The 40,644-nt window shown below is 67.7% G+C and carries 38 protein-coding genes and 2 pseudogenes; 22 read left to right on the top strand and 18 right to left on the bottom strand.

Going from position 1 to position 40,644, the window contains the following annotated elements; all coding sequences use genetic code 11:
* The 10 genes and pseudogenes from PO768_RS13910 to PO768_RS13865 form a co-directional block, all read left to right on the top strand.
* On the top strand, positions 1–270 hold a 270-nt coding region (locus tag PO768_RS13910; protein ID WP_272646528.1), incomplete at its 5' end, for a response regulator transcription factor.
* Positions 271–459: 189 nt separating this feature from the next.
* Positions 460–633, top strand: a pseudogene (locus PO768_RS13905) (MurR/RpiR family transcriptional regulator); the annotation flags it as partial.
* A 361-nt stretch (positions 634–994) separates the two neighbouring features.
* Positions 995–1,525, top strand: a complete 531-nt coding sequence (locus tag PO768_RS13900) for a MurR/RpiR family transcriptional regulator (protein WP_272646531.1) — start codon at positions 995–997, stop codon at positions 1,523–1,525.
* 11 nt (positions 1,526–1,536) lie between these two features.
* Positions 1,537–2,496, top strand: coding sequence for an isoaspartyl peptidase/L-asparaginase family protein (locus PO768_RS13895; RefSeq protein ID WP_272646530.1), 960 nt, complete (start codon positions 1,537–1,539; stop codon positions 2,494–2,496).
* Between the two features lie 24 nt (positions 2,497–2,520).
* Positions 2,521–4,413 (top strand): dipeptide ABC transporter ATP-binding protein, encoded by a 1,893-nt coding sequence (locus tag PO768_RS13890; RefSeq protein ID WP_272646527.1) that lies wholly within the window; start codon positions 2,521–2,523, stop codon positions 4,411–4,413.
* A 65-nt stretch (positions 4,414–4,478) separates the two neighbouring features.
* Positions 4,479–6,014: a glutathione ABC transporter substrate-binding protein GsiB gene (gene gsiB / locus PO768_RS13885; RefSeq protein WP_272646529.1), complete on the top strand. Its 1,536-nt coding sequence runs from the start codon at positions 4,479–4,481 to the stop codon at positions 6,012–6,014.
* An 80-nt stretch (positions 6,015–6,094) separates the two neighbouring features.
* The gene (gene gsiC / locus PO768_RS13880; protein ID WP_137941145.1) at positions 6,095–7,015 is read left to right on the top strand and encodes a glutathione ABC transporter permease GsiC; all 921 of its coding nucleotides are present in this window, start codon (positions 6,095–6,097) and stop codon (positions 7,013–7,015) included.
* Between the two features lies 1 nt (position 7,016).
* Complete coding sequence (gene gsiD, locus PO768_RS13875) at positions 7,017–7,907, top strand: glutathione ABC transporter permease GsiD (protein WP_272646526.1); 891 nt, start codon at positions 7,017–7,019, stop codon at positions 7,905–7,907.
* A 1-nt stretch (position 7,908) separates the two neighbouring features.
* Positions 7,909–8,928: a DmpA family aminopeptidase gene (locus PO768_RS13870; protein ID WP_272646525.1), complete on the top strand. Its 1,020-nt coding sequence runs from the start codon at positions 7,909–7,911 to the stop codon at positions 8,926–8,928.
* Complete coding sequence (locus PO768_RS13865; protein ID WP_272646524.1) at positions 8,925–9,746, top strand: M55 family metallopeptidase; 822 nt, start codon at positions 8,925–8,927, stop codon at positions 9,744–9,746. Before PO768_RS13870 ends, PO768_RS13865 begins: the two co-directional genes overlap by 4 nt.
* A 7-nt stretch (positions 9,747–9,753) precedes the next feature.
* On the opposite strand, the gene PO768_RS13860 is transcribed toward PO768_RS13865, so the two are convergent.
* Positions 9,754–10,056 (bottom strand): helix-turn-helix domain-containing protein, encoded by a 303-nt coding sequence (locus PO768_RS13860; protein ID WP_272646523.1) that lies wholly within the window; start codon positions 10,054–10,056, stop codon positions 9,754–9,756.
* 10 nt (positions 10,057–10,066) lie between these two features.
* On the bottom strand, positions 10,067–10,459 hold the full coding sequence (locus PO768_RS13855; RefSeq protein ID WP_272646522.1) for a type II toxin-antitoxin system RelE/ParE family toxin: 393 nt from the start codon (positions 10,457–10,459) through the stop codon (positions 10,067–10,069).
* Between the two features lie 204 nt (positions 10,460–10,663).
* Here PO768_RS13855 and PO768_RS13850 point away from each other — a divergent pair, with 204 nt between their 5' ends.
* Positions 10,664–12,538, top strand: a complete 1,875-nt coding sequence (locus tag PO768_RS13850) for a hypothetical protein (RefSeq protein ID WP_272646521.1) — start codon at positions 10,664–10,666, stop codon at positions 12,536–12,538.
* 21 nt (positions 12,539–12,559) lie between these two features.
* Here the strand turns inward: PO768_RS13850 and PO768_RS13845 are convergent, their stop codons facing one another.
* Positions 12,560–16,129, bottom strand: a complete 3,570-nt coding sequence (locus PO768_RS13845; RefSeq protein ID WP_272646520.1) for an indolepyruvate ferredoxin oxidoreductase family protein — start codon at positions 16,127–16,129, stop codon at positions 12,560–12,562.
* A gap of 133 nt (positions 16,130–16,262) precedes the next feature.
* On the opposite strand from PO768_RS13845, the gene PO768_RS13840 reads away from it, so the two are divergent.
* A complete protein-coding gene (locus PO768_RS13840) occupies positions 16,263–16,733 on the top strand; it encodes an Lrp/AsnC family transcriptional regulator (protein WP_137941140.1) in 471 nt (156 codons plus the stop codon).
* A gap of 41 nt (positions 16,734–16,774) precedes the next feature.
* Here PO768_RS13840 and purH read toward each other — a convergent pair whose 3' ends face one another.
* The 4 genes from purH to PO768_RS13820 all read right to left on the bottom strand — a co-directional run bounded on the left by purH (position 16,775) and on the right by PO768_RS13820 (position 20,571).
* A complete protein-coding gene (gene purH / locus PO768_RS13835) occupies positions 16,775–18,355 on the bottom strand; it encodes a bifunctional phosphoribosylaminoimidazolecarboxamide formyltransferase/IMP cyclohydrolase (RefSeq protein WP_272646519.1) in 1,581 nt (526 codons plus the stop codon).
* 21 nt (positions 18,356–18,376) lie between these two features.
* Positions 18,377–18,610, bottom strand: coding sequence for a Fis family transcriptional regulator (locus PO768_RS13830; protein ID WP_137941139.1), 234 nt, complete (start codon positions 18,608–18,610; stop codon positions 18,377–18,379).
* On the bottom strand, positions 18,607–19,647 hold the full coding sequence (gene dusB, locus PO768_RS13825; RefSeq protein ID WP_272646518.1) for a tRNA dihydrouridine synthase DusB: 1,041 nt from the start codon (positions 19,645–19,647) through the stop codon (positions 18,607–18,609). Before dusB ends, PO768_RS13830 begins: the two co-directional genes overlap by 4 nt.
* A gap of 84 nt (positions 19,648–19,731) precedes the next feature.
* A complete protein-coding gene (locus PO768_RS13820) occupies positions 19,732–20,571 on the bottom strand; it encodes a substrate-binding periplasmic protein (RefSeq protein ID WP_272646517.1) in 840 nt (279 codons plus the stop codon).
* A gap of 189 nt (positions 20,572–20,760) precedes the next feature.
* Here PO768_RS13820 and PO768_RS13815 point away from each other — a divergent pair, with 189 nt between their 5' ends.
* Entirely contained in the window at positions 20,761–21,243 is a 483-nt protein-coding gene (locus PO768_RS13815; RefSeq protein WP_137941137.1) for a YqaA family protein, read from the top strand.
* Between the two features lie 55 nt (positions 21,244–21,298).
* Positions 21,299–22,789 (top strand): carboxypeptidase M32, encoded by a 1,491-nt coding sequence (locus tag PO768_RS13810; protein WP_272646516.1) that lies wholly within the window; start codon positions 21,299–21,301, stop codon positions 22,787–22,789.
* Positions 22,790–22,882: 93 nt separating this feature from the next.
* Here the strand turns inward: PO768_RS13810 and PO768_RS13805 are convergent, their stop codons facing one another.
* The 3 genes from PO768_RS13805 to PO768_RS13795 form a co-directional block, all read right to left on the bottom strand.
* Complete coding sequence (locus PO768_RS13805) at positions 22,883–23,494, bottom strand: PEP-CTERM sorting domain-containing protein (protein WP_272646515.1); 612 nt, start codon at positions 23,492–23,494, stop codon at positions 22,883–22,885.
* A 123-nt stretch (positions 23,495–23,617) separates the two neighbouring features.
* The gene (locus PO768_RS13800; protein WP_272646514.1) at positions 23,618–24,820 is read right to left on the bottom strand and encodes a patatin-like phospholipase family protein; all 1,203 of its coding nucleotides are present in this window, start codon (positions 24,818–24,820) and stop codon (positions 23,618–23,620) included.
* A 26-nt stretch (positions 24,821–24,846) separates the two neighbouring features.
* The gene (locus PO768_RS13795; RefSeq protein ID WP_272646513.1) at positions 24,847–25,476 is read right to left on the bottom strand and encodes a phasin family protein; all 630 of its coding nucleotides are present in this window, start codon (positions 25,474–25,476) and stop codon (positions 24,847–24,849) included.
* 188 nt (positions 25,477–25,664) lie between these two features.
* Between PO768_RS13795 and PO768_RS13790 the strand changes: the two genes are divergently transcribed.
* A complete protein-coding gene (locus tag PO768_RS13790) occupies positions 25,665–27,662 on the top strand; it encodes an SDR family oxidoreductase (RefSeq protein WP_272646512.1) in 1,998 nt (665 codons plus the stop codon).
* 6 nt (positions 27,663–27,668) lie between these two features.
* Here the strand turns inward: PO768_RS13790 and PO768_RS13785 are convergent, their stop codons facing one another.
* On the bottom strand, positions 27,669–28,631 hold the full coding sequence (locus PO768_RS13785; protein WP_272646511.1) for a TFIIB-type zinc ribbon-containing protein: 963 nt from the start codon (positions 28,629–28,631) through the stop codon (positions 27,669–27,671).
* A gap of 101 nt (positions 28,632–28,732) precedes the next feature.
* On the opposite strand from PO768_RS13785, the gene nudC reads away from it, so the two are divergent.
* Entirely contained in the window at positions 28,733–29,548 is an 816-nt protein-coding gene (gene nudC, locus PO768_RS13780; protein WP_272646510.1) for an NAD(+) diphosphatase, read from the top strand.
* 6 nt (positions 29,549–29,554) lie between these two features.
* Here nudC and PO768_RS13775 read toward each other — a convergent pair whose 3' ends face one another.
* The gene (locus tag PO768_RS13775) at positions 29,555–30,574 is read right to left on the bottom strand and encodes a zinc-binding alcohol dehydrogenase family protein (protein WP_272646509.1); all 1,020 of its coding nucleotides are present in this window, start codon (positions 30,572–30,574) and stop codon (positions 29,555–29,557) included.
* A gap of 90 nt (positions 30,575–30,664) precedes the next feature.
* Here PO768_RS13775 and PO768_RS13770 point away from each other — a divergent pair, with 90 nt between their 5' ends.
* From PO768_RS13770 to PO768_RS13750, 5 genes are all read left to right on the top strand, one after another.
* Positions 30,665–31,585: a LysR family transcriptional regulator gene (locus PO768_RS13770; protein ID WP_269838653.1), complete on the top strand. Its 921-nt coding sequence runs from the start codon at positions 30,665–30,667 to the stop codon at positions 31,583–31,585.
* Positions 31,586–31,685: 100 nt separating this feature from the next.
* A complete protein-coding gene (locus PO768_RS13765) occupies positions 31,686–32,447 on the top strand; it encodes a PRC-barrel domain-containing protein (RefSeq protein WP_272646508.1) in 762 nt (253 codons plus the stop codon).
* 28 nt (positions 32,448–32,475) lie between these two features.
* Positions 32,476–32,979, top strand: a complete 504-nt coding sequence (locus PO768_RS13760) for a pyridoxamine 5'-phosphate oxidase family protein (RefSeq protein WP_272646507.1) — start codon at positions 32,476–32,478, stop codon at positions 32,977–32,979.
* A gap of 44 nt (positions 32,980–33,023) precedes the next feature.
* Positions 33,024–33,446, top strand: coding sequence for a CopG family transcriptional regulator (locus tag PO768_RS13755; RefSeq protein WP_137941122.1), 423 nt, complete (start codon positions 33,024–33,026; stop codon positions 33,444–33,446).
* A 19-nt stretch (positions 33,447–33,465) separates the two neighbouring features.
* Positions 33,466–34,500: an extracellular catalytic domain type 1 short-chain-length polyhydroxyalkanoate depolymerase gene (locus PO768_RS13750; protein WP_272646506.1), complete on the top strand. Its 1,035-nt coding sequence runs from the start codon at positions 33,466–33,468 to the stop codon at positions 34,498–34,500.
* Positions 34,501–34,515: 15 nt separating this feature from the next.
* Here PO768_RS13750 and PO768_RS13745 read toward each other — a convergent pair whose 3' ends face one another.
* From PO768_RS13745 to PO768_RS13730, 4 genes are read right to left on the bottom strand one after another with little or no spacing between them, the layout of a single operon-like run.
* On the bottom strand, positions 34,516–34,737 hold the full coding sequence (locus PO768_RS13745; protein WP_137941120.1) for a hypothetical protein: 222 nt from the start codon (positions 34,735–34,737) through the stop codon (positions 34,516–34,518).
* A gap of 54 nt (positions 34,738–34,791) precedes the next feature.
* Entirely contained in the window at positions 34,792–35,391 is a 600-nt protein-coding gene (locus PO768_RS13740) for a GNAT family N-acetyltransferase (protein ID WP_272646505.1), read from the bottom strand.
* On the bottom strand, positions 35,388–36,068 hold the full coding sequence (locus PO768_RS13735) for an aspartate/glutamate racemase family protein (RefSeq protein ID WP_272646504.1): 681 nt from the start codon (positions 36,066–36,068) through the stop codon (positions 35,388–35,390). The genes PO768_RS13740 and PO768_RS13735 overlap by 4 nt, the downstream gene beginning before the upstream one ends.
* On the bottom strand, positions 36,065–36,526 hold the full coding sequence (locus tag PO768_RS13730) for an META domain-containing protein (protein ID WP_272646503.1): 462 nt from the start codon (positions 36,524–36,526) through the stop codon (positions 36,065–36,067). Before PO768_RS13730 ends, PO768_RS13735 begins: the two co-directional genes overlap by 4 nt.
* A gap of 76 nt (positions 36,527–36,602) precedes the next feature.
* On the opposite strand from PO768_RS13730, the gene PO768_RS13725 reads away from it, so the two are divergent.
* Positions 36,603–37,112, top strand: a complete 510-nt coding sequence (locus tag PO768_RS13725; RefSeq protein WP_272646502.1) for a YgjV family protein — start codon at positions 36,603–36,605, stop codon at positions 37,110–37,112.
* 9 nt (positions 37,113–37,121) lie between these two features.
* On the opposite strand, the gene PO768_RS13720 is transcribed toward PO768_RS13725, so the two are convergent.
* Both PO768_RS13720 and PO768_RS13715 read right to left on the bottom strand, forming a co-directional pair.
* A complete protein-coding gene (locus PO768_RS13720; protein WP_272646501.1) occupies positions 37,122–40,295 on the bottom strand; it encodes an error-prone DNA polymerase in 3,174 nt (1,057 codons plus the stop codon).
* Between the two features lie 79 nt (positions 40,296–40,374).
* Positions 40,375–40,644 (bottom strand): annotated as a pseudogene (locus PO768_RS13715) (DNA polymerase Y family protein); the annotation flags it as partial.

Genomic DNA, 40,644 nt, shown 5'->3' with positions numbered 1-40,644 from the left:
GTGGCCGGCGCGATGGTGCGGGCGCTGACCCAGCCGCGCGGCGCGGCCGGGTCGGTGGCGGCCGGCGGGCTCAGCGAGCGCGAGGCCGAGGTGCTGAGCCTGGTGGCAGACGGACTCAGCAATGCCCAGATCGCCGCGCGGCTGGCGCTGGCCGAGAAGACGGTGAAGAACCATGTCTCCAATCTGCTGGCCAAGCTGCAGCTGGAGGACCGCACCCAGGCCGCTGTCTATGCCTGGCGTGAAGGCCTGAAGGGCCCGCCACGCGGCTGAGAGGGCATCGCCGGCCCCCGTGGTTATCAGTGGAAACCCCAACCCACATGGCTGTCATCGCTTTGTGATTGATCAAATAATGTCGCTATGATCTGAAAATTGAAAATCCTTGATCAAATTCAGATCAGGGTCAGATTGATCAATCCCGGCCGTTCCGATGGCCAACCCACCCGGACGTTCGGCAGGCAGATGGCGACAACCGTCCCCGGCAATCCCTCGATGGCCCAGCGCAGTGCGCGGGCGATGCCGTCGCTGACGCGTTCGCATCAGCAGGTGGCCGAGTACGTGCTGGCCCATCCGCTGAAGGTCGCGACGATGCCCATCGACGAGCTGGCCGAGACCGTCGGCGTGTCGGTGGCCACCGCGAACCGTTTCGCGCGGGCACTGGCCTTCGAGGGCTATCCGCAGTTCCGGGCCGCGCTGGTGCTGGGCTTCGAGACCGCGCTGGCGCCGGTCGAGAAGCTGCGCAGCAGGCTGGAGAGCCCGGCCACCGTGGCCGATGTGTTCGACAGCGCGCTGGTCGATATGGCCGGCAATATCGAGGCCACACGGGCGGCCCTCGATGTGCAGAGCTGCACCCAGGCGGTCGATGCGATCCTGAAGGCGCGCCGCATCGCCATCGTCGGCTACGGCGCCAGCAGTTGGCTGGGCGGCCTGCTGCAGCGCAGCCTGGAGCTGTACTGCGACAACGTGCAGCTGCTGGCCAGCATCGAGAGCTCGTCCTATGNTGAAGGCGCGCCGCATCGCCATCGTCGGCTACGGCGCCAGCAGTTGGCTGGGCGGCCTGCTGCAGCGCAGCCTGGAGCTGTACTGCGACAACGTGCAGCTGCTGGCCAGCATCGAGAGCTCGTCCTATGCGGCGCGCCGGCTGGGCCGGCTGACGAGCGAGGACCTGGTGATCGCGATCAGCTTCCCGCGCTATTTTTCCGACACCGTGATGCTGGCCGGCCGGGTCCGCGCCGCTGGTGTGCCGCTGCTGGCGCTGACCGACAGCCCGGCCTCGCCGCTGGCGCCGCTGGCCTCGGTGGCCCTGTATGCCCAGACCCACAGCCAGTATTTCGCCAACTCCGAGGCCGGCGTGCTGGTGCTGATCGAGGCCTTGTGCAGCGCCGTCGCGCACAGCGCCAAGGGCTCGCTGCAGGCCGCCACCCAGCTGACCGAATCGGTGCTGCCCTGGCTGGAAGGCAGCCATGCAAGCAAGCTGCGCGCGACCGCCACCGCCCCCATCACGACAAAGAAGAAAGCCGCCAAGTGAGCACCGCATCCATGAGCCCGAAAGCCACCATCGCCATCCACGGCGGTGCCGGCACCCTGAGCCGCAGCAATATCAGTCCCGCACAAGAGGCGGCCTATCACGAGGCCCTGGCCACCATCCTGCGCGCCGGCCAGCAAGTGCTGGCCGAGGGCGGCACGGCGCTGGACGCGGTCAGTCTGGCGGTCGACCTGCTGGAAGATTGCCCGCTGTTCAACGCCGGCCACGGCGCGGTGTTCACCAGTGCCGAGACCCATGAGCTGGATGCCGCCGTGATGGATGGCGCCACGCTGAAAGCCGGCGCCATCGCCTGCGTCAGCCACATCAAGCGCCCGCTGCGCGCCGCCCGCGCGGTGATGGAGCACAGCGAGCATGTGCTGCTGGTCGGTGCCGGCGCCGAGGCCTTTGCCCAGGGCCTGGGCCTGGAGATGGTCAGCCCCGACTATTTCTCGACCGCCGCGCGCCGCGAGCAGTTGCACCGCGCGCAGGCCAGTTCGGTGACCGTGCTGGATCATGACGGTGCTGCGGACAGCGCGGCGCCGCTGGACGAGAGCCGCAAGTTCGGCACTGTCGGCGCCGTCGCCCTCGATGTGCACGGCAATCTGGCCGCCGCCACCTCGACCGGCGGCATGACCAACAAGCGGCCCGGCCGCGTCGGCGATTCGCCACTGATCGGCGCCGGCACCTATGCCGACAACCGCATGGCCGCCGTGTCTTGCACTGGCACCGGCGAGATGTTCATCCGCGCCGCTACCGCCTACGAGCTCTGCGCCCGCATGGCCTATGGCGGCCAGTCGCTGGAAGCAGCCGCGCAAGCCGCAGTGATGCAGTCGCTGTCGGCCATCGAAGGCCGTGGCGGCCTGATCGCCGTCGACGCCCAGGGCCATGTCAGCCTGCCTTTCAACACCGAGGGCATGTACCGCGGTCAGATGCGGGTCGGCGATGCCGAGCCGCAAACAGCGATCTTCCGCTGAACCTTCTCGAGTCAGTCTTCTGCTATGTCCACCTCCGTGCTCGAAGCCCCCGCCAAGTCCAGCGCCCTGATCCTGCCCGAGCAGCGCGTCGTCTCCGTCAACGACCTGTCGGTGCGCTTCTCGACCTCCGAGCGCACGGTGGATGCGGTCAAGAACCTCAGCTTCCATGTGGACCGCGGCGAGACCCTGGCCATCGTCGGCGAGTCGGGCTCGGGCAAGTCGGTCACCTCGCTGGCGCTGATGCGCCTGGTCGAGCATGGCGGTGGCCGCATCATCAACGGCAGCATGGCCTTCCGCCGCCGCAACGGTGAGATCCTGGATCTGGCGAGCGCGCGCGACGCGACGATGCGCAGCATCCGCGGCGCCGATATCGCGATGATCTTCCAGGAGCCGATGACCTCGCTGAACCCGGTGTTCACCGCCGGCGACCAGATCGCCGAGGCCATCCAGGAGCACCAGGGCAAGAGCGCCGCCGCCTCGCGCGCGGAGGCGCTGCGCATGCTGGAGCTGGTGCGCATTCCCGAGGCCCGCAATGTGCTGGACCGCTACCCGCACCAACTCTCTGGCGGCATGCGCCAGCGGGTGATGATCGCGATGGCGCTCTCCTGCAAGCCAGCGCTGCTGATCGCTGACGAGCCGACCACCGCGCTGGACGTGACCATCCAGGCGCAGATCCTGCAGCTGATCCGCGAGCTGCAGCAGGAAATGCAGATGGGCGTGGTCTTCATCACGCACGATATGGGTGTGGTGGCCGAGGTGGCCGATCGGGTGCTGGTGATGTACCGGGGCGACAAGGTCGAGGAGGGCGCCTCCGAGGCGCTGTTCGCCGCGCCGCAGCACCGCTACACCAAAGCCCTGCTGTCGGCCGTGCCGCGGCTGGGCGCGATGCAAGGGCTGGACCTGCCGCTGAAGTTCGAGCTCTTGCGCACCGATGACAGCGCGCCGGCCGAGCCGGCGCGGCCGCAGGACACGGTCAAGGCCGAGGCCGAGCCCATCCTGCGCGTCAAGAACCTCGTGACCCGCTTCGATATGCGCAGCGGCCTGATGAGCCGCGTGACCCGCCGTGTCCATGCGGTCGAGCAGGTCAGCTTCGAGCTGCGCCCCGGCGAGACCCTGGCCCTGGTCGGCGAGTCGGGCTGCGGCAAGTCGACCACCGGCCGCTCGCTGCTGCGCCTGGTCGAGAGCCAGAGCGGCGCGATCGAGTTCGGCGGCCAGAACATCCGCGAGCTGCCGACCGCCGCGTTGCAAACCCTGCGCCGCAATATCCAGTTCATCTTCCAGGATCCGTTCGCCTCGCTGGACCCGCGCGTCACGGTCGGCTTTTCGATCATGGAACCGCTGCTGGTGCACAAGATCGCCTCGGGCGCCGAGGCCCAGGCCCGGGTCGACTGGCTGATGCAGAAGGTCGGGCTGACGCCCGAGCAGGCGCAGCGCTACCCGCACGAGTTCTCCGGCGGCCAGCGCCAGCGCATCGCGATCGCGCGCGCGCTGGCGCTGAACCCCAAGGTCGTGATTGCCGACGAGGCGGTGTCGGCGCTGGACGTGTCCATCCAGGCGCAGATCGTCAATCTGATGCTGGATCTGCAGCGCGAGCTGGGCATCGCCTTCCTCTTCATCTCGCATGACATGGCCGTGGTCGAGCGGGTCAGTCACCGGGTCGCGGTGATGTATCTGGGCCAGATCGTCGAGATCGGGCCGCGCCGCGCGATCTTCGAGAACCCGCAGCATCCCTATACCCGCAAGCTGATGGCCGCCGTGCCGGTGGCCGACCCGACGCGGCGCAGCCGCAGCCGCGAGCTGCTCAGCGGCGAGATCCCCAGCCCGGTGCGCCAGGTCGGCGACGAGCCGGTGGTGGCGCCGCTGGTCGAGGTCTCGCCCGGCCATTTCGTCGCACGCCACAGCGTCGGCGTGTACTGAATCGAATCGACTTTCCTTCCCCTCTACCCCACAGGAGTCTTGCCTTGATGACGAATATCTCCCGTATGAGCGCGCTCGGCCGCTGCTTCCTCGCCGCCGGCCTGTTGAGCGCCGGCGCCTCGGCCCTGGCCGCCAAGGATGTGGTGCTGGCCATCGGCGGCCAGCCCGAGACCCTGGACCCCTACCAGACCAACACCACGCTGACCACGGCGGTCACCAAGTCCTTCTACCAAGGCCTGTTCGAATTCGACAAGGACCTGAAGGTGCGCAATGTGCTGGCGCTGAGCCACACCGTCTCCAAGGACGGTCTGGTCTATGAGTTCAAGCTGCGCCCCGGTGTCAAGTTCCACGACGACAGCGACTTCAATGCCGAGGCGGTCAAGATCACCTTGGACCGGGTGATGAACCCGGAAAACAAGCTGGCCCGCTTCAACCAGTTCAACCGCATCGATAAGGTCGAGGCCACCGGCCCGCTCACCGTGCGCATCACCCTGAAGGAGCCCTTCGGCCCCTTCATCAACTCGCTGGCCCATGCTTCGGCCGCGATGATCTCGCCCACCGCGCTGAAGAAGTACGGCAACAAGGACATTGCCTTCAACCCGGTCGGCACCGGCCCCTTTGTCTTTGTCGAGTGGAAGCAGACCGACTTCGTCAAGGGCAAGAAGTTCGACGCCTACTGGAACAAGGGCTATCCGAAGGTGGACAGCATCACCTGGAAGCCGGTGCTGGAGAACAATACCCGCGCCGCGATGCTGCAGACCGGCGAAGCCGACTTCGCCTCGCCGCTGCCCTACGAGCAGGCCGCCGCGCTGGAAAAGAACGCCAAGCTGAAGGTGACGACGGCGCCGTCCATCATCACCCGCTACCTCAGCTTCAATATGCTGCAAAAGCCCTTCGACAATTTGAAGGTGCGCCAGGCCATCAACTACGCGATCAACAAGGAAGCGCTGGCCAAGGTCGCGTTCAACGGCTATGCGGTGCCGGCCGAGGGCTATGTGCCCAATGGCGTGCTGTACGCCCACAAGATGGCCCCCTGGCCCTATGACCCGAAGAAGGCCCGCGAACTGCTGAAGGAAGCCGGCTATCCGAACGGTTTCGAGTCGGTGATCTGGAGCGCCTACACGACCACCACCGCGCAGAAGACCATCCAGTTCCTGCAGCAGCAGCTGGCCCAGGTCGGCATCAAGGTGCAGGTCCAGGCGCTGGAGCCCGGCCAGCGCGTCGAATGGGTGCAGAACGCGCCGGACCCGAAGACCGCCAAGGTGCGCATGTATTACGCCGGCTGGTCCTCGTCGACCGGCGAGGCCGACTGGGCCCTGCGTCCGCTGCTGTCCACCGAAGCCTGGCCGCCGAAGCTGAACAACGCCTCCTACTACAGCAGCCCAGTGGTGGACGATGCGATCGCCAAGGCGCTGAAGTCGGTGGACGATGGCGAGAAGGCCCAGTTCTATCGCACCGCCCAGGAACAGCTGATGAAGGACGCGCCGTGGGCGCCCCTGGTCACCGAGAAGAACCTGTACGCGACGGCCAAGCGCCTGTCCGGCATCTTCGTGATGCCTGACGGCAATATCAACTCGACCGAGATCGCGGTCTCCGAGTAAATCTCCGAGTAATGGTCGTGCCCGCCCGCGCCCCTCGTCCGAGGCGGCGCGGGCCTTCTCTCTGACTGGCCTTTGCCATCATGCTGAACTATTTCTTGAAACGGCTGCTGGGGCTGATCCCCACCTTGCTGATCGTCGCGGTGCTGGTCTTCCTGTTCGTGCACATGCTGCCCGGCGACCCGGCGCGGCTGGCGGCCGGCCAGGATGCCGACGAGCAGACCGTGGCCCTGGTGCGCCAGGAGCTGGGCCTGGACAAGCCGCTGCACGAGCAGTTCGTCAGCTACTTCGGCCATATGCTGACCGGCGAGTTCGGCACCTCGATGCGCACGCGCCGCCCGGTCGCCACCGAGATCGCCGAGCGCTTCATGCCGACGCTGCTGCTGACCGTCAGCAGCATGGCCTGGGCCGTCATCTTCGGCATGACCATAGGCATCGTCTCGGCCGTCTATCGCAACCAGTGGCCCGACCGGCTGGGCATGACCATCGCGGTCTCGGGCATCTCCTTCCCGGCCTTCGCCCTGGGCATGCTCTTGATGCAGATCTTCTCGGTCCAGCTGGGCTGGCTGCCGACGGTGGGCGCCGACAGCTGGAAGCACTACATCCTGCCCTCGCTGACCCTGGGCGCGGCGGTGGCGGCGGTGATGGCGCGCTTCACCCGCGCCTCCTTTGTCGAGGTGATCCAGGAAGACTTTGTACGCACCGCGCGGGCCAAGGGCCTGAACGAGCGCAAGGTCATCGCCAAGCATTGCCTGCGCAACGCGCTGATCCCGGTGGTCACGATGATGGGCCTGCAGTTCGGTTTTCTGCTGGGCGGCTCCATCGTCGTCGAGGCCGTCTTCAACTGGCCGGGCCTGGGCCGTCTGCTGGTCGACTCGGTGACGCAGCGCGACTACCCGGTGATCCAAACCCTGGTGCTGCTGTTCTCGCTGGAATTCATCCTGATCAATCTGATCGTGGATCTGCTCTATGGCTATATCAATCCGACCATCCGCTACAAGTGATATGAGCACCACGACCTCACCCCCCACTGTCAAGGCCGAGGGCGTGCGCACGCCCTGGACCGAGTTCTGGCGCAAGGTCCGCAAGCAGCATGTGGCGATGGCCGCGCTGTTCTTCGTCGCGCTCCTGATCCTGGTGGCGCTGTTCGCGCCCTGGATCGCGCCTTACGACGCCGAGAACTTCTTCGACTACGAGCGCCTCAACGAAGGCCCGTCGGCCGTGCACTGGCTGGGCGTCGACCCGCTGGGCCGCGACATCTTCAGCCGCATCCTGCTGGGCGCGCGCATCTCGCTGGCCACCGGCTTTCTGTCGGTCGCGATCGGCGGCCTGATCGGCACGGCCCTGGGCCTGCTCGCCGGCTATTACGAGGGCTGGTGGGACCGCATCGTGATGCGCATCTCGGACGTGCTGTTCGCCTTCCCCGGCATCCTGCTGGCGCTGGGCGTGGTCGCGATCCTGGGCAGCAGCATGATCAACGTCGTCGTCGCGGTCTCGGTGTTCAGCGTGCCGGCCTTTGCCCGCCTGGTGCGCGGTAACACCCTGGTGCTCAAGCAGATGACTTATGTCGAGGCTGTTCGCAGCATTGGCGCCAACGACTGGACCATCATCGTGCGCCACATCCTGCCGGGCACGATTTCGTCCATCGTCGTCTATTTCACGATGCGCCTGGGCACCTCCATCATCACCGCCGCCAGCCTTTCTTTCCTCGGCATGGGCGCGCAGCCGCCGACGCCGGAATGGGGCGCGATGCTCAACGAGGCGCGCGCCGACATGGTCAACGCACCGCATGTCGCGCTGTTCCCCAGCCTGGCGATCTTCCTGACCGTGCTGGCCTTCAATCTGCTGGGCGACGGCCTGCGCGACGCACTCGACCCGAAGATCGACCGCAAGTGATATGAAGCAAGCGCCCCGCATCGGCACGCTGCCGTCCGGCCCGCTGGACGCGATCAGCGATGTGGCCGGCGTCACGGTCGGCCATTGCACGCTGGACGACGGCGATCTGCAGACCGGGGTCACGGTCGTGCGCCCGCATCAGGGCGACCCCTTCCGAGAGCGGGTGCCGGCCGCAGCGGCAGTGATCAACGGCTTCGGCAAGAGCATCGGTCTGGTGCAAGTCGAGGAACTGGGCGTTCTGGAGACGCCGATTGCCTTGACCAATACCTTCTCGGTCGCCGCGCTGGCGCAGGCGCAGATCCGCGCCTGCATCGCTGCCAATCCCGAGACCGGCCGCCGCCTGCCCACCGTCAACCCGCTGGTGTTCGAGTGCAATGACGGCTACCTGAACGACATCCAGCGCCTGGCCATCACCGAGCCCCACTATCTGCAGGCGCTGGCCGCGGCCGACGCGAGCTTTGAACAGGGTTCGGTCGGTGCCGGCCGTGGCATGTCGTGCTTCGGCTTGAAGGGCGGCATCGGCAGTGCGTCGCGGCGCGCCGGTCCCTACACCGTCGGCGCCCTGGTGCTTGCCAACTACGGCCGGCCCGAGCAGCTGACCGTGGCCGGCCAGTTGCTCGGCGACCTGCAGGCCGGCGCCGAGAGCCAGACGGATAGCGGCCCCGAGAAGGGCTCCATCATCATGCTGCTGGCCACCGATGCGCCGCTCGATGCGCGCCAGCTGCGCCGGCTGGCCTTGCGCGCCGGCGCCGGCCTGGCGCGCACGGGTTCGGTGTTCGGCCATGGCAGCGGCGACATCGCGCTGGCCTTCTCGACCGCCTATACCCTGCCGCAGGATCCGCTGCGGCCCATGCCCGCCGTGGCCCTGCTGCATGACGCGCGCCTGGACGAGTTGTTCCAGGCGGCCGCCGACAGTACCGAGCAAGCCATCCTGCATGCGCTGTTCCGCGCCCAGGCCGTCACCGGCCGCGCCGGCCACCACCGTGCGGCCCTGTCCGATCTGCTGAAGACCCGTTCATGAAAAAGATCCTGATCTCCACCGACATCGAGGGCGTCGCCGGCGTCTTCCATCCCGAGCAGACCCGCGCCGGCAACCCCGAGTACGAGCGCGCCCGCCGCCTGATGACGGACGAGGCCAATGCCGCCATCGCCGGCGCCTTCGAGGCCGGCGCCACCGAGGTGCTGGTCAACGATTCGCACGGCGGCTTTCGCAATCTGCTGCCCGATCTGCTGGATGCGCGTGCGCAGGCGGTGCTGGGCAAGCCCCGCTATCTGAGCATGGTGGCCGGCGTCGAGGAGGCGGGGGTCACGGCCGTCTGCATGATCGGCTATCACGGCCGCGCGCAGGGACCGGGCGTGCTGGCCCACACGATCAACAGCTTCGCCTTCGCCCGTGTGTTCTTCAACGAGCAAGAGCTCGGCGAGATGGGCATCTATGGCGCGCTGGCCGGCGAGTACGGCGTGCCGGTCGCGATGGCCAGCGGCGATGATGTCTTCATCGCCGAGCACCGCGCGCTATTCCCCGACACGGTCTTCGTGCAGACCAAGCGTGCCCACGGCTTCAGCACGGGCGTCAGCCTGTCGCCCAGCGCGGCCTGCGCGGCGATACGCGAGGGCGTCAAGAGCGCGCTGGCGCAGCCCAAGGCCAAGCCCTTCGTGATCAGCGGCCCCGTCACGGTGCGCCTGCAGACCCAGAGCACGGCGCTGGCCGATCTGTTCTGCCAATGGCCGACGCTGCGCCGCCTGGGCGGCGACGAGCTGGCCTTCGAGGCCCCGACCGTCGAGGCTGCGGTACGCATGCTCAACAGCCTGTCGGCGATGTCGAGCATGTTGCGCTGAGCGCGTCTCAGGCAATCAGCGCTTCAACCCCCTTGGTTTCGACCAGCTGAAGCAGCTTGGCCGCCGCACCGCTGGGATGCTTGTTCGCGGCCGGTGACTCCCACTTCTGGACGGTGGAGACGCTGACGTTCAGAAAGGATGCGAATACGGCCTGGCTCATCTTGGCGATGCCGGTCCTGATCGAGACGACGCGCTCGGGCGTGTACTCGGGCGGCTCTTCGCAGAGCCCCCGGATCTTCGCCATATTCGGCTTGGACATGAGGCCGTAGCCGTTCAGGTCCTCCGCCGTTTCCAGCAGCTCCTGCAGCATGCGGGCTTCTTCACTGTTCTTCCTGGGCATTGCAAATCTCCTTCAGCTTGCCATCGGCGGCCAGCATGTCCAGTTGTTCAGCTTGCAAACGATGCAGATCCTCGGCGATGGCCTGAGCGGCCGCGACCACTACATCCGGGAAGTCCGGTCCGGGCGCGCTTTTCTCCCTGCCGACAAGAAACACGATGGCCTGCGGGTGCTGCTTCGCGACCAGCGTGCGCGTCGAACCACTCTTGCCCTGGCCGGGGATGGCGATGCGCTTCTTGCAGACGCCATGACCCAGATCCGCCTCATAGCGACCTTGCTCTATGTCCCGGGCCGCCGAGCAGAGCAGCGAGTCTGAAATCACCTTCTTGGCCCAGTGGTCAAAAGACTTTGTCTTGAACACTCTCTTGCGGGACATGATGGCGATAAGTATAGCAATTGGTGCTATGGTTTTGGGGCGCGCTTCACAGCGCCGCCGGGCTCTTCTCCCGCTCTGGCGGCCTTTTGGCCGCAACGATCCGCACCCGAGGTCATTCGCAGATCGGGCGTCCTGTTGCGCGATCAGCCTTCGACCCCTTCGATAGAATCGGCGGCCATAACGAGGTGTCAGGGAGAGAAGAAGATGAACAACCGTATCGGGACGGTATCGGCCGGGCTTGCCTGCGCGGCCGTGGTGATGGCTTGCGGCGGTGGTGGCGGTGGCGGTGGCGAAGCCGGGCCAAAGCCGGCCGCACGCTTGGAGATCGGGTCGGCGACCTCTGAAGCGGTGACCTTGGTCCCCAGTGGCGCCGTGCAGACGCAGTGGCTGACGCTGCGCAACAGCGGGACCGCCGCCGCGCGTCAGGTCTTGCTGGCCGTCGAGGCCGGCAGCCATGTATTGCATTTGCCGCTGAGTTGCGAGGGGGCGCCCTCGCCCTGTGCCGTGCGTCCGGATGGCAGCCTGGAGATCGCTGAGCTGGCACCGGGGGCCAGTCTGCGTGTGCAGCAGCGCTTGCGGATCGCGCCGGGCTTCAGCGGGCGGGTCAGCAACAACTGGTCGATGCGCGCCACGGCGGATACGGGCGGCGGCAGCTGGCGTCAGGAGCTGCAGGCCTATGCGGCGGACCTGAGTGTGGCCGTCAAGGCGCCGGTAGTTTCCGTCGAAGCTGGGGCCGAGGTATTGAGCTATGAGCTGACACTCAGCAATGACGGGCCGGAAGAGGCGCGCAATATCGAGTGGCAGCAGATGGCCGCTTCGGGCATGAGCTGGCTGGGTGCCAGCTGCAGCGCCAGTGCAGGTGCCCAGTGTCCGACCCAGGTGGGCGAGCGCATCAAGCTGGAGCGGCTGCCCAAGGGGGCCAGGCTCACGCTGGTGGCGCGCTACCGGCCGCGCCAAATCGACCGAGAAGAGACCAATTTCCTCAGCAGTGAGGTGTTTGCGCCGGGGGAAATGTCCCCGGCCAACAACCGTGCCGAGCATCGACAGGCCAACGTCAACAGCGAAGAAGGGCGCTACGTGGTCTTCGGGTTGGACGGTGAGCAGTATCGACTCGCGTATTCGTTTTGGGGCGCGCGAAGCCTGCGATTCACCAATGATCGGATCGACCGGCGCGTCAACATCATGGTGGATGTGACGGGTCACTTGTGGTTGCGCGAGCGCGATGAAGTCGGTGTAAATCCAACGCAAGCAGGCAGCCTGTTTCCGGGTAGTGGCCTTCTCGCAGGCGCGCTTGATCTGGGAACGGGCCGCCGGCCTTTTCTGGGGGGCCGCCACTTTGTGAGCCAGATGGCGGAACTGGAGGGGCGGGTCTACAACCTGCTGGGCTCGAAAGCGGACAAGCAGGGGCAGCCGCTGGACGCCTTTGCCTGGACCGCCCAGTTCAGGAACGGCGCCATGGAGGTTTGCGCCAGCGCCGTGCCGACTGCGGTCGCGCAATGCCCTGAGGCCCTGCTGCGGCGTTGGGATGTCGCCATCGTCGGTGAGGAGTTGGAACTGGTGGATCGAGGCGGTGAGGTCCGCCGCCTGCATTCTGCCCTTACACCGTCCGGCCCGGTGCTGATACTGTCTCAGCGCAACGCCGCCGATGGGAGCAGCGAGTTCTGGCTGGGCATGCCCGCAGTGGAAGAGTCCGACGACACTGACTACGGATCAGGCCTTGCCTTCGCAGCAGAAACAACATTTGGCAATGCGTCGGGCTTGGCTGTGCCAGATTTCCCCGAGTTCCGCTCGGTCGGTGCTCCGGAGGCGAATGTCATTGAGGCGGGCTCGGCAGTGGATTTACCGAACTCCTACTTTCTGTTCATCCACAAATACGGCGATTGGTGCCGCTTGCACGATGGCCAGTTCAAGCGCACAAGCGTCCCGGCCCTGCGGGCGGGGACGGTGGCGGCGGCCAATCAGGGCGCATCCTGCTGGGGCGGGCCGAGCTATCACATCCGGACCAAAGAGCTGCGGGTCCTCCTCGGGAGCAAGGACGGCGCCTTGATGGGGCGCTGGTTCTTTGCCCCGGAGGGCTGACACGTCTCTTGACGGAGTGCGTCAAAGTTCTGCGACGCTCTTGACCCGCTCGGCCGCCTTGACGATCTGCACCGGTGCCTCGGCCACCCGGCCGTGAAAGCGGTCCAGCAGCTCCGTCTGCTGGGCCCGCACCGTCACGACATTGGCCAGCGTGACAAGGCCGTAGCCGCGGATGGATTCCGGCAGCCGGGCCAGCTTGACGGCCAGCTCCAGGTTCTCGGCACTGAGCGTGGCCAGCAGCTCATCGATCAAGGCCTCGTAGTCGCTGATCAGCTGACGCTCCAGGCGGCGCTCTTCGGTCTTGCCGAAGAGGTCCAGCGGCGTGCCGCGCAGGCTCTTGAGCTTGGCCATCACCTTCAAGGCCTTGAAGGTCCATGAGCCCAGCTCGACCTTCTTGGCCCTTCCGTCGGGGCCAGGTCTTGACAGCAGCGGCGGCGCCATATGGAAAGACAGGCGTTCCCAGTTGTCGAACTGGGCGCGCATGCTGGCTTCGAACTTGCCGTCGGTGTAGAGGCGGGCCACCTCCCACTCGTCCTTGATCGCCAGCAGCTTGGCGTAGTAGCGGGCGACGGCCTTGGTCAAACGCTCGGCCTTGCCGGCGTCACCCAGCAGGGCTTCGGCCGCGCGGACCTTGTTGACCAGGGCCAGATAGCGCTGCGCATAGGCGGCATCCTGATAGGCCGTCAGATGGGCGACGCGGCGCGCGATCAGACCCTCGGGGCCATCGAGCTTGTCCTGGCCCAAGAGCAGCTGCACCGGCTGCGCCTTGTCGCCGCCCAGGCGCTTGATCGCGTCCGGCGCGGCGATGGCAAGCCGGCCGAGCGCGAAGGCGGTCTTGTTGCCTTCGACCGCGACACCGTTCAGCTCGATCGCGCGCATCAGCGCCGCTTCGCTGAGTGGGATCAGGCCGCGCTGATAACAGGCGCCCAGCATGATGATGTTGCTGGGCATGGTGTCGCCCATCAACTGCTGTGCAATAGCCTGCGCGTCGATGGTCGATAGGAGCGCGTCATCAGCAACGGCATACCGCATCTTGGCGAGTAAGGACTCGCCCTGCAGATTCGCGTCGGGGTTGCGCACAAAGGCTGCGGTCGGCAACTCATGCGTGTTGGCCAGGATCACCGTGCGGCCGGGCTTGACGGTGCCCAGCGCATCGGGGCTGGCGCCGACCACCATATCGCAGGCCAAGAGCACATCGGCCTGCTGGGTGTCGATGCGGACCTGGTTCAGCAGGTCCTGGGTCGGCGCCAGGCGCACGAAGCTCAGCACCGAGCCGCCCTTTTGCGCGAAACCCATGAAGTCCAGCACCGAGGCCTGCTTACCTTCCAGATGCGCCGCCATGCTGACCAGCGCCCCGACCGTGACGACGCCGGTGCCGCCGACGCCGGTGACCAGCAGGTCGAAGGGCCCGGTCCAGTCCCAGGCGGCCGGCGCGCCGATGGCCGCGATCTCGCGGGCCAGGTCTTGCGCCGTGTATCCAGCGCCGACCTTCTTCTTCAGCTGCGCGCCATGCACCGAGACAAAGCTGGGGCAAAAGCCGTTGACGCAGGAGAAATCCTTGTTGCAGCTGCTTTGCTCGATCGCGCGCTTGCGGCCGAAGTCGGTCTCGACCGGCACGACCGACAGGCAGTTCGAGGCCTGGCCGCAGTCGCCGCAGCCCTCGCAAACCTGCTCGTTGATGAAGATGCGCTTCGGCGGATCGGGGAATTCCTTCTTCTTGCGGCGGCGGCGCTTCTCGGCGGCACAGGTCTGGTCGTAGATCAGCACGGTGACGCCCTCTATGTCTCGAAGCTCGCGCTGGACCTTGTCCATCTCGCTGCGATCAAAGAAGCTGGTGCCTGCCGGGAACAGCCCGTGATGACCCTCGTATTTGCCGATCTCGTCGGAGACGACGACCAGGCGCTTGACGCCCTCGGCCTCGACCTGGCGCGCGATCTGCGGCACGCTGGTCTGGCCGTCGACCGGCTGGCCGCCGGTCATCGCGACCGCATCGTTGTAGAGGATCTTGTAGGTGATATTGGTTTTCGCGGCGATGGCCTGGCGGATCGCCAGATAGCCGGAGTGATAGTAGGTGCCATCGCCGAGGTTCTGGAACACATGCTTCTCGGTCGTGAAGCGCGAGGCCGCCGCCCAGTCCACGCCCTCGGCGCCCATCTGTATCAGGCCCGAGGTGCCGCGCTCCATCCAGCTGGCCATGAAGTGGCAGCCGATGCCGGCGAGAGCCCTGGAGCCTTCTGGCAGTTTGGTGCTGGTGTTGTGCGGGCAGCCGGAGCAGAAGTAGGGCTGGCGCCGCACGCCGTCGGCCGCATTGCTGAGCAGGCAGGGGGTCAGGAAATCGACCACCAGATGGCGGCGGTCCAGCGCCGGGTTCAAGCGCGCCAGCCACTCGGCGACGGTGCTCATGATGCGCGAGGGCCGCAGCTCGCCGAGGCTGGAGAGCACGGCCGCGCCATGCTCGTCGGTCTTGCCGATCACATGGGGGCGTTGCGCGTCGGGCAGGTGGTAGAGCAGTTCCTTGATCTGGCGCTCGACCACCGGGGCCTTTTCCTCGATCACCAGCATATCGGTCAGCCCTTGGGCGAACTCGGCCATGCGCGTGGTCTCCAGCGGGTAGACCAGGCCCACCTTGTAGACCCGCACGCCGGCCGCGGCCAGCGCATTCGGGTCCAGGTCCAGGCGGCGCAGAACCTCCATGAAGTCGTAGTGGGCCTTGCCCACCGTGACGATGCCCAGTGTCGCGCTGGGGCTGGCGACGATGTGCTTGTCGATGGAGTTCAGCTTGCTGAAGGCGCGCACTGCGGCCAGCTTGTGCTCCAGGCGCGACTCCAGCTCCAGCGAGGGCAGGTCGACGCTGCGGATGTGCAGGTTCGTCGCCGGCTGGTGATCGACGGGCAGCTCGAAGTCCAGCGGCACGCTGTCCAGATCGACGGTCATGCCGGACTCGACCACCTCGGAGATGGCCTTGAAGCCGACCCAGGCGCCGGAGAAGCGGGAGAGCGCCCAGCCGTAGAGGCCGAACTCCAGGTACTCGGCCACATTGGCCGGATGCACCAGGGGCATACTCCAGGCCTGCAAGGCCAGATCGCTCTGATGTGGCGTCGACGAAGACACGCAGCCATGGTCGTCGCCGCAGACCACCAGCACGCCGCCCTGGCTGGAGCTGCCGTAGACATTGCCATGCTTGAGCGCGTCGCCGGAGCGGTCAACACCTGGCCCCTTGCCGTACCACATCGCGAACACGCCATCGACCGTGCGCTTGGGGTCCAGCGCGACGCGTTGCACGCCCAGGCAGGCGGTGGCGGCCAGGTCTTCGTTGATCGCGGGCAGGAAGTTGACCTGCGCGGCATCAAGGAATTTCTTGGCCTTCCAGAGCTGCTGGTCCACCATGCCCAGCGGGCTGCCGCGGTAGCCGGAGACGAAGCCGGCCGTCTTCAGCCCGGCACGCTCGTCCAGCGCCTTTTGCGCCAGCAGCAGCCGTACCAGGGCCTGGGTGCCGGTCATGAAGACCTGGCCGCTTCTGGCGCCGAGGTTGTCGGAGAGCTTGTAGTCGCGCAGCGCCGGTGATGGCGCAATGAGGTCGGTGCTGGGCATGGTCTCTGTCTCCTGGCGGCTCTGGTACTTTGAGGCTTGGGGGGAGATTCTTGGTCAGCGGCCCAAGTGTTTGTTCCTCTCTTTGCTACTGTCAAGCCGGCCAATGAGAGAATTCAACTCAAAGGTGGCTGAAATGGAAATTGAACGTTTCGATCGGGCGACAAAGCAGATTCTCGAGGCGCTGCAGGCCGATGGCCGGCAGAGCACCCAGCAGCTGGCGGAGAAAGTCGGGCTGTCGGCCACGCCCGTGTGGCGGCGGGTCAAGGAGCTGGAAGACAGCGGCGTGATACGCCGCCATGTGGCCCTGGTGGACCGCGAGAAGCTCGGGCTCAATATCTGCGTGCTGGCCAATGTCAGCCTGGTGCGGCACAGCGAGGGCGCGGTCGAGAACTTCGAGCGCCTGGTGCGCGCCAGCCGCGAGATCATCGAATGCCACGGCATCACCGGCGAGGCCGACTATGTGATCAAGGTCGTGGTGCCGGACATGAAGGCCTACGACCAGTTCCTGCAGTCGCAGATCTTCAAGGTGCCCGGGGTGGCCAGCGTGCGCAGCAATGTGGTGCTGCGCGAGGTCAAGTACGAGACGGCCTTGCCGGTGGATTGACCCACCCCCGAAGCGCACAGCGCCTGGGGGGGGGTTGTCCGTCAGTGCCGGAAGTGACGCACGCCGGTGAACACCATCGCAACGCCGCGCTCATTGGCGGCGGCGATCACTTCCTCGTCGCGCATGCTGCCGCCCGGCTGGATCACGCAGGAGGCGCCGGCATCGGCCAGCACATCGAGGCCGTCGCGGAAGGGGAAGAAGGCGTCGCTGGCGACCACCGAGCCCTTCAGCGACAGGCCGGCGTTCTCGGCCTTGATCGCGGCGATGCGGGCGCTGTCGATGCGGCTCATCTGGCCGGCGCCGACGCCCAGCGTCATGCCGCCGGCACAGAACACGATGGCATTGCTCTTGACGTACTGGCCCACGGTCCAGGCGAACATCAGGTCATCGAGCTGCTGGGCCGTCGGCTGCAGGGTCGTGACGACCTTCAGATCGGTCTTCTGCAGGAAATGGTTGTCGGCGCTCTGGATCAGGATGCCGGAGCCGACCCGCTTGCTGTCCATCGCATTGCGGCCTTGCTGCCAGGGCGTCGCGCCGCCAGCGGGCAGCGCGATCTGCAGCAGGCGCACATTGGCCTTGGGCGCGAAGATCGCCAGCGCTTCCTCGGTGAAGCCGGGCGCCATCAGCACCTCGACGAACTGCTTGACGACCAGTTCGGCCGCCGCCTTGTCGACCACCTGGTTGAAGGCAATGATGCCGCCGAAGGCGCTGGTCGGGTCGGTCTTGAAAGCCTTGGCATAGGCCTCGGCGGCCGTGGCCGCGACGGCCACGCCGCAGGGGTTGGCATGCTTGACGATCACGCAGGCGGGCAGCTCAAAGCTCTTCACGCATTCCCAGGCCGCATCGGCGTCGGCGATATTGTTGTAGCTGAGTTCCTTGCCCTGCAGCTGCTTGCCCGTCACCAGCGAGCCGGGGGCGGGATGCAGATCGCGGTACAGCGCGGCGCTCTGGTGCGAGTTCTCGCCATAGCGCAGGTCCTGCACCTTGACGAAGCTGCTGTTCATCTGGGCCGGGAAGGCCGAGAGCCTGCCGTCCTCGGCCAGCGCGCTCAGATGGTTGCTGATCGCGGCGTCGTACTGGGCAATGCGGTTGAAGGCGGCCACCGAGCAGGCAAAGCGGGTCTTGTCGCTGGTCTTGCCCTCGGCCTTGAGCTCGGCCAGCACGCCCGCATACTGCGAGGCGTCGGTCAGCACCGTGACGTCCTTCCAGTTCTTGGCCGCGCTGCGCACCATGGCCGGGCCGCCGATGTCGATGTTCTCGATCGCGTCTTCCAGCGTGCAGCCGGGCTTGGCGACCGTGGCCTCGAACGGGTAGAGGTTGACGGCCAGGATGTCGATGGTGTCAATGCCGTGGGCCTGAATCGCGGCGACATGTTCGGGCAGGTCGCGGCGCGCCAGCAGGCCGCCGTGGATCTTCGGGTGCAGGGTCTTGACGCGGCCGTCCAGCATCTCGGGGAAGCCGGTGTGCTCGGCCACCTCGGTGACGGGCAGGCCGGCCTCGGCCAGCAGTTTGGCGGTGCCGCCGGTGGACAGCAGCTTGACGTTCAAGGCGTGCAGCGCTTGGGCGAATTCCAGGATGCCGGTCTTGTCGGACACCGAGATCAGGGCGGTCAGATGGGTCATGGTGAGGCTCGGGAGGGGAAATTAGAGGAGCTTGTGCTCGGTCAGCTTGCGGCGCAGCGTGTTGCGGTTGATGCCCAGCCATTCGGCGGCCTTGCTCTGGTTGCCGTCGGCCTGTTTCATCACGACGTCCAGCAGCGGCTTCTCGACCAGGCCGATCAGCATCTCGTACATCGAGTGCGGGGTCTCGCCGTCCAGATCGCGGAAATAGACTTCCAGGTTCTCGCGCACGCAGGCGTCAATCGGTTTCGGGGTCATGCCTGCAGCCTCAGTTCTTGTTCGTCGTTGGCGGCCGCGAGCACGGGCAGCCTGTCATGGCGGGTGGCGAGCTCGCCCAGCCAGTCGCCGAGGGCGCTGACCTGGGCTTCGCAGCTCTCCAGGAGATTCATTTCTTGGCGGAACGCTTCGCCGCCGGGCAGGCCGCGCAGGGCCCAACCGATGTGCTTGCGCGCGGTGCGCATGCCGGTCAGCTCGCCGTAAAGACTGTAGTGGTCCTGCAGATGCTCCAGCAGCCAGTCGCGGGCCTGCAGTACCTCGGGCGCCGGCAGCTCCTCGCCAGTGGCCAGGTAGTGGGCGATCTCGCGGAAGATCCAGGGCCGGCCCTGGGCCGCGCGGCCGATCATCAGCGCGTCGGCACCGGTGTAGGCCAGCACCTGCTTGGCCTTTTGCGGCGAGTCGATATCGCCGTTGGCGACCACCGGGATGCGCAGGGCGGCCTTGACGGCGGCAATCGTGTCGTACTCGGCCAGGCCCTTGTAGCCCTGCTCGCGGGTGCGGCCGTGCACGGTCACCATCGCGACGCCGGCGCTCTCGGCGGCGCGGGCGATGCTCAAGGCATTGCGCTCGCTGGCGCACCAGCCGGTGCGCATCTTCAAGGTCACCGGCACGCCCTGCGGCGCCGCAGCGGCCACCACCGCGCTGATGATCTGGAGCGCCAGCGCCTCGTCCTGCATCAGCGCCGAGCCGGCCCATTTGTTGCAGACCTTCTTGGCCGGGCAGCCCATATTGATGTCGATGATCTGGGCGCCGCGATCGATGTTGTAGGCCGTGGCCTCGGCCATCATCGCCGCATCGGTGCCGGCGATCTGCACCGCGATCGGCGCGGCCTCGCCCTCATGATTGGCGCGGCGCGAGGTCTTCAGGCTGTTCCACAAATCCTTGCGCGAGGTCACCATCTCGCTGACCGCATAGCCCGCGCCGAGGCGGCGGCAGAGCTGGCGAAAAGGCCGGTCGGTGACGCCTGCCATCGGCGCGACGAACAGCTTGTTCGGCAAGGCGTAAGGGCCGATGTGCATAAAGGATGAGGGAGGGTTCTGCTCAAAAATGAGGCAGAAGTATACCTCCGCCGCCCTTGCCATGACCGCCCAGCGCGACCGGAGCTACTGATTCTGGCGCCGCCAGAGCTGGATATTCTTCTCGACCAGGGCATTCATCACACCCTGGCGGGCTAGCTTGTACATCGCGCGCGCAATCCGCCCGCGCATCTCGCCGCTATTGCAGGCAGAGCGATGCGACAGGGTCAGGTAGAGGTTCTCGTTGGCCACCGCCGGCGTCAGCGCCTTCATGTCGGCGATATTCATCTTGGCCAGATAGGCGGCGGCCGGGGCGTCCTCGTATACCAAGTAGTCGGCCCGCGAGCGCTGCAGCATCTGGATGGCCTGCTCAAGGCTGGCCACCTGGCTGATCTTCAGGCTCTCCTTGGCGTAGCGGTCGAACTCCTCGCCGAAGCTGTTGTTAATCACGGTCACGCCCTGCAGCGCGGCCAGATCGCTCCAGCGCCGGTAGTTCAGCCGGCTGGCCTCGCGGGTCCAGACCACCGAGCGGGTCTCGCGGAAGGCCGGGTAGAAATAGTCCATGTACTCGGTGCGCGGCAGCGTGAAGAAAGCGCCGGCGATCAGATCTATGCGCCCGGCCCGCGACTCTTCCTGCACCCGGCCCCAGGGGCCGATATAGCGCACCTCGATGGGCAGGCCCAACTCCTTGCCCAGCATCTGCATCAGCTCGGTGTTGGCGCCGATCAGGCGCGACTCATCCTCCGGGTCGCGCCAGAGATAGGGCGGGTATTGCGGATTCCCGGAGGCCAGCAGCTGCTTGCAGCTCTCGTTAGCATTGACCTCGCGCGGGCTGAACAAGGCCGTCACAAGGGCAAGCAGCAGCATCGACATCCGCCGGTGGCGGGTATCGAATGCACGCGGCAGGGTGGAGAACTTGGCCTTCATCGATCCTCGACAACATGATCCGCTGCGCTGCCCGCATCGGCGGGCGGGTCGGGTCTTGTCGACCTTTCTATCACAGACGCGCGGACGGCATCCCTGCCGCGAGTCTGCAATGGCCGCCACTATCCCGCAAGCCGACGATTACCCCCGTTTGTATGCATCGGTGCGCTGGGCGCCCTGGATAATCGCTGCATGGAAATCTGGATGCAAGAGCTGATGGCCGCCTTGCTGGCGGCGCTGGCCCTGCCCAAGGTCGGCCTGTCGGCGATCTTCATCATCGCGCTGGTGTCGGCCACCCTGCTGCCTATGGGCTCGGAGCCGGCGGTGTTCGGCCTGGTCAAGCTTAACCCCGAGATGTTCTGGCCGGCCGTGCTGGTGGCCACCGCCGGCAACACCGTCGGCGGCGCGATCAGCTGGTGGATGGGCTTTGGGGCCGAGCGGCTTTACGAACGGGCCGCGCACCACCCGCCGGCGCGAGCCCGCGCGCTGCAATGGCTGGAACGCTTTGGCGCCAAGGCCTGCCTGCTGAGCTGGCTGCCCCTGGTCGGCGACCCGCTGTGCGCGGTGGCCGGCTGGCTGCGGTTGCCGTTCTGGCCCTGCCTGTTCTATATGGCGATCGGCAAGTTCGGCCGCTACTTCGTCATGACGGCGGCCCTGCTCTGGGTGTTTCCCTGACAATGCCTGCGGCGCCCACCGGCACCGCCTTGACCCACCAGCCCCATCCGACATCATGAGCACCACCACCGCCTACGACGATCTGCGCCAGCGCCACCAGCGCCTGCACCACCTGGCCCATCTGCAAGCCATCGCCTCCTGGGACCAGTCGGCCAATATGCCGGCCAAGGGCAATGAGGCGCGCTCGCTGGCGCTGGCCGAGATGGGCGGGCTGATGCACCAGCTGGCCACCGAACCGGCGCTCAAGAGCCTGCTGGACGCGGCGGCCAGCGAGCCGCTGGACGAGCTGCAGCGCGCCAATCTGCGCGAGATGTGGCGTGCCTGGATGAGCTCGAACGCCTTGCCCCAGTCCCTGGTCGAGGCCAAGAGCCTGGCGATCTCGCGCTGCGAGCATGCCTGGCGCAGCCAGCGTCCGGCCAATGACTGGGCCGGCTATCTGGAGAATCTGCGTGAGGTCGTGCGCCTGGCCCGCCAGGAAGCGCAGTTGCTGGCCGACAGCAGCGGCCTGGGTCGCTATGACGCCTTGATGGACCAGTACGAGCCGGGCATGCGTGCGGCCGAGGTGGACCGCGTGTTCGGCGAGCTGCGCCAGTGGCTGCCGGGCCTGATACGCGCGGTGCAGGCCAAGCAGGCCGGCGAGACGGTGCTGCAGCCCGAGGGGCCATTCCCGACCGCGGCCCAGCGCGCGCTGGGCCAGGATGCGATGCGGCTGATGGGCTTTGACTTCGAGGCCGGCCGGCTCGACGAGAGCGCCCATCCCTTCTGCGGCGGTGTGCCCGAGGATGTGCGCATGACCACGCGCTACCGCGAGGACAGCTTTCTGCCCAGCCTGACCGGCACCATCCACGAGACCGGCCATGGCCGCTACGAGCAGAACCTGCCGCGTGAGTGGCTGGGCCAGCCGGTGGCGCGGGCGCGCTCGATGGGCTTGCATGAAAGCCAGAGCCTGTCCTTCGAGATGCAGCTGGGCAGCCATCCGGCTTTCGCCGGCCTCCTGAGCCCGCTGGTCAGCCGCCATCTGGGCGAGCAGCCGGCCTTCGCGCCGCAGAACCTGAACCGTCTGCTGACGCGGGTCGCGCCGGGCTATATCCGCGTCGATGCCGACGAGGTCACCTATCCGGCCCACATCATCCTGCGCTACGAGATCGAGCGCGCGCTGATCGAGGGGCAGATCGAGTGCGAGGACATCCCGGCGCTGTGGGACGCCAAGATGATGGAACTGCTGGGCCTGGACACGCGCGGCAACTACCGCAACGGGCCGATGCAGGATGTGCACTGGGGCGCCGGCCTGTTCGGCTACTTCCCCTGCTACACGCTGGGCGCGATGTATGCGGCGCAATGGTTCGCGACCATGCGCCGCGCCATGCCCGAGCTCGACACCCGCATCGCTGCCGGCGACCTGGTCCCGGTGTTCGACTGGCTCAACACCCATATCTGGAGCCAGGGCAGCCGCTGGGAGACGCCCGAGCTGGTGCGGCGCGCCAGCGGCGAGACCCTGAACCCGGCCCATTTCAAGGCCCATCTGGAGTCGCGCTATCTGGGCTGAGGTCCGGGCTGAAACGAACAAGGGCGCCGAGGCGCCCTTGTTTTTGAGAAGGCGCCGTGGTCTCTACCCCGCAGCGCGTCCCACCAAAAAATCTTACTGTTGTGCGCGGCGGCGGCGTGCCACCAGGGCCATCGCGCCCAGGCCGGCTAGCATCAGCGCATAGCTCTCGGGCTCGGGCACGGCGCTGGTGACCGAGACGCGGTCCAGCGAGCTGCCCAGCGAGTCGCTGGTGCCCAGGGCTTCGAAGCGCAGCACCATGCTGGAGCCGCTGGCCTGCACCAGGGCACTGCCGGTCTGCCATTGATGGTTGCCGCTGATCAGGGCCTGCGCATCGGCGGTGCCCGAGGCGTCGCCGAAGCTCCAGGCCAGGCCATTGCTGGCGGCGGCCACGCCGGCGCGGTTCGAGTAGGCAAACTCCAGCGAATACCACTGGCCGGCCACCGTGGCGAGGGTCTGGCTGATCCAGCTGTTGCCGGTGGTGTCGAGCTCGACAAAGTTGCTGCCGTCCAGCGCGCTGCCGGCGATGTTGTTGCGCAGCTCGACGCCGCGGGCGCCGGCGCTCCAGCCGGTCAGGCTGCTGTAGTTCGACCATTGGCCGTTGGCCTTGATCTCGGCTTCGAAGCTGCCGTTGTTGACCAGATTGACCGGCGATGCCAGGGCCAGCAGGGGGCTGGCGAGCAGGGCGGCGATGAGGGCTTTGCGCATGAGTTCTCCGAAGGGTGGAAGGCTTGCTGCTGGTTGGCAGCGCATGGCATGCAGTGTTGCAGCCGCCTCAGGCCCTGCCATCCCCCTGCGCGCAGGGGGTTCAGGCCCGGGTCGTGATGCAGATCACGCCGAGGCGCGTTCTTCGAGCCGGCCCAGCGTGTCGCGCAGGCGCTGCAGCGCCGCCTCGGTGGGCGTCAGGCGGCTTGGCGCCAGCAGGCGGCGCTGGCGGTCCTGCAGCACCGAGCGGCTGAGGGTCAGGCCTTGCCGGGCCAGCTTGGGGGCCAGTTCGGCGTAGCGCTGCAGCAGCGCGCCGCGGGTGGCCTGGTAGGCATGCTCGGCCAGATGACGGCGCTGGGCATAGCTGAAGGTGTTGGCCAGGAACATCTCGGCGTCGCGCGGATCGGGCTCGAACAGCAGGATGTCGGTGTCCGGGTGGCTCAGCTCGTAGCGCTTGAGCCCCAGCTCCAGGCGCGAATGGATCAGCGCGCGCAGGGTCTGGCTCAGCACCAGCGGCAGGCCGCCATCGGCAATGCGCGGGATGCGCGCATGCTCGTCGAAGCCGGCCTGGTAGGGCACCAGCGGGTTCAGGCAGATCAGCAGGTCCAGCCCCCGGTCCAGCAGCACCGAGGCATGGATGGTCTTCTTCAGCGCGCCATCGACGAAATGGCGGCCCTCGATCTCGACCGGCGGGAACAGCCCCGGCAGCGCCGCGCTGGCCTGCACCGCGCGCGAGATCGGCACATGGTCATGGCCCGGCGTGCCGAAGGGCACGGCCTCGCCGCTGTCCAGATCGGTGGCCACCAGCACCAGCGGGCGCCGCAGCTGCCGGAAGTCGTCGCTGCGGCCTGGCCGGCTGAACTGCTGGCGCAGTTGCTCGGCCATCACGTCGCCGCTGAGCAGCCCGGTCGGCAGCGCGCGACCCAGGCGCTCGAAGGCGGCCAGCAGCGAGCGGCCCTGCACGGCGGTCTGCCACAGCGCCTGGCCCAGCAGGCCCGGCAGGCTGCCCAGCCGCGCCAGATACTCTTCCCAGGCGGGGCGCAGCAGCAGGCTGGGCTCGAAGCTGACCGGGGCCTCGGCATCGTTTTCGATAAATGCGGCGCAGAGCTCGCGCGGCGTCAGCCCGTTGACCAGGCCGGCCGCGATGAAGCCCCCGGCGCTGACGCCGATATAGCCATCGCAGGCGCTGAAGTCCAGCCCGTCAATCGCCTCTTCGAGTGCACACAGCGCGCCGATTTCGTAGATGGCGCCCAGCGGCCCGCCGCCGGCCAGGGCCAGGCCTATGCGTGCGGGGCCGCGCCGGGGGGCGCGGCGCTTCGATGCGGGCATGGATCAGTGAGTGGCGACTAGCGCGCTCAGGCCTGCGCGGCGGCGGCCGGCTTGGCGGCGCGCTTGCGCGGGGCGGCCTTGGGGGCAGGTGTTGCCTTGGGTGCGGCGGCCTTCTTGGCAGCCGGCTTCTTGGTGGCTGTCTTCGCGGCGGTCTTGGGTGCGGGCTTGGCGACGGCCTTGGCCGCCGGCTTGGCTGCGGCCTTGCGGGCTGCGGGCTTGGCACCGGTTGCGGCGCTCAGCGCGTCGATGCGGGCGATCAGCGCGTCGATGTCCTTGGCGGTGGGCACGCCCAGGCGCTTCAGCGCACTGGCCACACGTTCCTCGAAGATCGATTCCAGCTTGTCCCATTGCTGGCCGGCCTTGGCACCGACCTCGCCGGCCATGCCGCTCATCTTGCTGGTGACGGCGCCGAGCTTCTCTTCGGCCGCGCTCTGGGTTTTCTTCTGCAGGGTCAGGCCTTCCTTGACCAGGGCCTCGAAGACCTTGCCACCTTCGCCCTGGGCCTTGGCGAACGCGCCCAGGCCGGCGGCCCAGATCTGCTGGGCCGAGTCCTTGACGGACTGGGCCAGCTGGCTGTCCAGCAGGCCGGCCGGGATGCCAGGGATAGCGCCGCCGGCCTTGTTCTTGGCGGCCATCTTCTGAAGCTTCTTGACCATGGTCTGAGGTCCTATGTCTGTGGAGGGTGGCTTCACTATAGGGCCGCAACGGGCGGCCGCAGGGGCCAATCCTAGTGAGTGCGCTCTATCGCCCACCTCCGGGAAAGCGACAGCTTCGGGAAAGCGCGCAGCGGCGGCCCGGCGCAGTTGGTCAAGAATGGTCGCAAACATCCCAATGGAGACACAGCATGCAGTATTTCGTCACCGGCGCCACCGGCTTCATCGGCAAACGCCTGGTCAAGAAACTGCTGGCGCGGCGCGGCAGCACGGTCCACTTCCTGCTGCGCGAAGAGAGCCGCGACAAGGTGCCGGCCCTGCTGGAGTTCTGGGGCGTCGGCAAGACGCGCGCGCTGCCGGTGTTCGGTGATCTGAACGCGAAGAAGCTGGGCGTGGCGGCCGATCAGATCAAGGCGCTGAAGGGCAAGGTCGACCATGTCTACCACCTGGCCGCGATCTACGACCTCGCCGCGCCCGAGGACGAGCAGGTGCGGGCCAATATCGACGGCACCCGCGCCCTGGTCGAGTTCGCCCAGGCCATCGAGGCCGGCCATGTCCACCATGTCTCGTCGATCGCGGCGGCCGGTCTGTATGAGGGCGTGTTCCGCGAGGACATGTTCGAGGAGGCCGAGGGCCTGGATCACCCTTACTTCATGACCAAGCACGAGAGCGAGAAGATCGTGCGCAAGGAGTGCAAGAGGCCCTGGACCGTCTACCGGCCGGCCATGGTGGTGGGCGACTCGGCCACCGGTGAGGCCGACAAGATCGACGGCCCCTACTACTTCTTCAAGCTGATCCAGCGCCTGCGCCAGATCCTGCCGCCCTGGATGCCCTCGGTGGGCCTGGAGGGCGGGCGCGTCAACATCGTGCCGGTGGACTTCGTCGTCAACGCGCTGGACCACATCAGCCATCAGCAGGCCAGGAAGAGCGGCGCCTGCTTCCATCTGGTCGACCCGGTGGGCTACCGCGTCGGCGATGTGCTGGACATCTTCTCCAAGGCCGCCCACGCGCCGAAGATGAATCTGTTCGTCAACGCCGCGCTGCTGGGCTTCATCCCCAAGAGCGTCAAGAAGGGCTTGATGGCGCTGGCGCCGGTGCGGCGCATCCGCCATGCGGTGATGAAGGACCTGGGCCTGCCCGAGGACATGCTGACCTTCATCAACTACCCGACCCGCTTCGACTGCCGCGAGACCGCGGCCGCGCTGAAAGGGTCAGGTATTGCCTGCCCGAACCTGAAGGACTATGCCTGGCGGCTGTGGGACTACTGGGAGCGTCATCTCGACCCCGACCTCTTCATCGACCGCAGCCTGAAGGGGGCGACCGCCGGCAAGGTGGTGCTGGTGACCGGCGGCTCCTCGGGCATCGGCCTGGCGGCAGCGATGAAGTTTGCCGAGGCCGGCGCGATCACGCTGATCTGCGCGCGCGACGCTGCCAAGCTGGCCGAGGCCGAGCAGGAGATCCGCAGCTTCGCCGGCCCCAAGGCCCAGGTGCACAGCTTCTCGGCCGATATTGCCAACGAGCAGAGCTGCGCCGAGCTGATGGCCTGGATTGCCACGAACTTCGGCGGTGTCGACTTCCTGATCAACAACGCCGGCCGCTCGATCCGCCGCGCCATCGAGGGCAGCTACGAGCGCTTCCACGACTACGAGCGCACGATGCAGCTGAACTACTTCGGCTGCCTGCGCGTGACCATGGGCCTGCTGCCCGGCATGGTGGCCAAGAAGAAGGGCCATGTGGTCAATATCTCCAGCATCGGCGTGCTGACCAATGCACCGCGCTTCTCGGCCTATGTGGCCAGCAAGGCCGCGCTGGACGCCTGGACCCGCTGCGCCTCCAGCGAGTTCGCCGACCAAGGCATCACCTTCACCACCATCAATATGCCGCTGGTGCGCACGCCGATGATTGCGCCGACCAAGATCTACAACAATGTGCCGACCCTGGCGCCCGAGGAGGCCGCCGACATGATTGCCCAGGCCTGCATCGCCAAGCCGGTGCGCATCGCGACCCGGCTGGGCATCACCGGCCAGCTGATGCATGCGCTGGCGCCGCGGGTGGCGCAGATCGCGATGAACACCAGCTTCCGCATGTTCCCGGACAGCGATGCGGCCAAGGGCGAGAAGGGCGGCAAGCCCCAGCTCTCGGCCGAAGCGATTGCGCTGCAGCAGATGATGAAGGGCATTCACTTCTGAGTCTGGTCAGCCGCCCAGCCACCATCGAAGCAGCAGAAACAGCAAGATTCCACACAGCACGGTGAGCAGCGCGGCCCCGGTCGGGGCATCGTCGTCGGCGTCTCCCCTGAGCTGGTCCAACATACGGGCCATCGTGGTGTCCCGCCAGTCGCGGGTCCGCTTGTTGGGGCGCAGCGCCGACGCGGTCTGAGACTGCCTTCGTGCGGCTCTGGCCGCGATATCGGCGCGCCACTCGGCCTCCACCTTGTCCAGCAGCGGTGTCAGGTCCAGCAGCGAGGGCGCCAGCACCGCATGGCCGCATTGGGTGCAGGCGGTGTGGCGGCTCGGGTCCAGCGCCGCGCCGCAGCCGTGGCAGGCCCAGGCCCATAGCGCGGCGGGGCGTTGGCGCTCGCCGGTCTGTGGGTCACGGCCTGGCCCCAGCCGCAGCGCCTGGGTCAGGCGCGGCAGGTCCAACATCAGCAGCGGGCTCTCGCAATATCGGCAGGCCTCCTCGCGCCCCTCGGCGGGCGCGCCGCAGTTCAGGCAGCACAGCGCGCGGCGCTCGTCCTGCAGCACCCGGCGGTCGGCCGGCAGCAGCGGTCGCACCAGGCCGCGCTCGGCCAGCACACCGGCGTGGCTGTGCAGATGGCCGCCGCAGCTCGGGCACTCCAGCGCCGGGAAGCGGCCGAAGCGGGTGCTGTTCTGCACCGGCTTGAGCGTGACGCGGCAAACCGGGCAGGCCAGCTTGGCCGCACGCGGCGCCGGCAGCGGCACGCTCGGCCCCTGCGGCTCCTGCAACTCGCGCAGCAGCGCGATCCAGCCCAGGCCTGCCAGTTGCACCGACTCCAGCCGATCGAACCAGACCAGCCGGCACGGTGCGCAATGGTCCACCGGCACGCTCGCGCTGCCATGGCTGGCCAGGTTCAGATGCGCCATCGGCGCGGCGCATTGGGGGCAGGGGAGTTGGTGGGGCTGGCCGGTCAGCTGCATGGAAGGGGGAAAAGGTCGCGTCAAGATGACTGTGAGAGGCTGCGAAGCTGGCTACGACGACAGCCAACGACTTTAACGGCTTCGGCATAAAGTCCATCCCCATGCAATTCCACGCCGCCACTACGCCCCCCAGCTCTGCAGCCAGCGCCCCTGAGGCCTGGCACTTCGTCTTTGTCGGAGGCCGCCTGCTGCTGCGCGAGCAGGTCTTGAGCCCGCAGCCGCCGGCGGTGTTCGAGCCGGTGCAGGGGCGTCGCCACTATCTCGGCCGGCTGGACGAGCGCGATTGCTGGGCGCTGCAACTGGCCGAGGCGCCGCCGGGCTTCGAGGCGCTGCCGCTGCGCGCCGCGATGATGACACTGCCGGAGCCGCTGATGCAGCTGGCCGGGCGTGCGGCCCAGGTGCTGGAGTGGGAGCGGACCCATCGCTTCTGCGGTGTCTGCGGCACGGCGACCGAAGCGCTGGCGCATGAGCGGGCGCGGCGCTGCCCGGCTTGCGGCCAGGTCTGCTACCCACGGCTGAGCCCGGCGATGATGGCCCTGGTGTGGCGCCGCACGACCGCCGGCCCCGAGCTGCTGCTGGCGCGCTCACCGGGTTATGCGCCGGGCTTCTACAGCGCGCTGGCCGGCTTTGTCGAGGCCGGCGAATCGCTGGAGGACTGTGTGCACCGCGAGGTGGCCGAGGAAGTCGGCGTGCGGGTCACGAATCTGCGCTACTACGGCAGCCAGAGCTGGCCCTTTCCGCACAGCCTGATGGTGGCCTACACGGCCGAGTGGGTGGACGGCGAGATCGTGCCGCAGGCCGGCGAGATCGAGGATGCCCGCTGGTTCCCGATCGATGCCTTGCCCGGCATCCCGCCGCGCTTCTCGATCGCCGGCCATCTGATCCGCGATCAGGTGGCGGCGCTGAGCGAGGTTTAGCGGCGTTTAGAAACCGGCCAGCACCAGCTTGCCGATGCTGCGCTGGCTCTCGATCAGCGCATGGGCCTTTTTCAGGTTCGCAGCATTGATCGTGCCGAGCACCTGGCCCAGGGTGCTGCGCAACTCGCCGGCGTCGATGCGGCGGGCCAGCTCGGCCAGCAGCCGGCCCTGCTCGGCGATGTCGTGGGTGGTGTGCATCGAGCGGGTGAACATCATCTCCCAGTGCAGCGACAGGCTCTTGCCCTTCAGCGCCATCACATTGAGCTGCTCCGGCGCGAAGTCGTCGATCAAGGCCAGCCGGCCCTGCGGCTCCAGCGCCTCGACCAGCTGGCCGAAGTGCTGCGGCGTGTGGGTCAGGCTGGCCACATAGCGCAGCGGCGCGGCGCCCAGCGCGGCGATCTGCGCGGCCAGCGGCTGGCTGTGGTCGATCACGTGATGGGCGCCCAGCTCGCGCAGCCAGGCGGCGGACTCGGGCCGCGAGGCCGTCGCGATCACGGTCAGGTGCGGCAGCGCGCGCGCCAGCTGCACGAGGATGGAGCCCACGCCGCCGGCCGCGCCGGTCACCAGCAGGCTGACCGGCCGCTCGGGTCGGGCCTGCACTTCCAGCCGATCAAACAGCAGCTCCCAGGCGGTGATGCCGGTCAGCGGCAGCGCGGCGGCCTCGGCGTCGCTGGCGCTGCGCGGGGCCAGCGCGGCGATGCGATGGTCCACCGTCTGGAACTGCGCATAGCTGCCGGCGCGCGTGATGTCGCCGGCATACCAGACGCGGTCGCCGAGGGCGAAGCCCTGTACCCCTGCACCCAGGCCGCGCACGATGCCCACCGCGTCCCAGCCCAGCAGCACCGGCGTGTGGCCATCGGCGCTGTTGCGGCTGGCGCGCACCTTGGCGTCGACCGGGTTGACCGCGATGGCGCTGATCTCGACCAGCAGATCGAGCGGGCCGGGCGTCGGTGCGGGCAGTTCGAGATCGAGCAGGGACTCGTCGGCGGTGATGGGCTGGGCCTTGAAATAGCCGATGGCTTGCATGGGGAACTCCTTCGGGAAACGTTGCGATGGCTGTTATGGTGAGGCTTGCCGTCTTTCTTAAAAAGCCGCTTTAATACGATTCAGTTTCAAATGAAAATTGAAAATACAGACGAGCTGCGCCTGCTCATCGAATGCGCACGCGGCGGCAGCCTGACGGCGGCCTCGCGCGCGCTGCAGATCACGCCGGCGGCCGCCAGCGCGATGCTGAAAAAGCTCGAAACCCGGCTCGGCGTGCGCTTGGTCGAGCGCAGCACGCGGGCGCTGCGCCTGAGCGCCGCCGGCGAGCGGCTGCGCGATTACGGCCAGCGGGCCTTGGAACTGCTCGACGAAGGCGTGGCCCTGCTCGATGAGGGCGGCCCCGGCGCGGCTTCGCGCACGCTGCTGCGCGGCCGGCTGCGCGTCAGCGCCTCCAGCGATCTGACGCGCCAGGTCTTGCTGCCGCTGCTGGATGCCTTCCTCGACCAGCATCCGGGCCTGGAGCTGCAGCTCAGCGTCAGCGACTCGCTGCTCGATGTGGTGCGTGACGATGTCGACCTGGCGCTGCGCTATGGCGAGCTGGCCGACTCGCGTCTGGTGGCGCGGCGCCTGTGCGCGGTGCGGCGCTGCGTGGTGGCCGCACCGGCCTATCTGGCCCGTGCCGGCCGGCCGGCGCATCCCAGCGAGCTGGCCACGCATGACTGCCTGACGATGAAGATACGCAACCGCATCGAGCAGGAATGGCGCTTGCGCCCGCGTGAACAGCCCGAAGCGACGCCGCTGCTGCTGCGGGTGCGCGGGCGGCGCAGCTGCGATGACGGCGCGCTGGCCCATCGCTGGGCGCTGGAGGGCCGCGGCGTGATCTACAAGAGCGAGCTCGATGTGCGCGCCAGCCTGGCCAGCGGCGCCCTGGTCGAGCTGTTCCCGGACTGGATCGGCGACGAGCTGCCGCTGCATGCGGTGATGCCCAGCCAGCGCTTCATGCCGCAGCGGCTGCGGCTGCTGGTCGAACATCTGGCGACGCATCTGGCCTAGCGTGGTTTTCCGGCATGGCAAGGGCCGGCTGTCCTACAGGCAGCGGCGAGGATGCAGGGCAAGCTGTCGGCATTGCAGTGAGAGCCCAAGGAGTCTTGCCATGTTGAACAGCATCAGCCAACTCAGCGGATCCACGCTCAGCGCGAGCGATGGCGAGGTCGGTGAGGTCAAGGAAGCCTATTTCGATGATCAGGCCTGGACCATCCGCTATCTGGTGGTCGATACCGGCTCCTGGCTGGCCGGGCGCGAGGTGCTGATCTCGCCCTATGCGGTGAAGCCGCCGCTGGGCCGGGTCAAGCAGATCCAGGTCGGACTCAGCCGCGAGCAGGTCGAGAAAAGCCCGGGCATCGACACCCACAAGCCGGTCTCGCGCCGCCATGAGCGGGTCTATCTGGACTACTACAACTATCCGCAGTACTGGGGCGGTGTCGGCCTGTGGGCGATGGAGGCCCTGCCGGTGCTGCCGCCGACCGGCCTGCAGAGCCAGGCCGAAATCGAGCGCGCCGAGCAAGACCTGGCCCCCGAGGATGTGCATCTGCGCAGCAGCGCCAATGTCAGCGGCTACGACATCCATGCGCTCGACGGCAGCCTCGGCCATGTCAAGGACTTCATCTTCGACGAGGCCTCCTGGGCGATCCGCTATCTGGTGGTCGACACGCGCAACTGGTGGCCGGGCGGCAAGAAGGTGCTGATCGCCACGCACTGGATCGACCGCATCGAGTGGAGCGAGAAAACCGTCTACACCCAGCTGACGCGCGAGCAGATCAAGAACAGCCCCGAATACGACGACAGCGTGCTGCTGAACCGCGAGTTCGAGGAGCGGCTGCACCAAGCCCATGGCCGGCCCGGCTACTGGGATTGAAGACGATGCACCCAAACCCAGCGCGCCCATGAACACCGACCTGACACCCCGCCAACAGCTGTGGGACCTGATCAAGGACATCCGCTTCGCGATGTTCACCACCCTGCATGACAACAGCCATCTGCACTCGCGGCCGATGACCACGCAGAACCAGAAGCTGGAGGACGATGACTGCCTGTGGTTCTTCATGTCGCGCAGCGGCGAGCCGGTCGACGAACTGGCCGCCGAGGCCATGGTCAACCTGGCCTATGCCGACCCCGATCAGGACCGCTATGTCTCGGTCTCGGGCAGCGCCAGGGTGGTCAGCGATATGGCCAAGGCCTGCGAGCTTTGGTCGCCGCTGGCCAAGGCCTGGTTCCCCGGCGGGGTCGATGACCCGGATCTGGCCCTGGTCGAGGTCAAGATCATCCACGCCCACTACTGGGACATGAAGGAAAGCAAGCTGACCCAGCTCTACACCATGGCCAAGGCGGTGGTCACCGGCAAGCCGCCCACCTCGCTGGGCGAGAGCGGGGAGATCCGCCTGCGCTAGAAATTTCATCGTTCCATCCAAGTGGATGGTGCTAGTATGGACTTATGCCCGCACGTAGCAGCTCCTCCCTGGCTCCTGGTCGACCTGTCGACGAGAAGATCACCATCAATCTCGGCTTTGTCGACCTGGGTCAGATCGACCTGCTGGTGCAGGAAGGCTTTTATGCCAACCGCAGCGATCTGATCCGGGCAGCAATCCGCAACCAGCTGGCCACGCATGCCGAGGCCGTCCGGCAGTCGGTGGCGCGCAAGACCCTGGTGCTGGGCATCCAGCACTTCAGCGCCGACGACTTCCGCGCGCTGCAGGCCGCCGGCCAGACCTTGCAGATTCGCGTGCTCGGCCTGGCAAGCATCGCGACGGACGTCAGCCCGGAACTCGCGCTGGCGGCCATCGAATCCATCACCGTGCTGGGCGCTTTGCATGCCAGCCCGGCGGTCAAGGCGGCGTTGGCCGACCGTATCCGCTGACCTTACCGAGACCCTCCCCATGAACTCATCGTTCGGCCATCTGATGACCGAGGCCACGCGCCTGACCCAGGCCGGCGATCTGCGGGCCGCCACCGCGCTGATCCAGTCGGCGCTGGGTGCCGCCACGCCATCGCCAACCGGCGCGACCGCGCGCGCGGATCAGGGCGATGTCATCGACGTCGAGGCGCGCGAGGTCTTGCACGCCGAGCCCGCCGAGCCCGCCGCTGGCGAACAGTTTCTTCCCGGCAGCCATACCGGGGCGGCCGGCACCCGGGCCTACAAGCTCTATGTGCCGCCCGGCTATCGCCAGGGTCAGTCCTTGCCCCTGGTGCTGATGCTGCATGGCTGCAGCCAGGATCCCGATGATTTCGCGCGCGGCACCGGCATGAACGAGGCCGCGCGGGCGCAGGGTTTCCTGGTCCTCTATCCGGCGCAGACGAAGCACGCCAACAGCTCCGGTTGCTGGAACTGGTTCAAGCACAACCATCAGCGTCGCGGCAGCGGCGAGCCGGCACTGCTGGCCGGCATGACCCGGCAGGTGATGCAGCAATACGGCATCGATGCACGGCGCGTCTATGTGGCCGGGCTGTCGGCCGGCGGCGCGATGGCGGCAATCCTGGGCTCCTGCTACCCGGAGCTGTTCGCGGCTGTGGGCGTGCATTCCGGCCTGCCGGCGGGGGCGGCGAGCGATCTGCCCTCGGCGTTGGCGGCGATGCGCGGCGGCGCCGGCGACCGTCCCGCGTCAGCGCCCGACAGCCCGCCGACCATTGTTTTCCACGGCGACCGGGACGCCACCGTCCATCCGCGCAACGGCGAGCAGATCGCCGCCGCCGGCATGGCGGCCCCTGAGCGCGAGCGCGGCTCGCAGGGACGGGCCTACACCCGCGACATCTACCGCGATGCGCAGGGCCGCCCGCGTGCCGAGCATTGGCTGGTGCATGGCGCTGGCCATGCCTGGTCGGGCGGCCGTGCCGGCGGGTCCTACACCGACCCGCAGGGACCGGACGCCAGCGCCGAGATGCTGCGCTTCTTCTTCGCCAACCCGCGGGCTTGAGGGCGAGGCGCGGGCCTAGGGCTTGCGGCCGCCGACCACCAGCAGCACCACGCCCAGCGCGATCGCCGCCGCGCCGGCCCAACCCGGCACATTGACGGTCTGCTTCTCCTTGACCGACAGCTCGATCGGGCCCAGCTTCACATCATGGGTTTCCTTGGTGTAGCTGAAGTTGCCGTAGAGCAAACCCAGCACGCCGGCGATGATCAGGGCGATGGCGGCGATCCGAACGGTGTTCATGGTGGGCGCTTTCTGGGCTGTTGGGTTTGCGGCCGAGGATAGCAGCGCCCGCCCTCATTCGGGCCGGTCGCGCGCAACCAGGGCCAGATAGGGCGCCACATCGGGCTCGCGCAGGGGCTTGAGCAGCACGCGCACCGTGTTGAGCCTGTCGTTGGCCGGCACACCCTCGCGGCGGCGCAGTTCTACAAAGCCCAGCTGCCGCCAGAAAGCCTCCGCCCTGGCGTTGCCCAGCACCACGCCCAGCCGTATCCAGCGCGCGCCCTGAGCCGCCGCCCATTGCTCCAGCGCCCGGTAGCAGCGCGGCGCGATGCCCTGGCCATGCAGGGCCGTGGCGATGATGAACAGTGCCACATGCCAGCAGCCCTCGATCACCAGATCGCTGTCGACGATCGCGATGCCGATCAGCGCCGGCGCGGTGTCCGGCGCTTCGCGCCACAGCCCGATATTGAAGTGCTCGCGCCAGCTCAGCTCTGCCGGCGGCCGCTCGGCCAGCTCGGTGGCGGCCTCGTCGGGCTTGGGCGGCGCGCCACCGATGCGCTCGAAGTACTCGGGGTTGGCCTCGAGAAAGGCCTGCAGCAGCGGCGCGTCGGCGGGGTCGAAGCGGCGTGCGTTCAGTCCGACGTCAATCTCGAACAGCAGGGGGTGTGTGCTCATCGAGTGAGTCCTTGCAGTTCGGGCTGGGCCAAAGCCCATTGCACGCCCAGCACCGGGCTGGCCAGCAAGGGCGGGCCCGAGCCAGCGAGACGCTCGGCCAGCGGCGCCATCGAGGCTTGGGCCAGCACAATCACATCGACCTCGGCGGCCTCGGCGGCCTCGGCTCGCAAGGCCTCGGCCAGGCAGTCCAGATAGGCCTCGGTATCGCCAGCCATGAAATGCGGCCAAGCCGCCTCGACCAGCAATTCGCGCAACTGCAGCGGACGAGCTTGACGCTGGGCGCAGTCCTGCAGCAAGGCGCGTGTGGGCGCCAGGGTCGAGGCCAGCGCGGCCAGCAGCAGCACGCGGGATCCGAGGGTGAGCGCGCGTTCGGCCATCGGCCGGTCGATCCGTGCGCTGCGAAACCGGTCGCCGCCATCGACCTGTTCTGCCAGCGCGCCCAGGGTCGAGCAGGTGCAGACCAGCAGCCGGGCGCCGCTGCTGCTCGCCATCTTGGCCAGGGTCTGCTGCAAAGCTGCGCGCAGGCCGGGATCGTCGGCGCCGAGCCGGCGGGCCTGCTCCAGCAACGGGGCTGCGACGGCGTGGTGCACCCGCAACCCCGGCGCCTGCGCCTGGACCAGGCGCTCAAAGCCGGCGATATGGACTTCGGCCGTGTGAAGAAAGGCGAGTGCCGTCACGGCGTCGCCGGCTCGAAGCGCGCCAGCGGCGCCATCCGGGCGCGGTGCAGCTGCAGCTGCTTGGCGTCGGCGTGGTAGCTGTCGGTGCGTTCCAGCGCCTGCATGAATTGCTGCTCCAGGCTCATGTCGGGGCAGGCGCGCAGCGTGCTGGCCAGCTTGTCGAAGCGCAGGCGCAGCGGCGCGCCTTGCTCGGCCTGACCGAAGAAACCGTTGCAGCCGTTGTGGCCGCTGACGCGCAGGCTTTGGCCGTCGAGCTTGAAGCTCAGCGTCGGCACGCGCCCGCCCGCGTCGGGCTTGACCGGCTGGCCCATCAGCTCCACCAGCCGCCATTCGCGGCCCTCGGCGACCAGCAGGGGGTCGGGTTTTGCGGCTGACGCGGCTGGTGGCGACGGGCTGGGCGGCGTGGCGCAGGCGCTCAGCATCAGGCCCAGCAGGCTCAGGCAAAGACGGGACTTCATCGCAATCATTCGGGTGACTCCAAAGCGGGTGGCGCCCCCGAGAATAGCGCCTGCTCCCGCCGCCTTGTTGTCACCGATGATGCCCTCCCTGTTGTCGCCCGCCCAGCTGCTGGGCTATCTGGCTTTGGTGTTCGGCGTCGGCTGCTTTTTGCAGACCGATGACCGGCGCTTCAAGCAATTCATGGCGGTCGAGTGCTTGGCCTATGTGCTGCATTTCTGGCTGCTGGGCCAGCCCACGGCGGTGGCCAGTTCCCTGGTCTCGCTGGGGCGCTCGGTGGCGGCGATGTACAGCCGCTCGCGCTGGCTGGCGGCGCTCTTCGTGGGCCTGAACCTGGCGCTGGGCTGGTGGCTGTTCAGCGGCCTTGTCTCGCTGCTGCCGATCGCCGCCTCCTGCCTGGGCAGCCTGGCACTGTTCCTGCTGCAAGGCCTGCAGATGCGGCTGCTGATGCTGGCCGGCACGCTGTGCTGGGTGGTCCACAACGCCCTGGTCGGCTCGGTGGGCGGCACCTTGCTGGAGCTGGTGGTGGCCGGCGTCAACGGCCTGACGATCTGGCGCTTGTGGCGGGCGGGGCAGGCCGGGCGCTGAGCCCGGACCTCAATGGAAATCCCGGCTGGGCATCAGGATGGGCCCCAGCAGGTGCGAGAGGTCCCGGAAGTCCTGGGCCAGCAGATGGGCCACGCCGTTTTTTTCCTTCTGCCAGCGGCCTCGCACGGCCAGCAGGCGGGCGCCGATGATGGTGGAGCGGTGCTTGGCGTAGACATCGGCCCAGACGATGACCTGCACATTGCCGCCCTCGTCCTCCAGCGAGACGAAGATCGTGCCCTTGGCGGTCTGCGGGCGCTGGCGCACGGTGACGATGCCGCAGGTGCGGGCGCTGCGGCCGTTGGGCCAGCCGAGCAGCTCGGTCGAGCTGAGCAGGCCGCGCTGGCTCAGCTGCGGCCGCAGGATGGCCAGCGGGTGGCTGCGCAGGGTCAGGCCGGTGGCCGCATAGTCCCAGCGCACCTCCTCGCCCTCGGCGGCGGCGGGCAGCGCCAGCTGGGCCTCGCCCTCGGCCTCCTGCGCCCCGGCCTCGCGCAGCAGCGGTGGCAGCCTGTGCCAGGCCGTCGCCTGCCAGACCTGCTGGCGACGGTGCCCGGCCAGCGACAGTAGCGCGTCGGCGGCGGCCAGCTGCTGCATCTCGCGCTGCTCCAGTCTTGCACGCAGGGCCAGGTCTTGCGCATCGGCAAACGGCGCCTCGGCACGCGCCGCGACGATGCGTTGGGCCGCCTCGGCCGACAGGCCGGACACCAGGCGCAGGCCCAGGCGCACGGCCAGGTCTTGTTTGGCATCGGGCGCAGGCTCCAGGCTGCTGTCGATCTCGCTGAGGCTGACATCGGCCGGCCTCACCTCGACGCCGTGGCGGCGCGCGTCCTGCACCAGCTGGCTCGGCGTGTAGAAACCCAGCGGCTGCGAGTTCAAGAGCGCACACAGAAAGATCGCGGGCTCATGGCATTTGAGCCAGCAGGACACATAGGTCAGCAGCGCGAAGCTGGCAGCGTGGGACTCCGGAAAACCATAGGAGGCGAAGCCCTTGATCTGCTTGAAGATGCGCTCGGCGTACTCGTCCTCGTAGCCGTTGCGGCGCATATTGCCGATGATCTTCTCGTAGAACTGCTGCAGGTCGCCGGGCCGCTTCCAGGCCGCCATCGCGCGGCGCAGCTGGTCGGCCTCGCCGGCCGTGAAGTCGGCAGCGATCATCGCCACCTGCATCACCTGCTCCTGGAAGATCGGCACGCCGAAGGTGCGTTCCAGTGCCGGCTTCAGGCCCTGGGGGTAGTCGATCTGGCGGCCGGCGCGGTGCTCGGCGCGGTTCTTCAGATAGGGGTGCACCATGCCGCCCTCGATAGGCCCGGGCCGCACGATGGCCACCTCGACCACCAGGTCGTAATAGTTCTGTGGCCGCAGCCGCGGCAGCATCGACATCTGCGCGCGGCTTTCGATCTGGAACACGCCGACGGTGTCGGCCTTGCAGATCATCTCGTAGGTCGGCGGGTCGCCCTCGGGGATGCTGGCCAGGTCGTAATCCTTGCCGCGCCACTGGCGGTAGAAGTCGAAGCAGCGCCGCAGACAGCTCAGCATGCCCAAGGCCAGCACGTCCACCTTCATCAACCCGACCGAGTCCAGATCGTCCTTGTCCCACTCGATCACCGTGCGGTCTTTCATCGCCGCGTTCTCGATCGGCACCAAGCGGTCCAGCGGGCCCTGGGTCAGCACAAAGCCGCCGACATGCTGGCTCAGATGGCGCGGCATGCCCATCAGCTGGCGCGAGAGCTGCACCAGCTGGCGCAGCGGCTGCCCGCCGGGGTCCAGATCGAGCTCGGCGCAGAGCTGGCTCAGGCGTTCGTCGGGCAGCGACTCCTCGGACCAGCCATGGTGGTCCAGCGCCAGCCGCTCCAGCAGCGCCTCGTCCATGGCCAGCGCCTTGCCGACATCTCGGATCGCGCTCTTGGCGCGGTAGCTGATCACGGTGGCGGCCAGCGCGGCGCGCTCGCGGCCGTATTTGCGGTAGAGGTACTGGATCACCTCCTCGCGCCGCTCATGCTCGAAGTCCACATCGATATCGGGCGGCTCGTTGCGCTCCTTGCTGATGAAGCGCTCGAACAGCAGGGTGCTGCGGCCCGGGTCGACCGAGGTGATCTTCAGGCAGTAGCAGACCACGCTATTGGCCGCCGAGCCGCGGCCCTGGCAGAGGATGCCGAGGTGACGCGCATGGGCGACGATATCGGCCACGGTCAGGAAGTAATGCTCGTACTTCAGATCTTCGATCAGGGCCAGCTCGTAATCGATGCGCTCGCGCCACTGGTCGGGCACGCCGTCCGGCCAGCGACTCTGCATGCCCGCATAGGTCAGCTGGCGCAGATGGCTGGCCGGCGTCTCGCCGACCGGCACCACCTCGCTGGGGTACTGGTAGCGGATCTCGTCCAGCGAGAAGCTGCAGCCCGCCATCAAGACCAGGGTCTGCGCCAGCAGGTCGGCCGGATAGAGCTGGGCCAGCCGCAGCCGGCTGCGCAGATGGCGTTCGGCATTGGGCTGCAGGTCCAGGCCGCAGTCGCGCACCGGCTTGGCCAGGCGGGTGGCCGTCATCACATCCTGCAGCGGCTTGCGCGAGCGCAGATGCATATGCACATCGCCGCAGGCCAGCAGCGGCAGCGCGGTGGTCTCGGCCACCGTGCGCAGGCGCTGCAGCCACAGCTCGTCGCCGATCTCGCGCAAGAGCTCGACGCCGATCCAGGCCTGGCCCGGGTGATGGCGCAAGAGCCACAGCGCTGGTGCCAGCAGAGCGTCGTCGTCCGCCTCTCGACGCGGCAGCAGGATCAGCTGGCAGCCGGCGAGCCGCCCGGGCTGCAGCTGGGCGCGGTGCAGCCGGTACTGGCCCTTGCTCGCGCTCTCGCGCCGCAACATCGTGATGAACTGGCAGAGGTTGCCGTAGCCCTCCAGATGGCGGGCGATCGCCACCAGCTTGAAGTCGGGTTCACCGCCGGCGTCGTCGCGCACCAGGAACTCGGCGCCGATCAGCAAGCGGGGCAGGGCGGCCTGCGGCTCAGCCTCGCGCAGACGCTTGAGCTGGGTATAGGCCCGCACCACGCCGGCCAGCGAGCATTCGTCGGTGATCGCGAGGCCGGCATAGCCCAGCCGGTGCGCGCGCTCGACCAGCTCCTCGGGGTTGGAGGCGCCGCGCAGAAAACTGAAATTGCTGAGGCAGTGCAGCTCGGCGTACTCGGGGATCATGTAGCCCCCCGCCCGCAGGTACGCGGTCGGCCCCCCGAGGGGGCCCGGCCGTTCTTGGGGCGGCCCGGCGAACGGCCGGTCATGCGAACACCCCATGCAGAAACCAGCCAGCCTCGTCCTTGGAGAGCCTTTGCTGGTAGATCCACAAGAGCCCGGCCTGCGGACTCAGCGCCAGCACATAGTCGCGCTGCACCACGCCCGGCCCCGCGCCTTGCTGCCACCAGCCGCCTTCGATGCGCTGCGGTCGGGTCAGCAGTTGCAGCGGCTCGCCCAGATGGCGCGGCTGGCTGGCGCGCACCTCCAGCCGCTGCGGCGGCTCCAGCAGCCAGGCGGGCTGCGGTACCAGCGG

Source organism: Paucibacter sp. XJ19-41 (assembly GCF_028462495.1).
Classification (GTDB): domain Bacteria; phylum Pseudomonadota; class Gammaproteobacteria; order Burkholderiales; family Burkholderiaceae_C; genus Roseateles_E.
This window is presented reverse-complemented; position numbering and strand designations above follow the sequence as displayed.

What these genes read in the sequence shown, in the direction of transcription:
- PO768_RS13750 (WP_272646506.1), top strand. Translation starts at nt 33,466, where the DNA reads ATGAACTCATCGTTCGGCCATCTGATGACCGAGGCCACGCGCCTGACC.
- dusB (WP_272646518.1), bottom strand. Translation starts at nt 19,647, where the DNA reads ATGCACATCGGCCCTTACGCCTTGCCGAACAAGCTGTTCGTCGCGCCG.
- PO768_RS13845 (WP_272646520.1), bottom strand. Translation starts at nt 16,129, where the DNA reads ATGCCCAGCACCGACCTCATTGCGCCATCACCGGCGCTGCGCGACTAC.
- PO768_RS13850 (WP_272646521.1), top strand. Translation starts at nt 10,664, where the DNA reads ATGAACAACCGTATCGGGACGGTATCGGCCGGGCTTGCCTGCGCGGCC.
- gsiB (WP_272646529.1), top strand. Translation starts at nt 4,479, where the DNA reads ATGAGCGCGCTCGGCCGCTGCTTCCTCGCCGCCGGCCTGTTGAGCGCC.
- PO768_RS13810 (WP_272646516.1), top strand. Translation starts at nt 21,299, where the DNA reads ATGAGCACCACCACCGCCTACGACGATCTGCGCCAGCGCCACCAGCGC.
- PO768_RS13785 (WP_272646511.1), bottom strand. Translation starts at nt 28,631, where the DNA reads ATGCAGCTGACCGGCCAGCCCCACCAACTCCCCTGCCCCCAATGCGCC.
- PO768_RS13855 (WP_272646522.1), bottom strand. Translation starts at nt 10,459, where the DNA reads ATGTCCCGCAAGAGAGTGTTCAAGACAAAGTCTTTTGACCACTGGGCC.
- PO768_RS13830 (WP_137941139.1), bottom strand. Translation starts at nt 18,610, where the DNA reads ATGACCCCGAAACCGATTGACGCCTGCGTGCGCGAGAACCTGGAAGTC.
- PO768_RS13760 (WP_272646507.1), top strand. Translation starts at nt 32,476, where the DNA reads ATGAACACCGACCTGACACCCCGCCAACAGCTGTGGGACCTGATCAAG.
- gsiC (WP_137941145.1), top strand. Translation starts at nt 6,095, where the DNA reads ATGCTGAACTATTTCTTGAAACGGCTGCTGGGGCTGATCCCCACCTTG.
- PO768_RS13790 (WP_272646512.1), top strand. Translation starts at nt 25,665, where the DNA reads ATGCAGTATTTCGTCACCGGCGCCACCGGCTTCATCGGCAAACGCCTG.
- PO768_RS13740 (WP_272646505.1), bottom strand. Translation starts at nt 35,391, where the DNA reads ATGAGCACACACCCCCTGCTGTTCGAGATTGACGTCGGACTGAACGCA.
- PO768_RS13775 (WP_272646509.1), bottom strand. Translation starts at nt 30,574, where the DNA reads ATGCAAGCCATCGGCTATTTCAAGGCCCAGCCCATCACCGCCGACGAG.
- PO768_RS13815 (WP_137941137.1), top strand. Translation starts at nt 20,761, where the DNA reads ATGGAAATCTGGATGCAAGAGCTGATGGCCGCCTTGCTGGCGGCGCTG.
- PO768_RS13730 (WP_272646503.1), bottom strand. Translation starts at nt 36,526, where the DNA reads ATGAAGTCCCGTCTTTGCCTGAGCCTGCTGGGCCTGATGCTGAGCGCC.
- PO768_RS13725 (WP_272646502.1), top strand. Translation starts at nt 36,603, where the DNA reads ATGATGCCCTCCCTGTTGTCGCCCGCCCAGCTGCTGGGCTATCTGGCT.
- PO768_RS13800 (WP_272646514.1), bottom strand. Translation starts at nt 24,820, where the DNA reads ATGCCCGCATCGAAGCGCCGCGCCCCCCGGCGCGGCCCCGCACGCATA.
- PO768_RS13870 (WP_272646525.1), top strand. Translation starts at nt 7,909, where the DNA reads ATGAAGCAAGCGCCCCGCATCGGCACGCTGCCGTCCGGCCCGCTGGAC.
- PO768_RS13755 (WP_137941122.1), top strand. Translation starts at nt 33,024, where the DNA reads ATGCCCGCACGTAGCAGCTCCTCCCTGGCTCCTGGTCGACCTGTCGAC.
- PO768_RS13770 (WP_269838653.1), top strand. Translation starts at nt 30,665, where the DNA reads ATGAAAATTGAAAATACAGACGAGCTGCGCCTGCTCATCGAATGCGCA.
- PO768_RS13840 (WP_137941140.1), top strand. Translation starts at nt 16,263, where the DNA reads ATGGAAATTGAACGTTTCGATCGGGCGACAAAGCAGATTCTCGAGGCG.
- purH (WP_272646519.1), bottom strand. Translation starts at nt 18,355, where the DNA reads ATGACCCATCTGACCGCCCTGATCTCGGTGTCCGACAAGACCGGCATC.
- PO768_RS13765 (WP_272646508.1), top strand. Translation starts at nt 31,686, where the DNA reads ATGTTGAACAGCATCAGCCAACTCAGCGGATCCACGCTCAGCGCGAGC.
- PO768_RS13720 (WP_272646501.1), bottom strand. Translation starts at nt 40,295, where the DNA reads ATGATCCCCGAGTACGCCGAGCTGCACTGCCTCAGCAATTTCAGTTTT.
- PO768_RS13860 (WP_272646523.1), bottom strand. Translation starts at nt 10,056, where the DNA reads ATGCTGCAGGAGCTGCTGGAAACGGCGGAGGACCTGAACGGCTACGGC.
- PO768_RS13745 (WP_137941120.1), bottom strand. Translation starts at nt 34,737, where the DNA reads ATGAACACCGTTCGGATCGCCGCCATCGCCCTGATCATCGCCGGCGTG.
- PO768_RS13805 (WP_272646515.1), bottom strand. Translation starts at nt 23,494, where the DNA reads ATGCGCAAAGCCCTCATCGCCGCCCTGCTCGCCAGCCCCCTGCTGGCC.
- nudC (WP_272646510.1), top strand. Translation starts at nt 28,733, where the DNA reads ATGCAATTCCACGCCGCCACTACGCCCCCCAGCTCTGCAGCCAGCGCC.
- PO768_RS13820 (WP_272646517.1), bottom strand. Translation starts at nt 20,571, where the DNA reads ATGAAGGCCAAGTTCTCCACCCTGCCGCGTGCATTCGATACCCGCCAC.
- PO768_RS13865 (WP_272646524.1), top strand. Translation starts at nt 8,925, where the DNA reads ATGAAAAAGATCCTGATCTCCACCGACATCGAGGGCGTCGCCGGCGTC.
- PO768_RS13890 (WP_272646527.1), top strand. Translation starts at nt 2,521, where the DNA reads ATGTCCACCTCCGTGCTCGAAGCCCCCGCCAAGTCCAGCGCCCTGATC.
- gsiD (WP_272646526.1), top strand. Translation starts at nt 7,017, where the DNA reads ATGAGCACCACGACCTCACCCCCCACTGTCAAGGCCGAGGGCGTGCGC.
- PO768_RS13895 (WP_272646530.1), top strand. Translation starts at nt 1,537, where the DNA reads ATGAGCCCGAAAGCCACCATCGCCATCCACGGCGGTGCCGGCACCCTG.
- PO768_RS13795 (WP_272646513.1), bottom strand. Translation starts at nt 25,476, where the DNA reads ATGGTCAAGAAGCTTCAGAAGATGGCCGCCAAGAACAAGGCCGGCGGC.